This window comes from Phreatobacter stygius, assembly GCF_005144885.1.
GTDB classification, from domain to species: Bacteria; Pseudomonadota; Alphaproteobacteria; order Rhizobiales; family Phreatobacteraceae; genus Phreatobacter; species Phreatobacter stygius.
In genome coordinates this window covers 5,651,573-5,707,993 of record NZ_CP039690.1, presented here as the reverse complement: position 1 = coordinate 5,707,993, position 56,421 = coordinate 5,651,573, and the positions used below count along the sequence as shown (strand labels likewise).

Below are 56,421 nucleotides of genomic sequence, written 5' to 3'. Positions count from 1 at the left end.
CTGAAGACGGCTTATGCCGAGCGCTTTTCGATCGGCGTCAGCGCCGATCGGCTGACCCACCTCACCTCGGCGTCGCGCAGGCTCGACGAACTGCTGAACCGGTCGCCCAACCGCCACGCGCCCTATGTCGGCGCCTCGGCCTTCGCCACCAAGGCCGGCATCCATGCCTCGGCGGTCATGAAGGAGCCGGAGACCTACGAGCATGTGCCACCCGCCAGCGTCGGCAACCGGCGCCACGTGCTGGTCTCCGAACAGGCCGGCAAGTCGAACGTGCTGGCGGAGCTCGAGCGCGTCGGTCTCACCGTCGCCAAGGACGACCCGCGCGTCGCGCGCATCCTCGACGAGGTCAAGGAGCGCGAAAGCCTCGGTTATGCCTATGAAGGGGCTGACGCCTCGTTCTTCCTGCTCGCCAAGCGGATGATGGGCGAAGTGCCGGTGTTCTTCGAGGTCGAGCGCTTCAAGGTCAATGTCGAGCGACGCTGGAACGCGCTCGGCGATCTCGTGTCGTTCTCGGAAGCAACCGTGAAGGTGAAGGTCGGCGACGAGGAACTGATCTCGGCGGCCGAAGGCAATGGTCCGATCAACGCCCTGGACGCGGCGCTGCGCAAGGACCTCGGCAAATACCAGCGGTTCATCGAAGACCTCGAACTGGTCGATTTTCGCGTGCGCATCCTCAACGGCGGCACCGGCGCTGTGACCCGCGTGCTGATCGAGAGCAAGGACGGCCAGGGCGAGACCTGGACGACGGTCGGCGTCTCGCCCAACATCATCGACGCGAGCTTCCAGGCGCTGACCGACAGCATCACCTACAAGCTGGTGAAGGACGGCGTGGGGATCTGAGGTCGTCTGGACGGCAGCTTGCGAGGGGGGCTTGAGCCCCCTCGCCTCACATCTTGCCGATCAGCACCGGCTCATGCTCCTCCGACAGCGCCTCGTCGGGCAGGTCGGCAACGGCTTCCTGCAAGGTCGGGATGATCTCGGCGGCGCGCTCGACCAGGGTGTATTTCACCGCCAGTTCCGGCCGGATGAAGCCCTCTTCGCGCATATGGGCGAGCAGCACCTTCAGGGGATCCCAGAAGCCGGCGATATTGGCGATGACCACGGGCTTGCGATGCCGGCCGAGCTGGGCCCAGGTCAATTGCTCGACCAGTTCCTCGAGCGTGCCGATGCCGCCGGGAAGCGCGACGAAGCTGTCGGCCTTGTGGAACATCATCATCTTGCGGACATGCATGTCGGGAACCGTGATCATTTCCTGCACGCCGTCCATCGCCATTTCCTTGCGCTTCAGGAATTCCGGAATGATGCCGGTCACCTGGCCGCCATTCTCGATGACCGCGCCGGCCAGCGCGCCCATCAGGCCGGTGCCGCCGCCGCCATAGACCAGCCGGAGGCCAGCCTTGCCCATGGCCGCGCCGAATTCCTTGGCCGCCTGCAGGTGAACCGCGGCATGACCATTGCCCGAGCCGCAATAGACGCAAATGGAACGAATGGTGGCCATGACGGGTCCCCGTGAATCTCACGGGTCACAATAGCGGGCCTGAGGCGCCGGGTCAGCCTGTCATATCAAACCGTTCTTGCACTGCAGCGGGCGCGCCACGGGCGCCGGTCGCGGCTGGCATGCGCGAGGCCCCCTGCAAAGGCCCCGCACTGTGCTTATATCGGTTCCAGAAAACGGCGCTCCAGCGCTCCCCAAGGACCTGAGACCATTTTGTCGACATCCGATCACGACACGGCGCGGAGCCATTCCGCACGCCCCCGCGTTTCCGCGGATGGCGGAGCGTTGTCGCGCACCATCCTGCATCTGTGGCCGTTCATCTGGCCGGGCGACCGCGCCGACCTGAAGCTCCGGGTGGTCTGGGCCATGGTCATGCTGATGGTCGCCAAGCTCGTGACCATGGTCGTGCCGTTCACCTTCAAATGGGCGACCGACGCGTTGGCAGCCCCGAGGGTCGCCGACATGTCGTGGTGGCTGTGGCTGATGGCGCCGCCAGTGGCGCTGACGCTCGGCTACGGCCTTGCCCGCATCGTCATGGCGCTGATCACCCAGATGCGCGACGGCCTGTTCGCCAAGGTGTCGATGCATGCGGTCCGGCGGCTGGCGCTGATCACCTTCGAGCACATGCACAAGCTGTCGCTGCGCTTCCATCTGGAGCGCAAGACCGGCGGGCTGACCCGCGTGCTGGAGCGCGGCCGCAACGGCATCGAGACCATCGTGCGCATGCTGATGCTGCAGCTGGCGCCGACCATCATCGAGCTGGTGATGATCGTCGGCGTGCTCCTGTGGATGTTCGACTGGCGTTATGTCGCGGTGATCCTGGCGACCGTGGTGCTCTATCTCTGGTTCACCTATTCGGCGACCGAATGGCGCATCAGCATCCGTCGCGACATGAACGACAGCGACAACAACGCCAATGTGAAGGCGATCGACTCGCTGTTGAACTACGAGACGGTGAAATATTTCGGCGCCGAGGCGCGCGAAAAGGCCCGCTACGACGTCTCCATGGAGAAATACGAGGCGGCTTCCACCAAGGCCTATACCTCGCTCGCCGTGCTGAACTCGGGCCAGGCGGTGATCTTCACGCTCGGCATGACCGCCTGCATGGTGATGTGCGCCATCGACATTGCCCAGGGCCGCAACACGGTCGGCGACTTCGTCATGATCAATGCCATGATGATCCAGCTCTACCAGCCGCTCAATTTCATGGGCATGGTCTATCGCGAGATCAAACAGGCGGTGACCGACATCGAGGCGATGTTCCAGATCCTCGACCGCAATCCGGAAATCCAGGACAAGCCGGACGCCCCGGCGCTCGCCGTCAATGGCGGCGCGATCCGCTTCGACAATGTCACCTTCGCTTACGATCCGGCCCGGCCGATCCTGAAGGGCGTGACCTTCGAGGTGCCGGCCGGCAAGACGGTGGCGATCGTCGGCCCGTCGGGCGCCGGCAAATCGACCATCTCGCGCCTGCTGTTCCGCTTCTACGAGATATCCGGCGGCCGCATCACCATTGACGGCCAGGATATCCGCGAGGTCACCCAGGGCTCGCTGCGCCACGCCATCGGCATGGTGCCGCAGGACACGGTGCTGTTCAACGACACGATCCGCTACAATATCCGCTACGGCCGCTGGGACGCCGATGACGCCGAGGTCGAGGCGGCCGCCAGGCTCGCCCAGATCCACGAGTTCATCCGGCACAGTCCGGAGGGCTATGAGACCGAGGTGGGCGAGCGCGGCCTGAAACTCTCGGGCGGCGAGAAGCAGCGCGTGGCGATCGCCCGCACCATCCTGAAGTCGCCGCCGATCCTGGTGCTGGACGAAGCGACCTCGGCACTCGACAGCCATACCGAGCGCGAGATCCAGGGTGCGCTCGACAAGGTGGCGGAGAACCGCACGGCGATCGTCATCGCCCACCGGCTGTCGACCATCGTCGGCGCCGACGAGATCATCGTGCTCGACGGCGGCCGGGTCGCCGAACGCGGCACCCATGGCGAACTGCTTGCGCGCGGCGGCCTCTATGCCGGATTGTGGAATCGCCAGCGCGAGGCAGCCGAGGCCCAGGAGAAGATCGCCGGCCTCGATCGCGGCGTACCGGCGCGGGCTCAGGAGCCTGCCTCACAATCGCAAGAATCGATCAGTGAACTGCTGAGCGAACCCTCCAGCAAGACGCCCCAAGAGGCGGCGGAATGACGCCCATGGTCGAGGCACGTGAAAGGCCCCTGTCGCTTTCCTATCGACGGCCCGCCGACACTGTCGAGCGCGCCGTGCTGGAAGAAGCGCTGGACGAGCTGCGCCTGCAGCCGCAGGCCGATCTCGCCGAGGTCGGCTCAGGCATCGGCCTCGGCCTCCTGTCGCTGATCTTCATTGGCCCGCTGGTGCTGCTGGCCGCCTGGGGCCTGCAATTCGCCACCGGCCTGTCATTCGGCACCGATCGGACCTGGACCATCGCGGCCCTGCTCTGGCTGGCCGTCTGGGGCGGCGCGGGCGTGGTCCGGGTGGTCGCCAAGCGGGCCCGCATGACCGCCGCCAAGCGGGCGCTGGCCGCCGATATCGCATCCGAAGAGGTGGTCGAGGAAAGCTGGCGCTTCGTCGAGGCGATCGGCTACCAGGAGGCGGAAAAACTGCCGCTGCTCTATGTGCTGCACGCCGACAATGGCGGCGCGGTCGCCTTCGAGGAGACCAAGCTGATCGGCCGCGAGCGGGTGCCCGGCGAAGCCGTGTTCTCGGCGGCGCCCTCGGATGCGGTGCTGGTGCGCGGCGCCAAGTCCGGACTGCTGGTCAGCGAGAACTATTCCGGGCCGCCTCTGCCGATCCTGGAGATCCACCAGCTGACCTTGCCGCGCGAGGAACGGCCGGCGCACGGCACGCCGCTCGACCGGCCCTGGGGCGCGGTGTCGCCCTGGCTCACCGGCAAGGGCCGGCCGTCGAGCTGACCGGGCGGCCGCGGCCGGCGCGCCCCGCCCCGCAATGATCTCCAAACGGTTGAGCAAGGCTGTTGCTGCACGCCAGCTTCCCTCGAGACCGCGCCCGTGCCACGGTGGCCGGACCGCGTGTGAAAAGGAACAACCATGGTTTGGGCCATTGTCGGCGTCATCGCCCTCCTCGTCGTCTATGCGATCTTCATCTATAACGGCCTTGTCGGCATGCAGCAGCGGGTCAACCAGGCCTTCGCCGACATCGACGTGCAGTTGAAGCAGCGCCACGACCTGATCCCCAATCTGGTCGAGACGGTGAAGGGTTATGCGGCGCACGAGCGCGGCACGCTGGAGGCCGTGGTCGAGGCGCGCAACGCCGCCCAGGCCGCGCAGGGACCGGCGGCCCAGGCTGCGGCCGAACAGCAGCTGAGCGGTGCGGTCGGCCGGCTTCTGGCGCTCGCCGAAGCCTATCCGGACCTCAAGGCCAGCGCCAATTTCCAGCAATTGCAGACCGACCTCACCGATGTCGAGAACAAGCTCGCCGCCGCCCGCCGCTTCTTCAACAATGCGGTGAGCGAGTTCAATGCCGCGATCCAGGCTTTCCCGGCCGTGCTGTTCGCCCAGCAGATGGGTTTCGCGGCCAGGGAATTCTTCGATGTCGGAGCGGATGCGCGCACCACCATGGATGCCGCGCCACCGACCGTGAAGTTCTGACGGCGGGCCAGACGCCCATGCCGGGCCAGGCCTTCGGGCTCTACAGCCATATCCGCAACAACAGGATCCGGTCCGGCTTTCTGATCGCCGGATTGTTCCTGCTCGCCTATCTCATGACCTTCGGCGTGATCCTGGTGTTCCATGGGCTGAACGGCCTGCCCTATGGCGCCAACGTCAAGCTCGAGACCTTCCGGACGTTCCTCTGGGCCCTGCCCTTCGTGACGCTCGGCACGCTCGTCTGGGTGTTGATCGGCTACCGCTTCAACGTCGCCCTGGTCGGCACCATGTCGGGCGCAACCGGCGTCACCCGCGCGGACAATCCGAAACTCTACAAGATGCTGGAGAACCTCTGCATCTCGCGTGGCCTGACCATGCCCAAGCTCGCCATCGTCGAAAGCGACGCGCTGAATGCCTTTGCCAGCGGCGTCAACGACAAGCAGTTCACCATCACGGTGACCTCCGGGCTGATCAACACGCTCGACGACGCCGAGATCGAGGCGGTGCTGGCCCATGAACTGACCCATATCCGCAATGGCGACGTCAGGCTGATGATCATCGCGGTGGTGATCGCCGGCGTCCTCTCGCTGATCGGCGAGATCACCTTCCGCATGTTCACCAGCGGCGGCTTCCGGTCGTCCTCCTCGGACGACAGCCGCAAGGCCAATTTCGCGGCGGTCGCGATCGGCGTCGCGCTCATCGTGGTGTCGTGGTTCCTGGCGGTCGTGATCCGCCTGTCGCTGTCGCGCTCGCGCGAATATCTCGCCGATGCCGGCGCGGTGGAACTGACCAAGAACCCGGACGCGATGATCTCGGCGCTTCTGAAGATTTCCGGCCGCGCCGATATCGACGGCGTGCCGTCCGGGCTGATGGACATGTGTTTCGAGAACGATCCTGACGATATCAGCGACCTGTTCTCGACCCACCCCTCGATCACCAAGCGGGTCCAGGCCCTGGTCGACATGGCCGGCGGCCGGCTGCCGCAGGCCATGCCGCCGCATCCGCCGGCGATGCGCGACCGCCAGGACCTGCCGACCATGGTGCAGGATCGCGGCCCCTGGGGCGCCCGGCCGCGGGCCTGAGCGGCGGCCGGGAAACGGTGCCGCGAACCGCCTATTTGTCGCCGGGATAGGGCTGATGGCAGCAGGCGCAGAGCTTGTTGCCGTCGGGATCGCGGACATAGGCGCCGTAATAATGCGGGTGGTAATGCGGGCGCAGGCCGGGCGGGCCCTCGTCCTGGCCGCCATGGGCCAGGGCCGCACGGTAGAAGGCATCGACCGCCGCCCGGTCGAGCGCCAGGAAGCCCGGCATGACGCCATTGCCGGCGCGTGCCGGATTTTCGTCGAAGGGCCGCAGGATCCAATATTGCGGGCGCATCTCGCCTTGCGGCGCATAGCCCGACGATGCCGGGAAATCCCAGCGCCTGACAAAACCGAGCGCGCCCAGCGTCGCGTCGTAAAAGGCGCGCGAGCGCTCGATGTCATTGGTGCCGGCAGTCACGTGGCTATACATGCGGTTCTCCTGAGCGCCGGGGAGATTAGCCTGCCCGGCGAGTCCAGGCGATAGCCGGACCCGCTCATCTCATGTGCCGTCCCAGTCCAGCCCGATCCGCTCGCGCGAGAAACGATCCTTGAGCCAGGAGGCCGCCCGGCCGGGCTTGCGCTGCTTGTGCCAGATCAGCTCGAGGGCCACCGGCCAGTCGCTGTTGTCGAACTGCAGTTCCGGCGTGACCAGATGCGGACGGGTGGAGGAGGCGGCGATCACGTGATCGGACACGAAGGCCCAGCCGATGCCGTGCTTGACCAGTTCCAGGATCACCCAGTGGCTTTCCACCCACCAGACCTCGGCGGCGACCCGCAGGCGCATCTTCTCCTGACTGTCGGAACGGGTCGCCAGCATCAGCTGGCGGTGGCGCTTCAGCTCTTCCCAGGCGACGCGCGCGCGGGCGAGCGGATGATCGCGCGCGCAGACCAGTTGCAGCGGCACCCAGCCGATGGTGTGGAAGCCCAGCGCCGGCGGCAGCACCTCCTGGCGCCACATGATGCCGAGATCGGCGCTGCCATCGAGCACCATGCGGCTGACGTCCTCCATCAAGGGAAACAGGATCTCCAGCTCGACCGAGGGAAACTCGGCGGCGAAGGCCGCCATCAGCTCGCCGATCTTGCTTTCCGGATAGAGTTCGTCGAGCGCCAGCACCAGCCGTGCCTCGACGCCCTGCTCGAGGCTCGCCGCGACGCCAATGAAATGCTCGCGCCGCTCGATCACGACGCGCGCCTCGGCCAGCAGCCGCTCACCGGCGGCGGTCAGCTTCGGATAGCGGCCGGCGCGGCTGAACAGCTTCACCCCGAGATCGATCTCGAGATTGGCGACCTGGGTGCTCACCGCCGACTGGACGCGGCCGAGGCGGCGGGCGGCAGCCGAAAACGAGCCCGCCTCGGCGGCGGCGACGAAAGCCTCCATCTGCTCCAGGGAAATGCTCATCTATCTCCAATCCAGATGGTATCTAACTTGAGAATGCCGGATATCAAGATAGAAGACGCCGCATCAGTCATTCCTGCAAGAGCCCGTTTTCGTCATGCGCACGACCGCCGACCGTATCCGCCACACCATTCTGTTCGAACTCGTCAGCCTGGCCATCGTCCTGCCGGCCGGCAGCTGGCTGTTCGGCATCGGCCTGGAGCAGATGGGCGTCATCGGCGTCGGCAGCTCGATCGTCGCCACCATCTGGAACTATGTCTACAATCTCGGCTTCGATCACCTGATGCTGCGGCTGACCGGCCGGGTCGCCAAGAGCCTGCCGGTGCGTATCGCCCACGCCCTGCTGTTCGAAGCCGGACTGCTGCTGGTCCTGCTGCCGGCCATTGCCTGGTATCTCGGCATCAGCCTGATGGAGGCCTTCATCATGGATATCGCGATCGCCGGCTTCTACGTGGTCTATGCCTTCGTGTTCAACCTGGCCTATGACCGCGCCTTCCCGCTGCCGGTCAAGACGCCGGCCAAGGAACCGGCCAAGGAACTGGCCAAGGCACCGGCTTTCAGCGACGCGATGGCCTGATGCGACCCATCGCGGCTAACCCGCCTTGCGGGCGGCCGCGATGGCCTCGGCAAGCACGTCGGCATCGCCGATGTGATTGGCGAGCAACAGCACCAGCCGGGCATTGAGATCGGCGCTCTCGGTTTCCGACAACCCGCGATGCGCCTCGACCAGCAGGCGGAAGGCTGAATCCGGATCGGCAAAACGCGAGGCGGTGTCGAGTTGGGCCATCGAGGGCTCCCGAGGTCAGAGGCCGAGCGCACGGCGCCGGGCGGCAAGGATCGCCCGGGCATCGAAACTGCGCCAGCGGGCCGTCAGATGACCATCGGGGCGCAAGAGATAGGTCGAGCCGGGCCGGGCGTCGAAGCGGCTGGCGAACAGGCCTTCGGCATCGGTCAGGTCGGTGCCGATCACCATCAGGGTCACACCCGCGGGCGCCACCGGCGGCGCGTGGTCGTGGACCGTCAGCACGACGAAGCCGCCGCCGACGACCTCGGACAGGAACCCCCGCCGGCCGCCGGCAAGACCCAGCGGCACGTCGGGCGCCGGCGCGCCCAATCTCGCCGAGCCGCCCCAGGCTTCGACATCGGGCGTCGACAAGGCCGTATCATAGGTGGTGGCGGTCGACAGCCGGCCGGAATTGACCATGCGCTTGGCAAAGGCCGTGGTGCGCGCAAGCGCCAGCACGGCGTCGCGCAGGCGCTGCTCGCCCGGGCTCGGCGGCGCGATGAAATCGGTGGCGCGGGTCGAGTTCAGGATATTCTCGTCGGCCGCCGCGCCGCGCTCGGCGTCATAACTTTCGAGCAGGCCGGGGCCCGCTTCGCCATGGATCATGGCGCCGAGCTTCCAGGCGAGGTTTTCCGCGTCCTGCACGCCGGAATTGGCGCCGCGCGCGCCGAAGGGCGAGACCTGATGGGCGCTGTCGCCGGCAAAGATCACCCGGCCATGGACGAACTGGTCGAGCCGGCGGCATTGGAAAGTGTAGATCGACACCCATTCCAGGGTGAAATCGCCATGGCCGAGCATGCGCCTGATGCGCGGAATGACATGATCCGGCTGCCGCTCGATCTCGATATCGGCGTCGCGACCGAGCTGCAGGTCGATCCGCCAGACATCATCCGGCTGCTTGTGCAGGAGCGCCGACTGGCCGGCGTGGAACGGCGGCTGGAACCAGAACCAGCGTTCGGTCGGAAACGCCGCGGTCATCTTCACATCGGCGATCAGGAAGCGGTCGTCGAAGGCCTCGCCGGCGAAATCGAGCCCCATCAGCGTCCGCACCGGCGAGCGCGACCCGTCGCAGGCCACCACCCAGTCGGCCGCCAGCCGATAGTCGCCCTCAGGGGTCTCGATGGTCAGCGTCACGCCATCCGAATGCCGGCTGACGCCGGTGACCCGGTTGCGCCAGCGCAGGTCGATGAAATCTTCGAGTTCGCCGACGCGGGCGGCCAGCGCCGCCTCGACGTAATATTGCTGGATGTTGATGAAGGCCGGCATCTTGTGGCCGCCCTCGGGCAGCAGGTCGAAGTCGTAGAGTTCGCCCTCGCCAAGGAAAACCCGGCCGCGCTGCCAGGTGACGCCCTTGTCGACCAGGCCTTCACCGACGCCGAGCCGATCGAAGATTTCCAGGGTCCGCTTGGCAAAACAGATCGCACGGCTGCCCTCGCCGATCCGGTCGGAATCATCGAGCAGCACGACATTGAGGCCTTGAAGGGCGAGATCGACGGCAAGCGTCAGGCCGACCGGCCCCGCGCCGATCACCACGACCGGATGGCGCACGGGATCGGCCGCATCCTGGTCGGGGGAACGACGATAAGCGAATTGATAGCTGTGGGTGACCGGCTCGCCCGCCGTCTTCTGGTTCATGCGCGCCCGCGGATGGTTACAAATGCAACGACCGACGACCTTCATGCACCATGGCGCGGCCGGCCGTCCACTGTCGAGATGGCGAGCTTACCACTTGCTCGCAGGCCACGGCGCCCGCGGCTTCAGGACGACGCACGATCTTTCGGGCCCCGCAGCACGGCAATGGGCGCGGTCGCGCGAGCCCTCACATGACCGCCTCGGCCGCTTCCTCGATCAGGGCGACGATTTCGTCGGCATGCGACGCCAGGGAAGCATGGCTCGCCGGCAAGGTCATCGTCCTCCTGGGGTTCATGCGTTCCGCGAACCAGCGCTGGGTTTCCGGCGGGATCATGCGATCGTTCGCAGAAATCTGGTACCAGCTCGGCTTCACTTTCCATGCCGGCGGTCCAGACGCGTCATCGAAACAGCGGGCCGCGATCGGCTTCTGCGCCAGTGCCATGACCAGCGCCTCGGCCTTGTCGACATCCTGGCAGAAGCATTCGCGGAATCGGTCCGGGTCGAGCCAGAGGAACCCGTGTTGATCCGGACGAATGATGGCCGCTCCCGGCGGTGGTTCCCGCAGCGCGAAAATGCCGCCGGGGCTTTCGCCTTCGTCGGGGGCGAAGGCTGCAACATAGACCAGGCCCACGACATCAGGCAGGTGCCCCGCGCCCGTGATGACCATTCCGCCATAGGAGTGGCCGACGAGCAGGGTCGGGCCATCCCGGCTCCCAGCGAGCTTGGTCGTGCGCTCGATATCCTCGGCCAATGAGGTGAGCGGATTCTGCGCCGCCCAGACCCGATAGCCTCTGAAATGCAGCGGCGGAATGACGTGGCGCCAATGCGAGCCGTCGCCCCATGCGCCATGGACCAACAGAATATTCAGCTTGGTAGTCATCGTCGGCCTCCTGATCCGGCAACCTCACGATGCTGATTGAGCGGCCGGGCTCAACCAGGCCCCAGGGACGCCTGGCACCGACCTGAAGCCTTGATCCGGACCCCGGCCAGCCACGCGCATTTTAGCCGCCGGAGGGCGCGCTGTCAGAGCAATTTGATCAGCCTGGAAGGACGCTCGATCCAACACTGTGACCTGGCCGGCCCGCCCCGCCTCGGCGCCGACCGTCGGGGAAGGGTGAGCTCAGGACTGGCCGCGCGCGACCGCGCCGGCGGTCTTCAGGAACACGCTCAGGGCGCGCGACACCATGACGAAGGTGATCACCGCCAGAATCATTTCAAGCACATGGCCGCGGGTGATCAGAAATCGGTAGAAGCCGTAGGAAATGAAGGGCCAATGGTCCTGATAGGGCTTGAGCCCCCTCGCCCAGGGTTTCCTCAGGAACGCCTTGGCGGGAAGCCCGAGCTGGCTCGCCACATAGCGCGGCCAGAACGACAGGAGCCAGAGCGCCGCCGCGGCAAGCGCAACCCAGGCCAGAGCGGAAGTCAGCATGTCCATGACCACTGCCGGATCGGAACGAAACGGCTCATCCGCCGCTCGGCAGGCGCGGCGCCTCGGCACGCGGCGCCAGGACCGGCCCGATGACGCGCACCGGCCGGCGCTCGGTGTCGGTCGCCGTCTCGGTGGCGGCCGGCGGCTCGGCCGCCGGAGCCGCATTCGGGCCGGTGCCGCGAATGTCGGGCGGCTGGGGCGCCGACGGCGCCCTGACCGTGCCGTCGAGCCCGATGGTTGCCGGCAGCGAGCCGTCGCGGCCGCGGCTGCGCTCGGTGCGGGTCTGCCGTTCGGCGTCGCGGCGCGCCCGTTGCTCGGCGGCGATCTCGTCGCGCACGGTGGCGCGCTGGGCGACCGGCAGCGACAGGAGGCGCGCCTGTTCGGCCGAGACCACCTGGTCGCCGGAGCGCAATGTCGGGTCGACCCGGTTGGCGAAGGTCTCCGCCCAGGAGCCGTTGGGCGGCCGGCAGGTGCAGGCGGAATCGAAACGGGTGCGGAAGCGCAGCGCGTTGGGCAGCGACGAATAGGACCGGCCGGTCGACGAGACCGCGTTCTCGATCCGGTCGTCGCGCATGCGGAACAGCGCCACTTCGGTACCCGGGCATTGGACCTGGCACATTTCCTCGTCGTCCAGGCCGGAGCCCGGCCGGGGCGAGGAGGTCATCGGGAAGAAGGCGCCGTCGCACAGGCGCACGCAGACCGCCCGGTAACCGACGCCGCGCGGCCGCTGCTCGCCGTCCTCGCCGAGCGGCGCCAGCGGCCGGTCGGAGGGCGGCGTTTCGATCATTGCCGGATCCTGGCGCGCCGGTTCGCGCCGGCCGCCGCCGAACAATTGTTCGATGAAGCCGCCGAAACCACCCTGGCCCGGCGCCTGATAGGCGGCCTGCGGCCGGTCGGCATCCGGCGTCTGGGCGCGCCGGTAGATCTGCCGCTCGGGCGTCTCGTCGGAGAAGAAGCCGCCGCGCGAAGGCGCCGCCGCCTGGCGCACGCCGCCGCGGCAGCCATTGGCGTCGAAAGCCGCCATCAGACGGGCGCGCTGCGGGCCGTTGCCGCCACCGCCGCCGCCGCCCTGCGCGTCCAACTGAGCCAGGTTGGCCTGCATCCGGCCAATATGCTGGCTGAGCGCGGCGCATTGGCCGCTCTGGAAGAAGCCGCCGCAGCCGGCGGCCTGATATTGCCGCTGGGCATTGGCAATCTCGCCGCGCTGGCGGCCGGCCAGAGCCGCGAAACGCCGGTTGCCGCCGCCGGAAGGAGCACTGTCGAGACGGGCGAGCTGGCTCTGGATCTGCTGGCAGACGGCCGGCATCTGGGCCTGCGCCGCCCCGGGCCACGTCATCAGCGCCGCGACACCGAGCGTCGCGAGCCAAATGCCCGCCGACCTCCTCACTCCCGCTTCGCTCGACACGGTCTGCACCTTAAGCATGGTCGCTCGATGAATTTTACGCCCGCTGGCGGTCTAGCTGCTTCATCAAGCCTTGTCATGGTCAACAGAGGGTAAAAACTAAGGCAATTTCATGTGATGCAGAAGAACAACATTTCAAATTGACTGTTGCTTCGTGCCGCATTGCAGCACTGCCTTGACTTCAGGGAAGCCGCGCCGGAGCATCGGCCCCGATCCTGACATCGAGGCTGCCATGACGACACTGCCGAACAAGAAGCTCACCGGTTCCTTCGTGGCTCTGGTCACGCCCTTCGACAAGACCGGACAGGTGGATTTCGGCGCCTTCCGGGAGCTGCTCGGCTTCCATGAGCGCAACGGCACCGGCGCCATCCTGATCATGGGCTCGACCGGCGAGACCTCGCTGCTGTCGCCCGAAGAGAAGAAGGCGATCATCGTCGAGACCGCCAAGATGAAGACCGCCGGCATGCCGCTGTTCTACGGCTGCACCGGCAACAATACCGACACCACCATCGCCAATGTGAATTTCGCCCGCGACCATGGCGCCGACGGCGCGATCCTGGCGGCGCCCGCCTATATCTGCGCGTCGGAAGGCGACATCGAGCGCTTCTTCCTCGACGTCGCCGACGCGACCAGTCTGCCGCTCGGCATCTACAACAATCCGCCGCGGGTGAAGACCGACCTGCACTGGGACAACCTGATCCGCATCTTCAAGCACCCGAACTATGTGGTGCACAAGGAATCGACCACCCGCGTCGGCCAGGTGGCCCAGGTGCTGGCGGCCCGCACCGACGTCTCGGTGATGTGCTGCGACAGCCCCAATCTCGGCCTCGTCGTGCCGACCATGAGCCTCGGCGGCCACGGCACGGCCAACATGACCGGCAATCTGGCGCCGGCCGAACTCGCCACCATTTCCAAGCCCTGGACGGGTTATGCCGAAGCCGAGGGTTTCAAGAACGCTTATCTCGGCCTGTTGCCGCTGCTCCACTACACCTATTCGGCGATCAATCCGGTGGCGGTGAAATCGCTGATGAAGGCGGTCGGGCTGCCGGTCGGCGATCTCCGCCGGCCGCTGACCAATCTGGAGGGCGAGGCGCTGGCCAAGGGCGTCCGCATCATTCAGGAGCTCGGGCTCGACAAGCGCTACGCCTACAAGATCCAGCCGCTTTCGGCGATCGCGGCCTGAGGATCTGGGACCGATGGACCGTCGTGATTTCCTGAAGATTGCCGGCGCCGGCGCCCTTGCCCTGCCCGGCTCCGCGCAGGCCCAGGCCTATCCGTCGCGCGGCGTCACCATGGTGGTGCCGCATGCCGCCGGCGGGCCGGTCGACGTGGTCGCCCGCCTGGTCGCCCAGGGGCTCGACGGCGAGTTGAAACAGGGCTTCGTGGTGGAAAACCGCGCCGGCGCCTCGGGCGTCGTCGGCGCCAACTATGTCACCAAGCAGCCGGCCGACGGCTACACGCTCTATTTCAACGCCTCGATCCACATCGTGAACCCGTTGACCCGCAAGGAGCCGGCCGGCTTCGACGTGATCAAGGACTTCACGCCGATCTACAAGGTCGCCCGCGGCCCGGTGGTGTTCTCGGTACCGCCCTCGCTCGGCGTCGATACGCTGGCCCAGTTCATCGCCAAGGCCAAGGCCGAGCCGGCCAAGATGAATTTCGCCATCTCCGGCTTCGGTTCGGCCGGACACATGATGACCGAGCTGTTCCGGCTGCGCTCCGGCGTGCAATTGCCCTTCGTGCTCTATCGCGGCGGCGGACCGGCGGTGAACGACCTGATCGCCGGCCATGTCTCGGCCTTCATCGATCCGATCCTGTCGGCCTTGCCGCAGATCCGCGGCGGCCGGGTCAAGGCGCTGGCGATCGGCTCCAAGACGCGCTCGCCGCACCTGCCGGATGTACCGACCTTCGCCGAACTCGGCTATCCGGGCCTCGATCTCGAGACCTGGTACGGCGTCTGGGGGCCGGCCGGACTGCCGGCGCCGGTCGTCGCGACGCTCGAAGGCGCCATTGCCAAGGTGGTGGCGAGCGAGGGTTTCAAATCGCGGCTCGGCGATCTCGGCTTCGAACCCGAGAATCTCGGTTCGCAAGCCTTCGCCGCGTTCATCTCGGCCGAATATGCCCGCTATGTCGCGCTGGTCGCCGAGGCCAAGATCGAACCGCAATGACATCGCGGCGCAATAACCGTCGATCCATTCGGATCATTCCGGAGGATATGAAACATCTGTTTCATTCCTCATGAGGCCTGCTAGGCTCCGCCTCCATGGACGAGGCAAGGCTGACCGCAGATCTGACCGAGGGCTTCGACGGCCTGCCGCCGCAATTGCAGTCGGCGGCGCGCTGGGTGCTGGATCATCCGGCCGATGTGGCGCTGCTGACCACCCGCGAACAGGCCAAGCGCGCCGGCCTGACGCCGGCGACGCTGACCCGACTCGCCCAGCGGCTCGGCCTTGCCGGTTATGACGCCTTGCGCCAGGCCTTCGCGGCTTCGATCCGCGAACGGCCGGACAGCTTTCACGGCCGCGCCGCCGAGCTGATCTCGCGCCATGTCGACACCGGCGACGCGGCTTTGATCACCGACATGTTCGGCACGCTCGACGTGCATCTGAAAGCGCTGGCGGGTGCGGATTCGGCGGCCCGGCTGGCGCGCGCCGCCGACCTGATCGCCGGCGCCGAGCGGGTGTTCTGCTTCGGTCTCAGGTCGGCTTTCCCCGCGGCCTTCATGTTCGATTACATTCGCGCGCTGGTCGGCTCGGTTTCGGTGCTGGCCGACGGCGCCGGCGGCCGCGGCGTCGATGCGCTGCGCGGCATCGGGCCGGGCGACATCCTGTTCGCGGTGACCGTGAAACCCTATACCCGGCTGACCCTGCAGGCCGCCGAATTCGCGCGGGCGCAAGGCGCGACCATCGTCGCCCTGACCGACAGCGCGCTGTCGCCGCTCGCCAAGCTCGCCGGGGCCGTCGTGCTGGTGCGCACGGAGACGCCGAGCTTCTTCCACACCATGACGCCGGCCTTCGCCGCGGTCGAATGCCTGGCGGCGCTGGTTGCCGCCCGCCAGGGCGACAAGGCGCTTGAAGCCCTGGCCGGCAGCGAGAGCCAGCTCGCCGCCTTCGACACCTATCTCAACCCCCGCCAGCAGAGACCGAGCCGCCGATGACCAAGGTTCTGCACCGCGCCCTCGCGCAAGACTATCCCGTCGCGGCCTCGGGCCGCGGCGTGACCATCACCGACGCGCAAGGCCGCGACTATATCGACGCCTCGGGCGGCGCCGCGGTGTCCTGCCTCGGCCATGCGCATCCGGACGTGCTGGCCGCCATGCATGCCCAGCTCGACAGGCTCGCTTATGCCCATACCAGCTTCTTCACCACCGCGGTGGCCGAGGAGCTGGGTGCGACGCTGGTGACCGATGCGCCGCCCGGCATCAGCCATGTCTATTTCGTCTCCGGCGGCTCGGAGGCGATCGAGGCCGCGATGAAAATGGCGCGGCAATATTTCGTCGAGCGTGGCGAACCGCAGCGCACCCGCTTCATTGGCCGCAAGCAGAGCTATCACGGCAATACGCTCGGCGCGCTCGCCATTGGCGGCAATGAATGGCGGCGCCGGCAGTTCGAGCCGCTGCTGATCGAGACGCACCATGTCTCCGCCTGTTTCGACTATCACGGCCGGCGGGCCGACGAGAGCCCCGGGGCCTATGGCGAAAGGCTCGCCCGGGAGCTTGCGGCCGAGATCGACCGGCTCGGGCCTGAGACGGTCATCGCCTTCGTCGCCGAGACGGTGGGCGGCGCCACCTCCGGCGCGATCACGCCGGTGCCGGGCTATTTCCGCCAAGTCCGCGAGATCTGCGACCGGCACGGCATCCTCTTGATCCTGGACGAGGTGATGTGCGGCATGGGCCGCACCGGCACGCTGCACGCCTGCGAGCAGGAGGGTATCGCGCCGGACCTGATGACCATCGCCAAGGGGCTCGGCGGCGGCTATGCGCCGATCGGCGCCGTGCTGGTCGCCGGCCATGTCTATGACGCCTTCGCCAAGGGCTCCGGCCTGTTCCAGCACGGCCACACCTATCTCGGCCATCCCCTGGCGGCGGCCGCGGCGCTGGCCGTGCAGAGGGTGATCAAGCGCGACCGGCTCCTGGACAATGTGACGGCGCAGGGCGCCCATCTGAGCCGCCGGCTGACCGAGCGCTTCGGCAATCACCACCATGTCGGCGACATCCGGGGCCGCGGCCTGTTCCAGGCCATCGAACTGGTCGCCGACCGCGGCGCCAAGGCGCCGTTCGACCCTAAGCTGAAGCTGCACGCCCGGATCAAGCGCGAGGCGATGGCGCGCGGCCTGCTGGTCTACCCGATGGGCGGCACCATCGACGGCGCGCGCGGCGATCATGTGCTGATCGCGCCCCCCTTCATCGTCGACAGCGACACTGTCGATGTGATCGTCGAACGGCTCGCAGAAGCCGTCGACGCGGCCCTGTCGGGCCTCGGCTGAGCGACTTCCAGAGGAGAAGACCGATGATGAGCAAGACAATCAGATACCGTCTCGGCGCGCTGGCGCTGGGGCTCGCCGGCCTGTTCGCGGGGCCTGCCGAGGCGCAGAACGCCAATGTGCTGGAGCGGGCGAAGCAGCGCGGCTATCTCACCTGCGGCATCCATACCGGCCTGCCCGGCTTCGGCTATCAGGACGACCAGCAGCAGTGGCGCGGCCTCGATGTCGATCTCTGCCGGGCGGTGGCGGCGGCGATCTTCGACGACCCGACCAAGATCCGCTTCGTCCAGACGACGACGCAGACCCGCTTCATCGTGGTGCAGACCGGCGATGTCGACATGCTCTCACGCAACGCCACCTATACGATGGCCCGCGACACGGCGATGGGCATGGCCTGGCCGGTGATCAACTTCTTCGACGGCCAGGGCTTCATGGTTCGCCGGGCGCTGAACGTCGCCACCGTCAAGGGCCTGTCGGGCGCCACCATCTGCGTCACCCAGGGCACCACGACCGAGCTCAACCTCGCCGACTATTTCCGCGCCAACAACCTTCGCTACGAGGTGGTCAGCTTCAAGACCAACGAAGAGGGCGTGAAGGCTTTCGAAGCCGGCCGCTGCGACAGCTTCACCACCGACTCGTCCGGGCTTGCCGCCGAGCGGCTGAAATTCGCCAATCCGAACGACTTCGTCATCCTGCCCGAACTGATCTCGCGCGAACCGCTCGGACCGGCGGTCCGCCGCGGCGACGAGAATTTCAGCGCCATCGTGCGCTGGGCCCATTACGCCATGCTGAATGCCGAAGATCTCGGCGTGACCCGCGCCAATGTCGAGGAGCTCGCCAAAACGACGCAGAACCCGGAAATCCGCCGCCTGCTCGGCCTCGACGGCAAATATGGCGAGGGCATGGGGCTCGGCAATGACTGGGCCTACCGGATCATTCGCCATATCGGCAATTACGGCGAAGCCTTCGAGCGCAATGTCGGCGCGGGCTCCCGCCTCGGCCTGCCGCGCGGCCTGAACGCGCTCTGGTCGAAAGGCGGCCAGCAATATCCCTACCCGATCCGCTAGGGCCGCGGCGGGGTGGCGGTGCGGATCGGACCGCCGCCCCACCCTGCCCGGCACCAAGGCCGCGGTGCGGATAAGTCGCTTCCGCCGCCGCTGCATTCTTGACACCCCGGCCCGGGAGCCGCTAGGAACGCGGCTCCCCACGGTGGGGCGCGTAGCTCAGCGGGAGAGCACTCCCTTCACACGGGAGGGGTCACAGGTTCAATCCCTGTCGCGCCCACCATTCCAATCCTGAAACATATCGGTTTGCGGCACGTCTCGGGCGACCGTGGCGAACCGGCAGCACTCATTCCTCGCCCAGCCGAGCTCCTGCCAGAGCCCTGGTGGCAACGGATTCGGCAATTTGCTGCGTTCGATCCGCTTCCGCATGACACTTGGCTGGTCGGCGCCGTTCTTTCTCCAGGAGAAAAAGGCGCCGCGCATCCGGAAGGACACGCGGCGCCAGGTCAGGGGAGGAAACGGCATGCACTGCACTGATGCTGTCACGGCGGGCGGGGCCGGTTGCCCTCCAGGATCTGCCTGATCACCCGGATATCGCCCTGGATGGTGGCGATGGTGTCACGGTCGCGCTCGGTTCGGTCCTCGATGCGTTTGACCCGCTCGATGATCCTGACGTCCTCGGCCTTCAGGTCGCGGACGTCGGCCTGCAGCCACAGCCCGGCCGCGCCGACCATGCAGAGCGTCGCCAGGATCGACCAGATGTTGATCTCCGGGTTGATCCGCACCGGCCTCATCGGGCCTTGCCGAATTTCAGCGCCGGCAGGACCTCCTTCACGGTATGGCCGCCGTGGAAGACGATCAGCCAGACCGTGGTGACGGTGCCCCAGGCGCCGATCAGTTCGGTCAAGGGCACCAGCGGCCTGACGCCCCAATTGCCGCCGAAGATGCCGGTGAGCCCGATCACCGACCAGCCGCCCCAGACGATCACCTGGATGGCGATGCGCATGGCCTGCCAGGCGGTGAAGCCCCGGGCGATCTCGGCGGCCTGAGCATCACTCGCCCGCTGCGCCTCGGCCTGCCAGACCTTCACGATCTCGCCGGCGCGGGCTTCCGTCGCGGCGAGCTTGGCGGCCGCGCCCGGATCCCTGTCGATGGCCATGCCGACGGCTTCCGGCGTGGCATCCGTGCCGAGGCTTTCGGCCACCGCCTCGAGCGCCTTGCCGGCGAGCGACCCGGCAATGGCGCCGGCCGGGCCGCCAATGGCGGTGCCGATGAAGCCGCCAATGACCGGTGCGCCGGCGGCGGCGATCTTTCGCGCGATGTCGTCGAAAGCGCTCATGCCCCCGCCCCCTGTGCTGCATTGGCCCTGAACGCCCGGGCCTGCCGGCCTTTCGACCAGGCCCGCCCGGCGAGGACAACGAAGGCCCCGCCGAAGACCAGGGCGAGGACGATGCCGGCCGCGATGGGCGAGCCATCGGCCGATGTCTCGGCTTTCGGCGCGACGGTCGTGGCCGTGCCGGCCGTGCCGGCGGTTGCCGCGCCCCCTGCCCCGGCGGCCGCCCGGGTGGCCGCGCGCTTGCCCTGCGTCGCGCGGGTGGTGATCTCGTTGACCGCCGCGCTCGCCGGCTGGCCTGATAGCGCCGCCTTGGCGCGGATCAGCCTGGCCTCACGATCGGCCAGGCCGTTGAAACCGCCATTGATCCGCCGGGTGATGCAGCGCAGGTCGTCGCGGTCGGCATGGGCGCTCAAAGCCCGGTCGTTCCAATAGGCCAGCGCGGTCGCCGTCGAATTGGCCGGCAGCGCCGCCGCCTCCGGCAAGCCCTCCAGGTTGACGCCGATCTTCGCGCCGAAGCTGCGGTAATTCGCCCGGCCGGTGAGCTGGAAGATGCCGCGGCCACGATAGCGCGCGCCGTCGCCGGCCTGGACATTGCCGAGGTCGCGCCGGCCGTCATAACGCCGGAAATAGGCCGCGTCGCCATATTCGACCAGGGTGCGGAAACCGTCGGTCTCATGGGCCGCCTGGGCCAGGAAATGCGCGGCGCGTGCCGGCGACGTGATGCCGCCGGCGGGAAAGCCGGCGGTCAAAGCCGGCGCGAGATGGAGGATGATGTCCGACCGCGCATCCGGCGCGATCCGGCGCAACGTCGCGGCGGTCACCGTGATCGTCATGGCTTGGTCTCTCGGTTGTGGATTTGTCGGGACGTGTCGACCGCGAAGACCAGCAGCGCGACCAACACGAAAAGCCCCGCCGCGGTCACGGCGAGGTCGGCAAGGTTGATTGTCATGGGTGGATCAGGTCAGGCCGGCGGTGCGTAAGCCAGCTCGCCGCGATAGACGAGCCAGCGGGCGTGGTTGAGCAGGCGGTCGAATTGATCGAGGCGCAGACCGTGTCGGATGAACGTGGTGCCGTCCTCGGTCACCTCGTCCTCGCAATAGGCGGCGATGCGGGTCGGATCGACGCCGCGCGCGAGGCACGCATCACGGAAACCTTGCGCCGTCGGGCCGAAATGTATGCGCGCAGCGTCTTCGCCCTTCAGCTCGATCGCGGCCAACCACTGATACGCGACCATTTCGGTGTCGAGCGCGGCGCGAAGAAGGTCGTCATCGGCTGGTCCGAGCGCCTTCTTTTCCGCGGCGTCCGAGGTATTGATAATACTCGTGCCGGCGAACAGTTCTTTGAGCCGGAACGATGCTGAACCGAAATTTTGGGTGTTATCGGCGCCTGGTGTGATGTGACCGCTGGGATCGATGGAGAGCCGATCGGCCATTGCGCCGCCGGGAACGGTCGTCTGGATCGTATATGTTCCCTGATAGTTCGAAAAATCATTACTTCCGACCTTATGGAGCACGCCAGACAGCGGCCGCCGGACGACGGAAGCGCCGCCGGTGGTCAGGTAGTGATATGTGGCGAGCTGGAACCCCGTCGGGTTGAGTACGCTAAGCGATGTGAGAGCTGCCGACCCGGCATTTACGGTGAACCGCCCATCAGGCGCCGCGGTGACAACGCCGACATTGCCGGAGCCGTCCTCCGATATTTGCGACTGGCCCTGCTGGCCAGCCGTACCGGTGTAGCGAGCGAGCAGGCCTACGGTTGTGGCAGCGGGCAAGCTCAGGGCCGTGCGGATGCCGGCGGCCGTGGTTGCGCCTGTGCCGCCCTGGGCAATCGACAACGCCGTCGTCAGGCCGCCGAGTGCCGTGATGTCGCCATTGGCGCCCGACGCTGCGGCGCCTAGCCCAGTGCGCGCAGTTGCCTGGGTGTTCCCCCCGGTGCCGCCCTGGCCGACCGATAGAGCTGTTGTCAGGCCTGCAAGCGATGTGATGTCGCTGTTTGCCCCGGCCAGCGCATTGCCGGGTTGCCAAACACCGGCGGCATCGTAGAGAAAACTCTGCCGCGTGCTGACCACGATCGCCTTATCGCCGGGCAACGGATCAAAGAACGTCCAGGATGCGGCGGCGAAGGCGGCATATTTCTTATCCTTGCCGGCAAAGACACCGGTTCCACCCGTCGCAACGAGCCAGACCTGGCCGTCGGCAGGGGACCCGGGTGGCGTCGCGGTGTGGGCTTGGATGCCCATCATCCGCCGCTGACCGTCAATCGGCGCATAGGTCAGCGCGGTGTTGATGCCGGTAGCAAGGTCGGTGTGCGCGGCATTGCCGTCAGATGGCGAAATGACCGTGCCTGAGGCGGCATTGGTGAAGCTGTTCGAGACGATCGCGTAGGAGCGACCAGCGGGACCGACGGAAACCGGCATGGCGCGACCTCAGGTCTTGATGATTTTCGGGATGAACAGCGTTGGCTGCACGTTGTTGTGCGCGAACCCTGACCCGGCCGAGGCCGTCGTGAACGTCTGGGACGGGTATGGGATCGGATCGATCGCGCCGGTCCGTGTCGGCAACGCCGAGGAATCGACAGGCTGCCCGCGGCCGATCCTGAATTCGGGGCTGCCAGGCGCCGCAAAATCCAGAGCCCGAGTGAGCGTATAGGTCGGCGTGAACGGCGGGGCGCCGTCAGTGGAACCGATATGGACGTGCGGTCCGGTCTCGGCTCCGGTCAGTTGGTGGGTAGCGGCGCCAAACCTGCCCCCGACTGTTGTGGCGGCGGCGCCCGCAGCGGTCATGCGATTGGCGTTGTTTCCGCCCATGTTATCCGGCGCGGCCGTGATGCTGCCGCGGCTGTCTGGCAGGCGGAATTCCGTGCCGAGCTCGCCGCCAGTGTTGTGCAGCACACCGATCGCTGCGAACAGCGCCGGATAGGTCGCGCGAAGTAGGACTTGCCCGGCTGCGAACAGCCATCCAGTCGGCGGCGTAGCGCCGGCATAGTCGATCATCATTCCGGGCTGGAATGCGCCTGGGCTGTTGAGAGTGCCGGTCACCGTGAGATCGGGGACGATCATCGGCAGGAACGACTGCACGTCCGTCGCCGAGGCCGAAATCCCCGCCACGCCGCCTTTGACCAGTGCCGTGCGACCGGACACCGTCGCGATGCCGCTTGAGACGTCGCCGGCAAAGGCCGCGCCCGGCGCCGCGGCGGAACCGGGAACCACCAGCAGCGGCCCGGTCATCGGCCTGACCCCGTTGATCGGCATGGAGGCTGAAATCTCGGCGCCGAGATCCGACAGCCGCGTCTCCATGGCGGTGGCATCGGCCAGCGTATTCGGCGCGACCGTGGTGCCCGGCGGGGGCGAATAGATGCCGGATCCGTTGCGGGGCATGACGCTTCTCCAAAAGAAAAGGCCCCGCCAGAGAGGCAGGGCCGAATGGGATTTGCTTTGGGGCTGAGAGGTCTCCGCGACGTCCCATCCGCCGTGACCCCGCGGTCACCGGCGCCGATCAGTCGCTGCGGCCGGGCAAGGCCATTCTAAGTGTTTAGTCCCGGCATTTGATGGAGTGGATCGAGCCTGAATCGTTGAGGCTCTGTTGTCCAGAGTTTGCAGATGAATTCGTAGGGTGTGAGGCCCTTGAGGGTCTTCAGCCTCCGCCCGAAATTGTAGGCGCTGACGAAGTCGGCGAGATGCGCTTCGAACTGCCGGTGGCTGTCGTAGTGGTAACGCTTGACGGTGGCTTCTTTGATGGTGCGGTTCATGCGCTCGACCTGGCCGTTCGTCCAAGGGTGCTTCACCTTGGTGAGGCGGTGCTCGATGCCGTTCTCCTGGCAGCGCATGCCGAACATGTGCGTCACGTAGCGCGCCGTCGGACCATCGGCATACCGTGGCGGGAAGGTGAACTGGATGCCGTTGTCGGTGAGAACGGTATGGATCTTGTAGGGGACGGCCTCGATCAAGGCCGAGAGGAAGGCTGACGCGGAGGTCCGCCCCGTCTTCCTGACGATCTGTACGACGGCGAATTTGCTCGTGCGATCGATGGCGACATAGAGGTACAGCTTGCCCTCAGCGGTCTGCACCTCGGCGATATCGATGTGGAAGAAGCCGATCGGATAGGATTTGAACTTCGTCTTCGCCGGCTTCTCGCCTTCGACCTCGGGCAGGCGGCTGATCCCGTGACGCTGCAGGCAGCGGTGCAGGGATGACCGCGTCAGCGTCGGGATCGTCGGCTGTAGCGCATAGAGGCAGTCGTCGAGCGGCAGCAAAGTATGCTTCCGGAAGGCGACGATCACGGCCTCTTCCTCAATCGTCAGCACTGTCGAAGTCGGGTTCTTCGGCCCGGTCGGCACATCGGTCACCGAGGTCCGCTTCTTCCACTTCGCGACCGTCTTCTGGTTAATCCCGTAGCGCTTAGACAGAGCCCTCAGGCTCTCTTGACTATGTTGTATCGCTCGACGGACCGCCTCAGTCGTCGTGGCGCTCCCGTGGAGAACCTGGCCCATAGCGCGTCCCTCGATTCCTGCATCGAGATTGCACCATCAAAGCCCGGGATCAAACACTTTAGTAGAGGTCATAAGGCGACAGTCCACGCCGCCGCATCTCCATCTCCTCGTCGGGCGTCGGACGGGGCTGCTCCTGCCATTGCCCGTCATAGGCGCCGGGTCGGCCCGGTCCTGGCGCCGGATATTGCGGCAGCAGATCAAGCGGCGGGCCGACAGCCTCCTGGGGGGCCGGCGGCGCCACCTGCGGCGACCAGGATCCCGGCTGTCCCATCTGGCCTTGCAGACCGCTCCAGGCGTCCGCCAGCGGGAAGGTGCCGAAAGCCGGCCGGCCGCGCATGCGCTCGACGTCCTCATAGGACGCGCCGGTATCGGAACCCGGGACATCGCCAGGCCGCGGACCCGTTTGCATCGGCGCCGGCGCGGCGCCTTGCTGCCGCGCCGTCTCGGGCTGCCATGGATAGCGCCACATCTCTCCGCGCTGGATCTGCTCGAACACGGGGCGCCGTTGCATGCGCTGAGTATCGGCGAATGCGGCATCGATATTGGGAGCGGTCAGGTCGGATAGGGTGCGCGGCGGAGCGCCGTCCGGGCGAGGCTGCGGCAGAGGTGCAGCGGTCCAACCTGCTGCTGCCTGCTGCTGTTCCCTCTGGGACGGGAGGTCACTTGCCGCCGCGTCGGTCGCCGTCGCGGACTGACGATATCGCGAGAGACTATCGTTGTAGGTCGAAATATGGCGACGAGCACTAGAGCCAAAGGCCTCCCAGGTAGGGGCCAACGCACTGACGATCTCCGGCGTGAGCCCGCCTTGCTGGAGATCGGTATCAAGGTTGCGACCGGTGCGGCTTCGATAGTCCTGCGTCGCCAACAGCCAGGCGCGTCGGTCCTGATTGGCTGGAGAAAAGTCGCCTCCGCCCAAGCCATTCCATGTCGTGCGCGTGAACTGATACCGACCGGCTGCCGAAGAGCGGCGGCCATCTGGGCGGACCTCGAAGATGCTGGGATGCTGATCGTACCCATCGAACGTTGCGCCGCCACGTGGCGTATAACGAACATTGTAACGACCGGCACTTTCGCCGCCGGCGATGGCATTCAGAAGCGCGCGCTGATGTGGCGGCATATCGGAGGCCACCGGATCGCCGATGTTCGAGGCAGATGACGTCCCCCCGCGCCGCCGCGCGGATGTGGCGTTCGCCGCCGGGTTGACCTCCTGCATGTTCATCATGTCACCGGGACCGGCCGACTGCATGCGATCCAATTCCGCCGGCCGCTGCCGTGGCACCGGCGCGTAAGCCGGCGCGCCCGGCGCCTCGGCCGGGCTCGCGCCGGTCAGCAGCAGAGGCGATCCCACCGGCCCGCCCGGAGCCGACGTCATCGCCGCATTCTGGAGGTAAGGCGACGGATCGCGACCGTCAGGCCGCGCGGCCGCATCGCGGTACAGGTCGCGCAGGCCAACGGCACCTTGCGCAAGCCGGGCGAGGCCCTGCATCCAATGGCCGACCGGCTGTGTGCTCATGCCGTTGCGCATCAGGAGCTCGGCCAGCGCCCGCCGCTTGGCCTTGGCGCCTTCGGTTGTCCGGGAATTGCTGTCGCGGATGAAACGTTCAACCATGATCCTGCTCCTTGATGGGATTGCGCTTGCCGGCACGTCGAGCCGCCCGCTTCACCGGCGCCGGCCTGGTGGCACTCTGGTAGTCGACCGCCATCAGGCCGTTTTCCATGGTGGCGACGGCTTCGGGGTTGAGTTTCCGCACGTCCTCGGCCATCAGGCCGATCTCCGGCGGGCCGCCGTCCTGGTAGCGGTAACGATAGACGGTGAGGCCGTTGTCGAGCTCGCCGACGCGGGCGACGTCGCGCTTCAAACGCCGGTCGGACGGCTTGAACAGGCCAAGCCCGGCGCCGGCCAGGCCGAACAGCCCGCCCATCATGGCGTTGTTGGACTGGTTCTGGGCGTTCCAGGCCGCCATGTCCGACTGGTGCTTGGCATTGACCATGCCGGCATAGTCGGTGTTGGCGACGTTCGACTGCGGCGTGCCGACAAAGCTCGGCTGCTTCACTTGGCTGCCGGACATCAGAGCCGAAATTTCGTTCAGCGGCTGGTTTCGCTCGGTGAGCAGTTCCTGAAACGCCTGATTGCGGCCGGTCAGCAGAAGCTGATTGTTGGCGTCGTTCTTCGACTGGTTGAAGCCGCGCATTTCAGCCTCGAACGCGGCGGACCCCGGCTGAATGCCCTGATTGGCCAGCCGGGTGCGCAAGGCGTCTTCCTGCTGTGCCTGCAGGGGGTCGAGGCGGGCGCGCGCCAGCTGGTTGAGCCGGCCTTCGATCGCGTTGTTGTCGGCCGAGAACGGTGTGTTCAGGAGGCTGCCGATCTTGGCCGACTGGGTCGCTCCGATATCGGCGACGTTCTGCTGGGTCCGCTTGGTGGTGTCGTAGATCTTCTGGTTGGCACCGGAGAGCGCCTGGGTCGCCTCGTAGCGCGGCGTGCCGTCGGCCCAGGTGCCGATCTGCCTGTAGCTCAGCGATCCATCGGGCGTGACCTGGTTGGCGGCGTTCAGCCCATATTGGGTGATCGCGGTTTCCCGGTTCATCTGGGTCTGGGCCGCCGCGGTCTCCTTCGGATCCGGCGGGGTCGGCGGGCTAGGCGTTGAAACCATCGGGCCAGTCCTCTCTCAAGATTCCGAAGACCAGCGCATCGGCGCCGTCGTCGTAATAGTTGCGTTTGCGCCCCTCACGGACCGCGCCGAGCCGCGGCGCAATGCGGATGACGGCGCGGTTCGAGGTGCTTGTCAGCATGGTCATGCGGGCGCAGCCGAGTTCGCCGAAGGCATAGGTCCCAACCCGGACCAGGAAGGCGCGCGGCCAGGCCAATGTCCGGCAGGCCGCCACCGACACCTCGATGTCGCGGCCGGTGAAACCGCAGAACACCGCGCCGCCGACCAGCTCGCCGTCCCGCGCCAGCGCCAGCGCCGTGGCGCCTTGGGGAAAGGCCACGCCGAGCCGGCCGGCCACCCACTGGACAGCCGGCTCACCAGTCTCGATCGTCCAAGTCATGGCGTCGTCCAAGTCATGGCGTCGTCGCGTCGTCACAACGTCGCGCCGGCCTCGACGCTGACATCGAAGCGCAGCAGCTTGAAATTCGCCTCCAGCGCCGGCGAGCCGTCATAGATATTGAGCCGGAACGCCGGGGCCAGCGCCCTGCCCGCCCCGAATACCGATTGGGTGTAGTCGCTCACCGTCACCGCCCCGCCCCAGACCCGCTGGTTCCATTGGCCCTGGCTCCAGGCCAGGCTGCCCGAGGACAGGCCGATGCCGGAGCCGCGGCCCCAGGTCGACTGGCCCCATTTCGAAACGCCCCAGGTGCCGAAGACGCCAATGGCATTCTCCAGCTCGTATTCCTCGAAGGTCGGCGCGAGATCGTAGTCGGCGGCGACCGCCAGATAGGGTCGGATATCCGGCCGGCCGCGATAGGTGGCGCGCAGCACGCTGGCAATCTTGTAGCTGTTGGGGTCGCCGAGATCGGTGAAGGCCGAAAGGCCGTTGCACCGGATCACCATGGTGTCGTCGATGCTGCCGCGCTCGGCTTCATAGACCGTGCCGTTGGCGCCGCCGAAATAGAGCTTGTCGTCATGCTCGACGAAACAGGCCGCCTGGATGCCGCGATATTCGCACCAGGCCCCGTGCAATGTGTTCATCACGAATTGCCTGGTCACCCCGGTCGCCGCATGCGGCACATTGACGAAAATCTTGTTGCCGCGGGCAAAGCCGATGGTCTGCCAGCCGAAGCTTGCGGCATCGTCCTTGACGGCCGCCGCATAGGCCTGGCGGATATTGCGGGTGAGCGCGCCCTGCTGGGCCGCGGTGCGGTCGAGCCGCATGACCGCGCCGAGCGACATCAGGCCGTCCTGGGTCAGGATCGCCAGGTCGCCGCCGAATTTGACCAGGCTGCGAAACCCGAGCGGCTTGCCGATCTGGTAGCGGCCCTTCAACTGCCAGGTGGCGGCGCTCGCCGGATCGGTGCCGGAGAAGATCAGCACCTCGCCCTCCGATGACACGAACACGGTCAGGTCGCTCATGCCGGAACCTGAATCGGTCGCCCAGCTGCCACCGGCAACGATAGCCCCGCCCTTCACCAGGAGCGCCCCCAGCGGCAAGAGCGTCGCGGCGCCACCGACCGCCGCCGCGGCGAGATACCAGACATCGGCCGAATTGACCTGGCAGTACCAGAGCCTGGATTGCGACGAGAACACGTTGACGAGCGCACCGCCGGTCACCCCGGTGATCGCCGGGCTGGTGCCGAAACTGGTGCCGTTGAACAGGACAGGGGTATCGGCGCCATTGACCGCCGAAATGAACTGTCCGCCCGCGGTCGCGAAATTGGTCCACTGCCACTGGTCGTTGCCGGCGCCGGTCCAGACCGGCGCGCCGACAGGCCCCGCCACGTCGCAGCGGTAGATATTGCCACCGCGCGCGGCGAACAGACGCCTGGCGCTGCCGGAGACAAAACTCATCAGCGTGTTGACCGCGCCGGCACCCGGACCCGGTGCGCCAAGACCCGTCGCCTGCACCACATAACCCGGCCGCGGACTGATGCCATCCGGCTCCGGATACCAGTTCTGCAGCACCGGCGCGGTGTCCGGCTCCATCGCCGCCAGGTTCTGTTCCGACGACCAGCCCTTGGTCGGCGCCAGCAGCGGCACGACTTTCGAGCGCGCCGGCTGTTGCTGGACGGTGCGGTCACGCAGGCGCGCTTTGCTCGGCATGGTCAGGTCACCTTGGCGGGGTTGGCCACCGAGCTTGCCTGTTCGGCCGGCAGGCGCAGCGCCCGGTCGGCGCGGGCGCGGTAGTCCACCGCCTGTTCGAACTGGTCGAGCTCGTCCTGATAGGCAAGGCCCTTCTGCCGCTTCCAGCGCCAGACCAGGCCCTGCAGGATGATGTCCTCGGGGATCACCGACATGTCGGTGTCGGCGACGAAGGCCGCGCGGAACACCGGCGTCGCATCGGCCGACCTGATCCAATAGGCCGAGACATATTCGAGCGTCACCGGGCTCGCCGGCGGCGGCGCCACCTCCAGCTCGCGCCCGCGCAGCATGAAGCGCGGCGGCGAGGTCGGCAGCGCGCCGCGCTTCAGGTTCATTTCGGCATCCGACAAGGCGCCGCGGATCGGCTGGGTGCCGAGCCTGACCGGCGAGCCCTGGGTCAGCCGCTCGAAATCCCCCGGCACCACGGCAGGCGTCGCGCCCAGCACGGCGGTGCGAATGAGCCCGCCCCAGTCGTGCCGGCGCAGCAGTTCCTGGCCGGTCTGGATCGCCAGGACCTGGAACTCCTGCGGCGTGCGGCCAGCCGCCGTGATCACCGCGGTGACCGAGGGCAGGTTCATCAGCGTCGCGGCATTCTGGCACAGGGTCAGAAGGCTCATGGTGTCGCCTCCAGGCTGCGAAAGCCGACATTGGACCAGCGCGCGCGCCGGTTATCGACGTCGGCCGCCTCCAGCGCGTCGCCGAACAGCTGGGCCGCCGCGCCGGCGGAGGCCGCGTCGCGGGCATAGGTCGCCGCCTCGAACACCACGGCGTAGAGATAGATGTCCGGATAGGCTTGGATCAGCCAGTTGGTCAGCGCGGTTTCCAGCGCCGGCAGCGCCTGGAAATAGCTGAGCACGACCGGCGTGGCGCTCGCCGGCCGCAAGGTCAGGGCGGTCCCGGTTATGGTATAGACCGACGGACCGCCGGGCTGGGAAAAGCCCGCGGCGTAGCGGCCGGCGGCGGCCGCGACCAGGCGCGGCGGCGCGGTCTGCGCCTCCACCCGCTCGACCTCGAGGAAGTCGGCCGGCAGGCTGCATGTCCCGGTTTCATCCGGCGTCAGCGTGACATCCGCCAGCATGCGCCGGTCACGCAGCCGCCGGTTGATCTTGGCCTCGGCCATGGCCACGAAACGCGGCATGACATCGACCAGGTCGGCGCGGTTGAGATATTCGCCGGCCGCAATGACCAGTTCGGAATAATCGGCAAAGGCGGCCATCAGAGCTTGTCCCGCGTCTTGAAGGCGGAAAACTCGCCCTCCAGCAGCGCGCGGATCGCCTTGCGATCGCGCTGCATCAAGGGCTGGCGGAAATGCTTGTGAAACAGCGTGTCGGGGATGGCGGCAACCACCTGGCCATGGCCCCAGCCCTGGCCCTCATTGGCCTCGCGGAACATTTTCACCTCGGCCAGCACCGCCTCGACATCCTGCTCGCGGGTCTGCAGCACCGTGCCGTCGCCCATGTCCTCGTGGAAGGTCGAGATGCGCCTGACCGGATCGTGGTGGACCAGCACGCGGTTGCCCATCAGATCCACTCCACCACGCCGTCGCGGACGAGCGGCTTGGCCTCGGCCTCGGATAGGCGGGTCAGGCAGCCGGCGACGAGACGGCCACCGGCGCGCGGCCAGTAATCGCGCAGGATGCGCACCTGGATCTGTTCCGAGATCGACCTGGTGCCGGCCGGCAGAGCCATCGGGCCGGTCTCGGGCGGGGCAAGGATCGGCGCCTCGGCGCCGCCACTGCCTTGCCCCGCCCCTGCCGCGGCCGCCCGTGGATCATCCGCCGGACCGCCCACGGACGGTTCGTCGAGCGGCACGCCATAGGCGCGGGCCGCAAGCACACGCAGCCCCTCGAGGGTGCGGCGCCCGACCGGCGCCCGGCCGGTACGGGTCCTGATCGCCCGGCGAAGCACGGCTTCGTCGGCGCCTGCTATCTGGTCGCGCGTCATGATAAGCTTCCGCTGTGGGATGGAGGCGGGCGTCTGTCCGCGGCATGCGCGGAGCAATGCGAAGTCGCCGGCCCCCTGTCTGAAGGCGCCGGCGAACGGGCGGCTTGCCCGGATCTTGGACCCGACTGGGCCGGAGGTGTGATGACGAGAGTGACGGGTCACCCGAATGCGCCGAAACCGAAAGGCCTGAAGTCTCCGGCCGGAGAAACCATCCGCGTCGCGGCCGAGCTGGATCCCGCCCTGATCGAGGCTCTCGACCGCTTCATCGCGGAAGACCGGCCCGGCATTTCGCGCGCCGAGGCGCTGCGCCTGGCCTTTCGCGACTGGGCGCAGGACAAGGGCTTGCTGGCACCCGAAACCGACTGAGGGGCAGCGGCGCGGGGACGCTGCCGGGCCGGGACAACGGGGCGGCCTTGCGACCGCCCCCTGGTCCCTGATCAGGTCAGGTCCGCCACCACGCCGAGCGCCGCCTCGTTCTTCACGATCAGCGTCGCCTCGACGATGATGGCGCGCTTTTCGGCGTCGCCGGTCTTGGCCAGGGTCTGCTTCTGGAACGACCGCAGGAAACCGAGCTCGAGATAATCCGGGTCGATCAGCCAGGCGTCGCGCGGGCGCTGCCAGCGGTTGACCTGGACGGCGAAGTCGCCGAAGTCGCCGACATAGAGGTTGGCGCCGCCGACGATCTCCGCCTGCTTGCCGGTGTCGACATCCTTGCGCAGCTGCGCAATGCCGGAAAAGGCCGAAAAGACTCGCTTCTGGGTCGGGTGCAGCATCAGCACGGAAGGATTGCCGCCGGCGGTGTAGCAGGCCTGGTGGACGCTATCGAGCAGCGCCTTGGTGAAGGCCCTGACGGTGCCGTCGGTGGCCGCGACCGTCAGCGAGGTGCCGGCCGAATAGCCGCCATTGGCGCCGCCGGCCCCCCGATCGACATTGGTGGTGAGCCAGGACGGCAGCGACCCGAGCATGCGCGCCGTGGTCGAATTGCCAAGCAGCGACGCCGTGTTGGCGCCGATGATGGCGCGTTCCAGGTCGCGCTTCAGCGCCGCCATCTTGAGCTTGCCCTGATAGGCGAGCTCGGATTTGCGGCCGGCCTTCTTCACCGCCTCGGTGGTGCCCGAGATGATGTAGGTCTCGCGCATGATCTGCGAGATGTTCGACACGCGGGTGGTCGGCGTCACCGCATTATAGGCATATTCGTCGCCGTCGACCTGGGCATTGGCGGCCGGCGAGCGAATGGTATCGGTCTGCCATTCGTGCCGGATGTTCTCGACGTCGGACTTCTTGATCATCGAGGACACCGGCACGTCTTCCGGCGCGATATTGTAGATCTGGTCGCGCAGGTCTTCGCGCATGCCCTTGACGGCATAGGTGTCATAGGTATTGGCGATCTGGGCCATAGAAGGCTCCTGTCAGTCGGCGGCGAGCCATGCGTCGATGGCGCGCGCCGTGTCCGCTTTCGAGCCGCTGCGTTTGGCCTGGGCGAGCGCCGAACCGATCTCGTTGCCACCCGCCTGCCCGGCGCGCCGACCCGGAGGCTGGGGCGAACGCTGGGCCGCGGGCCGCAGGGCCCCGCCGGCCGAGGCTGCCTTGATCTTCTGGTACCGGGCGGCATCCGCGAGCACGCGGATCAGCCGGTGGTCGATGATCTGGGCATAGTCGGCCTGACTGAAGCCATAGGCCTCCACCGCCTTGATCATCTCCTGGTTGAAGGCCTGGCGCTTGGCGCCGTCCTTCAATTCGGGGATGGCGGCGAACAGCCGGTCCCGCTCGCCTTGAACGAAGTTCGCCCGGTCGGCCTGCGCACGCTGGTCCGCCTGGGCGGTCAGCTGCAGCCTCTGCCGGGTGATCTCTTCGACATGGCCCATGGCCGCCTGGTAGATGGCCATTTCCTGGGTGTAGCGGGCGGGATCGTGGAGTGCGAGATCGGTCGAAGGTGGCGTCGGCACATAGGCCTCGACCACCGCAAGCGCCCGTTCGAGAGCTTCCGCAACGGCGGTGTGATGGACCGAGACTTCGCCCGCACGCGAGTCCAGGGCTCGCCTGGTCTCGGCGACCTCCTGGGTCTTGCGGGTATAGTCGGCGGTCCTCAGGCCCGCATCACGCCATTCCTGGATCTCCTCGGCGGTTGCTTCCGTGCCGTCGGCGAGCCGGATCCTGGCTGGCTCGGGCTCGGCCGCATGGTCCGAGATCTCGGGATCGGCATCATCGCGGGTGTCTGATGCCTGGCGCCCGAAGAGGTCTTCGGGGTCGTGGCCGGCCAGCGCCTGGTCGTCATCCCTCCGGTCCTCCGCCTGTTCCCGAAACCCGACCTCGTCGGTCGACAGGAATGCGGAGAGCCGGTCATCGACACCTTGGGCGAAATCGGCGCGCGCGTCAGTGTTCACCGCCGGGGCGGTGCCTGCACCATCTGCGTTGGTCATGAGCTTACCTTCTCAAGCGTCGGATGTCCGTCACGCATAGGGTGACGGGCCTTTGGCGGCCTCGTGTGCTGGCCGGCCAAGGGCTGCCAGCCGAGAGCGCAAAGTTCTGATGGCGCGGGCCTCGTCGAGGGCCAGGCGCCGGGTCTGATCGTCCTTCGGGTCAGCGGAGATCGCCCGCTCCACCGCGTCATGCTCCAGCATGGCGAGCGCTGTGATCAAGGCCGGATGTTCGGCGATGAAGCGGGCTTCCTCCGGCGTCGGCCGCGCCGACATGGTCGTCGAAGGCGACGTCACGGACATCGTTGCGGGCATCGTCACGGTCCTGGCCGAAGCAGTTCATTGGTGGTCTTGACGATGCCGTCGAGCGTCTGCTGCACCGCCGGGTTCAGCGCCTCGTCCGGCGTCACCGAGCGCAGCGCGGAGGCCTGGGCGAGTGCGACCCTGGTCTCGAGCTCGGCCTTCTTCATGTCGAGCTCGGCGGCCAGCCGTTCGCGCTGCAGCTGCAATGCCCCGTCGGCCTTGATCCGCTCGACCAGAACATCGCGCTCGGCCTCGGCCTGGATGCGGGCCTGATCCGCCGCCATCTCGGCCTGGCGCCGCTCACGTTCCATCTGCATGGCCATCTCGGCCTGGCCGGCGGTGGGATCGGGCTTCGGCTGGGTCAGGCGCGCCAGAGCCTCCGGCGTCGGCTTCAGAAAATAGAGCTCGGGCGAGCGAAGGCCGGCGGCGGCGACGAACTTGTTGAGCGAATTGGCGAGATTGCCGATCGTCACAAGCGGATTGTCCAGGCCCATGGTCGCCAGGATCTCCTTCTGGATCGTGCCGATCTGGGTCATCACCGCCATGTCGCGCTCGCGCGATCCGGCGCCGAGCCCGGTATTGACGCTGGCATCCATGTCCGGGCTCCACTTGCCCGGCGTGAAGGTCACCCAGGTGTTGCGCAGCCGGATGATCTCGTCCTGCGGCTGGTGCTTGACGATCAGCCGCAGGATCGCCGCGAACATGCGGCGGAGCCCGGTTTCGGCGAAGGTCCGGGCGATCATCTCGGCGCGCGCGGTGGACGCGCTTTCCAGGATGCGCGAGGCGGTCGCCGTCTGGTTCTGCAGCGCGTCCGGCGAGAGCACCGCGGAGGCGTCGGAAATGCCGGTGCGGTCGGTCGCCTCGCGGTCGAGATAGTCGAGCGCGCCAAGGCTCGCGGCGGCAGTGAACGGCACCTGGTTATAGGCGAGTGCTGCGCGGGCATCGCGGCCGGATTTCAGCCGGATCGGCTTGCCGAATTCCGGATTGGTGATGTCGCTCGGATCTTCGATGGCGCCGACATCGACGATCGGCTGCTGGGCGTTCTGCCAATAGATATTGTCGAGCATGCCGCGGACGAGCGCCGTCTTTTTCTTCTGCACATCCTCGATGTCGTCGAACAGGCTCATGCCCTGCCAGCGATGCGCGACGATCTCGCAGGGCAGGTCCGAAAACGGCACCTCGTCCCATTCTTCGTTCGAAAGGATGCGGTGGGCGCCCGAATAGCCGGCGATGCAGACCCGGCGCAGTTCGGCAAAGCCGTCGCCGTCGGCGTCCAGGCGGACATAACATTCCGCGAATTCCACGACCTGCGTGGCCGGGCCGCCGAGATCATAGCTTTCGGACGACACGCCGCTGCGGCCGAGCCGGGCGCGGCGCACCTCGCTCTCGACATCGCCGGACCAGGCCGGAATGGCTTCCACCACCTCGCGGTCGAAGCCGAGCGCGATCAGGTTCGACCGCGTCTCCGGAAACCGGTGCACCGTGATGCGGGCATCCTCGATGGTCACCGCCTCCGGATCGATCAGGAACTGCTCGCCGGGCACCGCCGCGATCTTGACGCCGGCCTTGATCCGCACGCGGCGGATCTTGACGTCATGGCGCTCAGCGTCGGGGATCACCGCCAGCACCGCCGGATCGGTCTCGGGATAATCCTCACGCTCCAGCACGGTGACCGCGGGATCGGCGGTCAGGCCATCGAGGTCGAGGGCGGTCAGATTGGTATAGCGCTCGACCACGATGTCGGCGCGCTCGTCCCACCAGTGCTTCAACACGCCGTTGCGCAACAGCAACGCATCCTGGAACGCCGCGTTGAGCACCCGGTAGCCGTCCCACTGGGTCCAGAACTTGTAATTCACATAGTCGGTCGCCTGTTCGGCGAAAGGCTCGTCGGCCGGCGTCCGCGGCACATATTCCACCACCTTGTCGCCGCCGGCGAAGGTGCGCATCAGCGAGGGCATGATCTTCGCCACCGCCGAGCGGACGTCCTTGGAGATCGCCGAGGACCGGCCCTCGGGGGCTGGCAGGTCGCGCATCTCGCCGCGGTAATAGTCGAGCGCGCGGACGCGGTTGCCGCGCATCTCATTGTCGTCATAAGCGACACATTGCTGCATCATGCCGTCGATGACGGCGAGCAATTCGTCATCGGTCATCGGCGCGTCACTCATTGGCTCATTGGTCCTGGGGCCAGCCATGGTCAGACGCCCGCGACGAGGCTGATGAACCGTGTGCCGGCGACGGCGATGACGGTCGCGATCGTATCGCCGTCTGCCGTGAAGTTGCCGATCGCATCGGCGCGCAGTGCGCGGCTCACCTGCCCGTCGAAACCCGCGACGAGGATATGTGCGTCGGCCATGATGGTTGGTCCTTCATTGGTTGCGGCACCCGGCCCCCGGCCTTTCGATCCGCGCCGCGTCGTTCGCGTCGATGCCTGCGTCGCGGCAGCCGCCAGGAAAAATTACCTAGACTGATGGCGCGCAGTGGTTGTATCTGTCTTCCTGCAACCTGATGGTGCAGGCGACCACGCGGCACGCGTCTCGGGCTCGTCGGAATCGGTGATCAAGACCTGGAGGCCCTCACATGAAGTGGCAGCATGTCGTTGCAACAACCGTTCTTTTGACTGGCTGCTCGACGCCGGAATCGCGGACGGCGCAGCAGCGGGTGTGGCTGCAGGAGGCCATGGCCACCTGCCGTGGCCTCGGGTTGACCGATCAGAACGCCCTCGCCCAATGCGCCTCGCCCCTGGTCCAAGCGAAGATCACCGAGGACAGAGACCAGCGGGCCGCGGCGATCGACGCGGCCGCGGCCGGCATGAACGCTATGTCGCGGGCCTATTCCGACGCCGCGGCAGCCCGTGCTCAGCCGATGCCCCAGTCGACCACCTGCCGCACGAGACCCATGGGCAACGGCACCTATGCGACGACTTGCGATTGACACGCTGGCCTCGTCGACGAGCCGCCTTGGCAGCGCCTACGCAAAACCGAACGTACGGTCCTCAGGCCACCACCCGTTTGGGCATCTGCCAGTTCTGCAGGCCGACCGGCGCATCCGGCGCGTCGCCGATGCCGATGGCTAGATAGCGCAGGGCATCGGCCGGGTGGCTCGCCCAGTCGTGCACGGGTTTCGGTTTGAGCACCTGGTTCTTCTCGTCGTAATCGGCGCGGTAGAGGCTCAAGGCCTCGATGCCGCGTGCGCATTTCTCCTGGTCGAACCAGAGTTTCGGCAACATCAGGCGCAGCGCATTGATGCCGTCGTCGACCCGGTGGTCCGGACAGACGGTGACCGCCAGCCCGAGCGTCTTCAGCACCTCCTCGCGGCTCTTGCCGGTGCCGAGTTCGCGCGCCTTCACGTCATGCGGCAGGATATGGCCGCCGTAGAGGTAGGGCTTGTCCTTCACCAGCTTGACGTAATGGGCAAGGTCCATGCCGGTCGCCTCGTAATAGTCGATCGCGTGGAACTCGCGCCCGACACATTGCACGAACCAGATCGCGGTCGCGTCATCCATGCCGAGGTCCCAGGCGGTCCAGACGGGGGCTGCCGGATCATGGGGAACGCCGCAGATCCGACGCTCGCGCAGGGCCTGCGCCATCTGCCGGCCGTAATAGGCGCCAATCACCGCGGCATCGAAAGAGCAGTAATATTCCTGCTCGATCAGCATGTCGCCCTGGTCGTCGCCGAACAGCGCCCGATAGCCCTTGCGCGCCTCGTCCACCGCCTCCCGGCTGATGGCGTGGGTGTCGTCGACGGTCTGGATGCCGACATACCAGTTCGGATCCTTGTCATGCCCGCGCACCATGCGCTCGACATGGTTCTTGCCGCGCGGCGTGGTGATGAACAGCGCCCAGCCGTCATTCTCCGACAGGATCGGCTGGATATAGGCCCAGGCGCGCGGATCGGCCAAAGCCCATTCGGAAAAGGTCACGCCGACCGGCGGTGAACCGACCACGCTGTCATAACTGTCGGACCCGACCACCTGCCAGGTCGCGCCGTTGATGAGCTCGATGAACATCTCATTGTCGTTCGAGCGGTTGCGGATCTCGTGCGGAAAGGCCTCGTCGATGCGCCGCTTGCCCGAATGCGGGTTGACGGCGTTCCAGATCGCCTTCCGGCCCTGACCATATTCCGGCAGCATGTGCCAATAGGTTGCCGGCCGTTCGATCATGGCGACGGCGGAGCGATGCAGCGCCACCTCGTCCTTGCCCCAGCGCCGATGCGCCACCATCAAGGCGCGTTTGCCGCCCGCTTCCAGATGGTCCCACAGCGCGCGCTGATACCAGCGCGGCTGCCAGCCGTTAGGAATCCGGATCGTTCGAGAATTTGACACGTTCGACCGTCGGGTTGCCGCCGTGGTTGAAATCAGGCTTTCGGCGATTTGCCGGGCTTGAATTGGTGCCCGACCGGAACGACCGCCCCGATGTCCTCCGGCGCTGGTCATGGCCTGTGCAGCCCTCGGCAGGCGCCTCTGCGGGTTGTTCAGTGCGTCATAGACGGCGCCACGTTGGTCGTGGAGACCTCGTGTCGGTATTCGCCCAGCGAGAACATCAATCGCATGGCCGACTTCGTGTCCAACTACTCGGTCGGCTTGGTCCGCCCGGAGCGCCCGGTCATAGGATATGGAGGTAGGTCGGTTGGATCGACGGTCCACAACCAACCGAGCGGCGTCTCCTCGAATATCGCGTGACGCAACTGCCAAAGGCCTTTGGCCCGTTGTCGCCTCTGCAATGGCGTCAAATTCTCCCCTCGCGAGCCCCTCGTCGGGGCCGCCGGCGACGCGTCGCCCGGCAACGAATCGGGCTGTGATGGGGTCTCCGTCGATGGTTCGTTCGAGCGGTCCCGATCCATCGACTCCCCGCGGGTAATCGAGTTCGAAAGGCCGCTGCGGCAGGTCCGGCGGAGGATTCATTCTCGCGGTCTTGGATGCTGGATCAGCGCCGCGACCTGACGCAAATGTTCCAGCTCGCCTTACGCCTCCCGCGACCAGCCCAAGCGGCAAAACCGACGCGGCATTGGCTGCGGCGCCCCAATAGTTGCCCTGTTCATAGTCGCGCTTGGCTTCCTGTGCGGCAAACGGCAGGCCAACCGGCGTGACGTCGAGAAGACCGACGCCGGTGTTGCCCAACCCCGAACTCAGACGGTCCCACGGCGAGCGCCGGCATCAGCGCGGCTGCCAGCCGTCAGGACTCCGGGTCGTCCGAGAATTTGACAAGTTCGACGGTCAGGTTGCCGCTGTGGTTCACGTCAAGCTTTTCGCGCCATTCCTCCGGCCGGCGCGTCTTCAGCCAGAAGATCGCCGCCGCGGTGTCGGGCGGATAGTACTCGCGATGCTCGGCCCTGATGACCTGGCCCTGGTGGGTGAAAATCTTGATCGTGTCGTAGGAAAAGCCCACCGCGCGCTGGTAGAGGCTGCGCTCGACCATGTCATCGACCGCACCCTTGCCGAGCTTGAGCGCGCGCCAGAAGGCCTCGTGCGCCACCTTCCAGCGGTTGATGGTGCAGATATGGACCGCGAAGAACTCGGCGAGATCCGCATCGGTCGCGCCAAGAGCGCAAAGCTTGGCCGCCTGACGGGCGAAATCGATCTGGTATTTTGGCTGACCGCCGACCGGCCGACGCTCCGTCTCCGTAATGACGGGCAGAGCCGTTTCGGGCTCCTGTGCGGGCGGCAATGCTGTCGGTTCATCGGCCAGCGCCGGCGCGGCCGAAGCCGCCGCCAGACGCCGCCTGGATCGCATGCGTTGCATGAGGGGAATTCCTATCTGAGGCGATGACGAACACGGCAGCGACAAAACGCGGAGGCGCGCAACCGTTCTGGTGGCGAAGACCAACCACGCCTTGGCGCAGCGAAACCCCGATCATTCAAGCCCAGCCACGGCAAGGTCAGAGCGCGGCCTTCTCGTGGCTCTGCAAAGTCAGATCCTTGGCCGCGGACCGCGCAATTTTCGCAGCGGCTTGTCGGTCCAGGGGAACGGCGGCCCCGGCCTGGAACGACCTCCGATCCACGGCGACACCGGAAATACCTTGCGACGACGTCCTGGCCGGACGGGTAGGTGGTGAAGTGCCAGCGAGAAGCGCCATTCATTGCTGACGAAGATAACGTTGTGGCGCTTGATCAGCTTCTCGAGACCGCGCTCCGCCAGCAGCAATTTGAGCCTCGAGCCGGGCACCCCCCAGAGGTTGCGCAATTCGGTCCACCATTGCGCCAAATCGCGAACGTCAAACAAAATTACGATTTCGTTGTTCCGCCTCCGCAACATTGTCAGATCCCGGCCTCATCCATCCCTGCGACGAGTATCAGCGTTGTCGTTGGGCTGATCTACAATTTTCCATACGTCTTTCGCCCGAGAATCTAGATATCTCTCACGTGCAGAGCCGCCCCGGCGGACACCAGGCCTCCGGCGCCGCATGCGGCACTTCGGGACCGCGTTCTTGACCCGCTCCCAAGGCACCTGGCGGCAAAGGCGCGCCTTGATTGAACTGGATGTGCTTGGACAGGTCCGGATGCGTGTTGACTGCGCGCCTGATCCGCTCAGCCAGTTCGGGCGCTATCGATTTGATGTAGTTTGGATTGAGCAAGTAGACCCGAATGGCTTCGGCCATCAATTCACCGGGCACCTCCGAAGCTGGGTATCCCCAATCCTCGGGGCCGGCCAACCTGCGTGTCTGTCCCGGGGTACTGCTCCTCGAGTCGTGATAAATCTGGCGAAGTTGGCGATCAAGCCCGGTCTGGTTTATTCCGCGTCCCCGAGACAATATTCCCACAAAATCCTCGACGGCATGCCCTGCTTCATGCCCCAGTGTTCCCGGCAATGCCGTCGGTGGCTCGTCCCGATTGTAAGCGATCGAGCGCTGCCGGGTGCCGTCGGGCATGACCTCGCTTGTGTAGATGGCGCGCGCTCGTTTTGGGAGTTCGGATGCTGGCACGGCACGTATCGGTCGCCCCGTGAGGGCCTCGCCAAGCCCGCGGACTTCATCCAAAGAAAGTCCCTGATCCGGACCGCCGACTGTTCGCCGACCCGCGATGATGGGCGCGGTGATGGCGGCGCCGTCAATGGTCTGGGTGAGTGGACTACCGAACGCCGCTCCGGCTGCGGGCAAGCCTGTCGTTGAGCTGCCGTCACCGCGTATTGCAAGATTCGGATAGTCCGCGTGGAATGGCCGTTGCGGCAGGCTAGCCGGATCATGCGGCGTCCCACGCATCGCCGAAACACCCGTCGAACGAGTTGCCGGCGCCGCTCCCCGGATGGCGCGGAATGCAGCACCGAAACCCATGCTGGAGAGGTCCAACACCCGCTGACGTGTTTCGGGCGACATGTTGCGGCTACCGTCGTACAATTCCCGCGCCAGATTGGGGTCAGTCATCATATCGCCAGGTAGGGTGAACGCGTCGTAGAGGTCGATTGCCATGCGCCCGGGCCAGCCAAGACTTAAGGTTTCTCGCCAGGTGCGCTTCGGCGCCACCGGCCTGTTCGCTACATCCAGATCATTGGCCAGCAGATAGTCTCGCAGGGCTTGACGATGATCTCCCATTCTGAGGCTTGGCGACGGAACCCCATTCAAACCGGTAACGGCGCGCGCGAGATTGTCGGTGCGCCAGTCGCGCCGGCCGGGGATTTCGTCGTCCATCGGATACCCCAAAACAAAAAGCCCGGAAGGTGTGAACCTCCGGGCGCAATGTCGTGACTGTATATTTCGTGTATGACTATTTTCCTAGTAAATGTCAAGCGATAAAAATCACGCCGTCAAGAAGAGCGCCAAGGCCGGCAGCCATTGGCTTTTTGCCGGATCACCCGAACGTCGCCTGCAGGCGGTTTCGGGAGTCCGTTCAGACTCTTGAAGCCGGATGTACAGGTTCTGATTCCGCCCGAGTGATTTCACCCGCCGCCATCAGATGTGCGCCCGCGACGGCAGCATCTCGTGAACGGCCGCGTCAGCGTTCCCGCCCCACATCCCACCCGGCACCAAGTCGCCGCAATGCCGGGCCATGCTTCCACGCCGTTCAAGCCGCGCTTTGCAAGGACGACAGGCCATGCCGGATGGCGCGCCAGACCCACTGCCCTATGAGATGCCGGCGGACGTGCGGCGGCACTCCCTGATCGGCCTCGTCGCCGTGCCGCCGCTGCTGGCGCTCGTCCTGTTCCTGCCGGCCGGCCATCTCTCCTGGACCCGCGGCTGGCTGTTCCTGGTGATCTTCTCCTTCGCCATGGCGAGCGCCGCCGCGGCCCTGTGGCAGATCAATCCGGAGATCTTCGCCGCCCGCCGGCGGATCCAGCCGGGCACCAAGAGCTGGGACAAGCTCCTGCTGGCGCTTCTCGCTCCGGCGCTTCTGGCAATCCCCGTGGTGGCCGGGCTCGATGACGGCCGCTTTCACTGGTCGGCAATGACCACACCGGTCGTGGCCCTCGGCTATCTCCTGTGGCTCGCGGGTTTTGCCGGCACGACCTGGGCGCAGGCGGTCAACCGCCATTTCGAGCCGGGCGTGCGGATCCAGACCGATCGCGACCACCAGGTGATCGACAGCGGCCCCTATGCGCTGGTGCGCCATCCCGGCTATTCCGCCGCCGGTCTCCTGCTCGTCGGCATCGCGCTTAGCCTCGGCTCCTGGTGGGCTCTGCTGCCGGCGCTGGTCTCGGCGCTCATCCTGGTGATCCGCACGCGCTGGGAGGACGAGACGCTGCAAGCCGAGCTGCCCGGCTATCGCGACTATGCGCAAAGGGTCCGTTCACGGCTGGTGCCCGGGGTCTGGTAGCGCCTTGCCCGTCTGCGCTGCGACCGATGGAAACGGACAAATCGCCGCATTTGATCCAGATCCAGGCAACCCGCGCGTCTCATGATAGTCTTCACCGGATATCATCACGCAGAGGCCTGCCATGCCCCTTCAAGATCTCCTCGCTTTCGTCGAAATGCCGATCGAGGCCGACGCAACCGTGAGCACGACGCCCGCCCTCGACCAGGCGTTTGCTCTCGCCAAGGATATGGCGGCGCATCTCACCGTCGCACTGTCGGCGCCGAAGATCGCAACACCCGGTTCCTTCGTCTTTCCGGGCTTTTCGAGTTCGCTCATTGCCGACGCAAATGCCAAGGCCGAAGCCGCGGTTCAGGCCTTTGCCGCCCAGGCCCGGCAAAAGGCCAAGGACCTGTCGCTTGTCTGCGACATCTCGACCGCCGTGGAGGATCTTGGTTCCGCGGGCGCCTTCGCCGTCGGTCTGGCGCGTTGCTCGGATCTCGTCGTCGTCGACCGGCCCGGGCGGATGCTCGATCCCGGCAATGCGCTGTTCACCTCGATCCTGTTCGAGGGCGGCGGCCCGGTCCTGGTCGTGCCCCCTGCCCGCCCGGCCAGCGCGAACTTCCGCAAGCTGCTGGTGGCCTGGGACGGGTCCGCCCACGCCGCCCGCGCGGTCAAGGCGGCGCTCGCCTTCTTCGCCCCGCCGGCCGAAATCGATATCCTGACGGTGACCGGCGAGAAGGATCTCGCCGGCGTACCGCCGGCCGCCGGCATTGCCCAGCACATCGCCCGCCATGACGTCACCACCACGGTCTCGAGCGTGGCGCTTGCCGGCCAATCGGTCGGCGCGACGATCGCCGAACATGCGCGCACGACCGGCGCCGACCTGATCGTGATGGGCGCCTACGAGCACTCGCGCTGGCGGCAGATGCTGCTCGGCGGTGTGACCAGCCATTTGACCCATCACTCGCCATTGCCGCTGCTGCTGGCTTACTGACCACGATCCCACGCCATGCGGCCGGATTTGCCGTGATCCGGCCGCGCGGTCTCACCCGCGCAAGCCACCGGATTCACACATCTCGCAAAGCAAGCCTGAATTCGCCGCCCTTCCAGGCTTCGCACGAGAACCACGGATAGCGCGTGCGCCGCCCTTTTCCGTCATGGCCGGCCTTGTGCCGGCCATCCACGCATTGTCCTGACCGCGGAAGACGTGGATGGCCGTGACAAGCATGGCCATGACGAAGCGAGGAACGGCGCGCCAAGACACGGATTGTCGAGATGTGTGCATCCGTTAGCCCGCCCATGACGCACATGAAATTCCAGGCCCCCTTCGAAAAAGGGAACAAACCGCCATTGCCCAAATTGTGAGCAATTTGCTAATGGCTTGGGCGCCCGCGCGGAGAGAACCTCTGCAACACCACCCCGGTGTTTCCTGTGGTGAGTTCCCGTCCATGCCTGGCCTTGCCGTTTTGCTGAAGCGCCTCAATCCGGGGCTTGCCCCGGTCAGCCCGGCGGAACGCCTGCGCGCATCCGTCGGCGCCCTCGTCGGCATCCTCGTCACCGGTCTCGTCACCAAGCTGGCGCTCGGCACATCGGCCGAATTGCCGCTGCTGATCGCCCCGATGGGCGCTTCCGCCGTGCTGCTTTTCGCCGTGCCGTCGAGCCCGCTCGCCCAACCCTGGTCGATCCTCGGCGGCAATATGGTCGCCGCGCTGATCGGCGTCACCGCCGCCGCCTTCATAACCGATCCTTTCGTTGCCGCGGCCGTCGCCGGCGGCGCCGCCATTGGCGCCATGATGCTGCTCGGCTGTCTGCATCCGCCTGGCGGCGCGGTGGCCCTGACCGCGGTGCTCGGCGGACCCGCGGTCCAGGCGGCGGGTTATGGCTTCGTGCTCTGGCCGGTCGGCGTCAATTCGCTGCTGCTGCTGGCGGTCGCCCTCATCTTCAACAATCTCACCGGGCGGCGCTATCCGCACCGGCAGCCGCCCTCGCCCGCCCTCGATCACAAGACCGATGATCCGAAGCCGACCGCCCGGCTCGGCTTCACTTCGGCCGATCTCGACGCCGCCATTGCCGCCCATGGCGAGCTTCTCGATGTCGACCGGGACGACCTGGAGGGCATCCTGCACCAGGCCGAGCAACGCGCCTTCCACCGCCGTTCCGGCGAGATCACCTGCGCCGACATCATGTCGCGCGATGTCGCGGCGGTGTCGCCGGAAAGCCCCTGGCGCGACGCGCTGGCGCTGTTGCGCGCGCATCGCGTCAAGGCCTTGCCGGTGACCACGGAAGACGCCCGGGTCGTCGGCATCGTCACCCAGACCGACCTCCTGGACAAGGTCGCCTGGGGCCGCAAGGGGCCGCGCATTGGCCTCGCCCACCGGTTCCGCCGGGCCGCCCGGCTCGAACGCGCGCCGCAGGCAACGGTCGAGGAGATCATGACGACGCCGGTGCGCTCGGCACGGCCCGAGACATTGATCGCCGAACTGGTGCCCTTGATGGCCGATGGCGGCTGGCATCACCTGCCGATCGTCAGCGCCCACGGCCAGCTGGTCGGCGTGGTCACCCAATCCGACCTGATCGCCGCCCTGTTCCACGGCCGCGTCACGGCCAAGGTCGAAGACGGCCTGCCCGCGAAGGCCGCCTGATGGCATCGATCGAAACCGTCGATACGGCAGCAATCCGCCACTTGATCGAGCGCTTCTACGGCAAGGTCAGGCAGGATCCCGAGCTCGGCCCGATCTTCGATGCCGCGGTCGACGACTGGGATGCCCATGTCGGCATTCTCCAGGCCTTCTGGACAAGGGTCATGCTGGGCCAGGGCCAATACAAAGGCGATCCTTTGAGTGTCCACCGGCAATTGCCGCTGAAACCCGAGCTGTTCGCCATCTGGCTCGGGCTCTGGCGCGCGACGACAGCCGAACTGTTTGACCAGGAGATCGCTGCCCAGTTCGACGCCAGGGCGGAACGGATCGCCGACAGCCTGATCGCCGGCTTGTTCTTCAAGCCGGAAGCCGCGAAGGCGACGCGTTAGGATTTGATCGCGTCAGATCGAAGCATTGCATCAAGGACGGCTCCGTTGGAGCCTGTGTGCAGCCTCTCCGCGCCATCCGTCCTGGCCGGGCTTGTCCCGGCCATCCACGCATGACTTCGACCGGAAAGACGTGGATGGCCGTGACGAGCACGGCCATGACGCGGTGGATCGTCACATCGCCAGATAGCGCCGCCAGACTGCCTTGCCGAACTGGTCGTAGAGGTCCATCGCCGCGATCAATCCGGTCAGCGCGTCGGGCGAACAGAACTCGTCCGGCAGCAGGGGGTCGCGGACGATCCGGCGCACCGCCTGCCGGCCGAGCGTCAGGGTTTCGGCGGCTGCGACCTGAAGCTCCGCGCCATCGAGCCGGACACGGCTGCGATCCAGCGCGAGGCTCAGGCGTCGATGCCCGACGGCGATGGCCTTGCCGTCCCAGAGCAAGCCAAAACGCCTCCGTCTGACGGTGTCGAGCCCGCTTGCCGCGACGACCAGGAGCGACGGCGCATGGTCGAGTTCGCCGAGCCGGTCGCGCACGCCCGCCGCACCTTCGTCGAGATTGTCCGGCCTGACCCAGAGATTGGTCTCCGCCTCGACAAAACCTTCCAGCTCCAAGGCGCGCATGGTCCGCCGCCAGACCGTCCGGTCGGCCCGCTCGCGCGGTCCGGCCAGCGCGATGAGCCATTCGCCGTTCCACTCGCGCCGGCGTGCCGGCACCGTCCGCCAGCCGAGAATACGGTGCTGCAACGGCTCGCCCTCCGGCCCGATGGCATAGAGCCCGCGCGCCTCCTGCCGCAGCCTCTGGTCCGCCTTGAGGCGGGTGATCGCGGTTCTCACACCGGCCGGCCCGATGCCAAAAACCGCACCGGCGCGGATCAGGTCGGCAACCGAATAGGTCGCCGCCCGATCGGTCGACAGGAGATCCAGGATCACCGCCCGGGCACTCAGGCCGTCGTCGCCCGCCTCGATCGTCATATTGCTCATTTCGTCAGAATTCGACAAATTGTGAAATATTTCGCTTGCGCGACCACGACAAGCCCCGCCGCCCACGCCCCCGGAGACCGGACGATGACGTTCCAGACGCTGCTCTACGAAACCGGCAATCGCACCGCGACCATCACGCTCAACCGGCCCGACCATTTCAACGCCATCGAAAGCGCCATGCCGCGCGAGATCCGGACGGCGGTGGAAATGGCCGAGGCCGATCCGGACGTCCATGTCATCGTGCTCAAGGGCGCCGGCCCGGGCTTCTGCGGCGGCTATGACCTGAAACATTATGCCGAACGCAAGGGCGAGATTGCCGGTTCGCAGGACATGCCCTGGGACCCGACGCTCGATTTCACCATGATGTGGCGCAACACCCAGGACTTCATGGCGCTCTGGCGCGCCTCCAAGCCGACGATTGCCCGGGTCCATGGCGCGGCGGTCGCCGGCGGGTCCGATATCGCGCTCTGCTGCGATTTCCTGATCATGGCGGAGGATGCCCGCATCGGTTATCCGCCGTCGCGCGTCTGGGGCGTGCCGACACCCGCCATGTGGGTCTATCGGCTGGGCCCGCAAATGGCCAAGCGCATGATGATGACCGGCGACCTGATCGACGGCACCGAGGCAGCGGCGATCGGCCTCGCGCTGAAGGCGGTGCCCGCGGCGGATCTGGACGACGCGGTGGAACATCTGGCCGGCCGGCTGCGCGGGGTGCCGCGCAACCAGCTGATGATGACCAAAATGGTCGTCAATCAGGCCTATGACAATATGGGCCTCAACAACACGCAGATGTTCGCGACCCTGTTCGACGGCGTCTCGCGCCATACGCCCGAAGGCATCTGGTTCCGCGAGCGGGCGCAGGAGGTCGGCTTCAAGCAGGCGGTCGCCGAACGCGACAGCGGCGCTCCGATCGCCAGCCAGGTGTCCAAGCGCCTCAGGCCGGAGGGCTGAGCCGGCAGCCCGCAAGACGCCGCGCCGCGTCGCGGCTGCGGCTCAACCGGTCAGGTCGGAGCCCGGCATCGGCCGACGCCGGCCGATGGCGGGCTTCGCGGCCCGCTGCGAGACCGATTCAGCGTTCCGCCTCAAGGCGTTGCGAAACAAGACGAAGCGCCGCCAAGGCAGATCAGGCCGCCGCTGAAACGGGGATCCTCGACGAGCCCCGGGGAGCGGCCGCCGGCCAGCAGGGCGAAGGCCTTCATGCTGTCGAACGAGCCCGGCCAGGCGGCGTTGGCGCGGAAGGCCGAGGCCACCGTGCTGGACAGGCCGGTGGTCGGCGCACCCGCCGGCGTCACGGTGAGATTGCCGGCCTGGAAGGTCATCAGGTAATTGGCCGACGCGACCAGCGTGCCCTGGCTGATGGCAAAGTCGCCGGGATTGCTGCCCTGCAAAGCCGTCGTCGCCAGTTCGCCCGACAGGCTGTCGCCATTGGCGAGCCCACGGCCGCCGACGCTGTAGGTCAGCGGCGGATTGGCCTGGCCGGCGAGCCGGGTGAGATTGTCGGCTGAAACCGTGATCGCCCGCTGGGTGACCGCCAGCGATCCGCCCGTGAAGGTCATGGTGTAATTGGACGAGGCGGCGAGCGAGCCCTGCGTGATGGCATAGCCGCCGACATTGGAGGTGGCGATCGCCGTGCTCGCCATGGCCCCCGACAACAGGTCGCCATTGACCAGGGAACCCGCGGTCACGCTATAGGCGAAGACCGGATTGGCATCGCCATAGGTCCGGCTCGCCGCATCGGCCGTCACGCCGATGGCGCGCGGCGTGATGGTCAGGTTGGCGCCGGTATAACTGATCGCGTAGTTGCCATTGCCGAGGGTCCCCTGAGTGATCGCATGGGTCCCGACATTGGCGGCAACGGTTGCCCCGGTCGACAGTGCTCCGCTCAGGCTGTCGCCATTGATCAGGGAGCCCGAGGTCACCGCATAGGTGAAGGCTGGATTGGCATCGCCATAGATCCGGCTCGCCGCGTCGGCGGTGATGCCGAGCGCGCGTGGCGTCACCGTCAGATCCGCGCCGACATAGGTGACGGCGTAGTTGGCGGAGACCGCGACGGTGCCCTGGGTGATGCCATAGGCGCCGACATTGGAGGTGCCGTTGGCCGCCGTCGTGAGATTGCCGCTGAAGCCGTCGCCATTGACCAGCGAGCCCGAGGTCAGGGCATAGGTCAGCGCCGGATTGGCGTCGCCATAGATCCGGCTCTGCGCATTGGCGGTGACCGTGATGGCCCGCTGGGTCACCGTCAGGTCGGCGCCGGCATAGGTCAGCGCATAGTTCGGATTGTTCGCCGTCGTCACGGTCCCCTGGGTAATGCCATAAGCGCCGATGCCGCTGGTGCCATCGGCCGCGGTCGCCAGGCTGCCCGCTATCGCCACGCCTGCGCCGAGCGAGGTCGTGGTGAAGCCCAGGACCGGGTTGGCGTCGCCATATTGGCGGCTGGTGGCATTCGCCGTCACCGTCACCGCCCGCTGGTTCACCGTCAGGGTGGCGCCCTGATAGATGATGGCGTAGTTGGCATTGGCGAGCGTGCCCTGGGTGATGCCATAGGTGCCGACGTCGGAACTGGCCGCCGCGGTCGCCAGCGCGCCTGAGAACGTATCGCCATTGACCAGGGAACCCGAGGTCACCCCATAGGTGAGGGTCGGGTTGGCATCGCCATAGGTGCGGCTCCCGGCGTCGGCCGTCACCGTCACCGCGCGCTGGTTGATCGTCAGGTCGGCGCCGACATAGGTCACCGCATAGTTCGGATTGTTGGCCGAGGTCACGCTGCCCTGGCCGATCGCATAGGCGCCGACGCCGGTGGCGGTCGTGGCCGAGGTCACGAGCCCGCCGGTCAGCGCCGCGCCGTCGCCGAGCGACGTGGTGGTGTAGGTCAGCGCCGGATTGGCGTCGCCATAGGTCCGGCTCTGCGCGTCCGCGGTCACCGTCACCGCCCGCGGGTTCACCGTCAGGTTCGCGCCGACATAGGTCACGGCATAATTGGCCGAGACGCCGAGCGTGCCCTGGGTGATGCCGTAATTGCCGACATCGGACGTGCTGGTCGCCGTCGTCGCGAGCGCGCCCGACACGGTGTCGCCATTCACCAGACCGGCGCCGCCGATCGCATAACCGAAGGCCGAATTGGCGTCGCCATAAGCGCGGCTGGTCGCATTGGCCGAGAGCGTGATCGCCCGCTGGTTGACCGTCAGGTCGGCGCCGACATAGGTCACGACATAGTTCGGGTTGTTGGCATTGGTCACGGTCCCTTGCGTGATGCCATAGGTGCCGACACCGCTGGTGCCGTCGGCCGAAGTCACCAGGCCGCCGGCAATTGCCACCCCTGCCCCGAGCGAGGTGGTGGTAAAGCCGAACACCGGGTTGGCGTCGCCATAGGCCCGGCTGGCCGCGCTGGCCGTCACCGTCACGGCACGCTGGTTCACCGTCAGGTCGGCGCCGACATAGGTGACCGCGTAGTTGGCCGAAATCGCGACGCTGCCCTGGGTCAGGCCATAGGTTCCGACATCGGAGGCCGCGTTCGCGGTGGTGGCCAAAGTTCCCGTCAGCGTATCGCCGTTGACGAGCGATCCGGAGGTCAGGCCATAGGTGAAGGCCGGATTGGCATCGCCATAGGTCCGGCTGGCTGCATCCGCCGTCACCGTCACCGCCCGCTGGTTCACCGTCAGGTTGGCGCCGACATAGGTCAGCGTATAGTTTGGATTGTTGGCATCCGTCACCGTGCCCTGGCTGACGGCATAGGCGCCGACATTGCTGGTGCCATTGGCCGATGTCGTGAGGCTGCCGTTGAGTGCCGCGCCGGCGCCGAGCGAGCTGGTCGTATAGGTCAGCGCCGGGTTGGCATCGCCATAGGCCCGGTTCAGCGTGTCGGCCGTCACCGTCACCGCCCGCTGGTTCACCGTCAGGGTGGCGCCCAGATAGGTGATGGAATAATTGGCGTCGGCCAAAGTCCCCTGGGTAATGCCGTAAGTGCCGACATTCGAGGTCGCGGTCGCCGCGGTCGCGAGCGCGCCCGACAAGCTGTCGCCATTGACCAGGCCGGCGCCGCCGACCGTATAGGCAAAGGTCGGATTGGCGTCGCCATAGGACCGGCTGGTGGTCGTGGCGGTCACCGTGATCGCCCGCTGATCGACCGTCAGGGTGCCGCTGTTGACGAAGCTCAGGGCGTAACCGGAGACCGAGGCGAGCGTCCCCTGCGACACCGTGATCGTATAGGGCGAGCCCGAGACGCCGGCGGTGGCGGCGGCGCCGAGCGAGGTGACGCTGGCGGTGCCGGTGAGCGCGGTCGCCGAACTGTCGCCGAGATAGACGCCGGCCAGCCCGGTATCAAAACTCGTGACGGTATAGTGGCTGGCGAGATCGGCGGTCACGTCGACGCCATAGGTCTTGCTATGGCTGGTCGAGGTGATGATCAGGGTCGGCTGGTTGGCGAAGATATAGCGATTGCCGGTCGGGCTCACGCTGCCGGGCGCGAGCGTCATAAGCGTCGCGCCGAAGATCGCCGTATTGCCGCTGTCGAGCAGGCTGCCGGTCACGCCGAAAACATCGCTGGCGGCGGCCGAAGAATAGATCAGCCAGCGTCCCGACGTGGCCGTGACCGCGTCGCTGCCCTGATTGTTGATGAAGGCGCCGGTCGCCGAAAGCACCGGGTTCTGGCCCGACACCGTGGCGCCGGAGGCGATGGTGAGATCGCCTGATACCGCAATGGTCGTGTTGCCCGACGTCGTGACGCCAGTGATGGACGTGCCCATCGCATCGGCGGCGCTCCCGGTGGCCAGATTGGCCCCATTGGCGAGCGAGAGGCTACCGACATTGGCAGCGAGCGTACCGACCTGGTTGGCCGCCGCGCCGAGCGCGAAGGAGCCGGTGCCGTCAAGCCGCAAGGTGCCGGCGGTCAGCGCGGCCGTCTGGGTCACCGTGCCGTTGGAGGCGAGCGCCAGGGTGCCGCTCTGCGACACCGCCTGGTCGAGCGCGAAACCCGCGGCCGAAATCTCGATCTGGCGGTTGGCGATGGTGAGGCCGGCCGCCGCGGTGGCGCCGACGGTCGTCGCGAAGGCGCTTTCGAGCGCCGCCAGCGAGGTGACGGCGGCGCCTGGCGTATCGCGCCGCCAGCCGGCGGAAATGTCGAGGCCGGTGGTCAGGGCCCCGGGCGCGCCCGGCCGGAATGACAGGGCCTGCTGGCCGCTGGTGACATAGGCTGCGACACCCGCCGGGTTCGACAGCGTTCCGGCCGCGCCGAAGACGTAATAATAGCCGTTGGCGCCGGTTATCGCGCTGCCCATGACCACGCCGCCACCGGCGACCGAGACGGTGCTGGCCAGCGGCGTCGCGCCGGTGCCGTCATAAGCAAAACCCGAGACGGCCTGAACACCGCCGGGGAAGAAGGTCTTCAGATAGGGGTAGAGCCCGCCGGTACCGCCAGCCCAGAACGCGGGATCGAAACCGGCCGGCAGGCCGTTGGTCTGGAGTTGCGCGGTCGTCAGGGCCGCCATGCCTGTCGACCAGCCGTTGGCGTTGTCGCTGATGCCGGCCGCTCGGCCCGTGGTCTCCACGTCGAAGGCGCTATCCAGGACCTGGCCGCCGGCGACGTTGCGGCCGATCAACCCGCCGAAAGCCACGACGCCACGGATGGCGCCGGTGGCGTAGGTCTGCACCAATGTGCCGGTGTTCAAGCCGGCAATGCCGCCGGCATAACTGTAACCAGCCGTCACCGAACCCGTGGCGAGGGATTGAACGATGTAATCCAGGTTGTAGCCGACAAGGCCGCCCGCGATGTCGCCGGCCGACACCGCGCCGGTCGCATAGGACAAGACGATCGGTCCGCGGCTGGTGCCGACGAGGCCGCCGACCGTATGGGTGCCGCTGACCGTCGCGGTCGAATAGGCATTGGTGATCAGCCCGGCATTCAAGCCGACCAGACCACCGACACCGTGGCTGCCGCTGACCCGGCCGGTGATGGAGACCGCTGTCAGGAAGCCGCCGTTATTGTAGCCGACCATGCCGCCGACAGTGTATTGGCCCTGTAGATTGACATCGACAAGGCCGAGGGCGCGCACATTGCCGCCCTGCCCGTAATAACCATTGCCGGTCACGCTGATCAACGCACCGAAGTTAATGCCGGAAGCGGCGGATGTCAGACCGGTAATGGTGTGGCCAAGTCCCTCGAAGGATCCCATGAAGCTGGAGGCTTCATCGCGGCCGAACAATCCGGCGTTGTAGGTGACGCCGGTCGCATTGAGATTGCCGGCCATCGCATATGAGCCGTACCGGCCGGCCCCATGGACCGTCATCACCGAGCCGTCGACCGCGTTGAAGCCGTCGATCGCATCGAGCTGGGCCATGTTGTAGACGAGTGTGTGATTGACGCCATTGACCGTCAGCGACTGGCCGGCGACCGTCGTCGTCGCGGCGCTGCCATCGGCATTGGCGAAGGTCAGGCTGCCGCCGAAAAACGACAGATTGGTGGTCGCCGAGGTATTGTAGCGGAGCGTCACGGCGTTCGCGCCCCGGACGGTCACGGCGGCATTGATGTTCAGCAGGCCGCCGCTGTTGAGCGTCAACGCGCCGCCATCCCCAATGGTGATCGGCTGGGCAACCGTCAGCGGCGCGCCGGCAAGAGTGGTCACGCCGAGGCGTCCGGAGATATTCACCGCCTGGTCGATGGTGAAGCTCGCGCCCGTCGCGGTCAGTTCCAGGCCGGTCGTGCCATTGATCGCCGCGACGGCGGCGGCGACACCGCCGGCGGCGGCGGTGGCATTGGCCCGCGCATCGGCCGAGGCTTGCGAATAGAGCAGCGCCGAGGTCGGCGCCGTCAGCATCTGGCCGTAGAGAGCGGCCGACTGGACGGCCGCGCCGGTCGCGGTCGCCACACGGGCCGAATTGGCACTGGAATAGGTCAGGAGCGGCGTGCCGTTGGTCAGCGTTCCCGCCGCCACCGCCAGGTAATAATAGCCATTGGCGCCGGTCGATACCGTGCCGAGCGACGAACCGCCGAGAACCGCGCCGACCGTGCCGCCTAAGCCCAGCGGCGTCGCGCCGGCATCCGCATAGGCGAAGCCTGAGACCACCTGGATGCCGTGGGCGAAGATCGACGTCAGATAGGGGTAGAGACCGGTGCCGCCGCCGAAGGCCCCGCCGAGGCCGCCAGCCTGGCCGGTCTGCAATTGCGTCGTGGTCAGTCCGGTGATGCCGGTGGCATTGCCTTGGCCGACCGCGTTGCCGAGCCCCGTCGAGGTGTCGAAATAGCTCGCATTGGCGGTGCCGCTATTGGTGCCGATCAATCCGCCGTTCAGCGACGTGCCGCTGACGAAACCAGCCGCATAGCTGCGGGAGACCGTCGCATCATTGATGCCGACGAGGCCGCCAACGGTGCCGCTAACGCCGCCGCCTTGCACCGCCCCGGTGGCATAGGCATCACTGATGACCCCGGAAGCCCTGTTCCAGCCGACGAGCCCGCCGGTTATGGTCGGCGTGCCGACGGCATTGACGATCGCACTGGAAAACGAGCGGTTCACCGTGCCGGCGTTTTCACCGACAAGACCTCCCGTTACGCTGGTGCCCTGCACTGTCCCGCTCACCCAACTCTGGCTGACCGTGCCCAGATTGTTTCCGACGAGGCCGCCGGTGTAGTCGCCGGGGCCGCGAATGGTGGCGTCGACCAGCCCGATATTCTGCACGGTGCCGCCAACACCGACCTGGCCGAACAGTCCGGCCGCGTTTCCGCCCGTCGGCGCGACGGTGAGGTTCTTGATGGTGTGGCCGAGCCCGTCGAACAGACCGGTAAAACCGTTTCCGAAAACGAAGCCGTTGAAGGTGCCGATCGGGTCAAGCCCGGCATTGCCGTTCCACGTCGCCGTTGCCGTGGCGTCGATATTGCGCGCCAGGGCATAGGTGCCGCCGAGGTTGGAATTGACCTGCTGCAACTGGTCGACGTCAAAGATCAGCGTATAGGCCGTGCCATTGATGGCCAGGCTCTGGCCGGTATTGGCGGCGCCGGTATAGGTCACCGTGCCGCCGTTCCAGGCGACGACACCGCCCTGGGCGGAGTAGGCATTGCTGTTGAGGCTCAGGCCGCCGCCACCTGAAATCGTGATGTTGGCGTTGATGATCACCGAGTGATAGGCGTTGAGCGTCAGCGTCGAGCCCGACGACCAGGTGATCGGCGCGGCCACCGTGATATCGCCGGTGCCTGCCCAGAAGTAGCCGGTGTTGACCGTCACATTGGCGCCGGCAAGCGCATTCTGCAACGTGGTGACATTGATGACGCTGTCATCTCCGGTGGCGGTGAAGCTGCCATCATGGTTCGAATCGGCGCCGTTCGAGATCGTGATGCTGTAAGGGTCGAGCAGCAGGGTGCCGAAGCGGCCAAGCGTCGCCGAGAGATCGGTGAAGCCGGTATAACCGAGACGGGCCTTGCCGGAGACCTCGGCAAAACCGCCATCGCCACCCTGAGCGCCGCCGCGGGCGGTGATCAGGCCGGCGAAACGTGTGTCGAGATCCGACCAGACGATCACCCGGCCGCCATTGCCGCGCGAAAGCGCATCGGCGCGGATCGTCGTCGCCGCGTCGATCGTGGTGGTCTCGGCGGGTTGCAGCGGGCCTGATCCCTGATAGTCGCCGCCAATGCGGATCTGGCCGCCGCCGTCGCGGCCGGAGGCGTCGAGAGCGGCGCCACGCATGTCGATGGTGCGCGCGGTCACCGTGATCCGCCCGCCGGTCGCCGGCGCCGCGGCCCTGATAGCGCGCTGTGGCCTGGCCGGGCTCGCCTGGCGCTGGCGGGTCGAGACGTCGAGCCGGCCGGTCACCGACACGGCACCGTCGCCGCCGCCCAGCACGATCTCGCCCTGCCGGCCGGAGACCGAACGGGCCTCGACCACACCGGAGAGATTGACCGCCTGGCGCACCGCGTCGCGCGCCTGCGCTGCCCGGATCTCGACCCGGCCGCCATCGGCGCTGATCCGCCCGGAATGGCTGACCAGGGCGCCATTGCCTGTCGCTTTGGTCGGCAGGGCCACCTGCAGGAAGCCGTCGCCGGAAAGATCGAGCGTCGCCCGCTCGCCGGAGCCAAGGCCAACCCGCCCGAGTGGCACCGAGATGGTGCCGGCATTGTCGACCGAGCCGCCGATCAGGGCAGCATAACCGCCCCGGCCAATGGTGATCGCGCCGGCGTTGGAGACCGCCGCGGAAGCGCCATTGCCGGTGAAGTTGCGCCGGCCGGCGTTGAAATCTTCATCCGAAATGCCAAGCGTGGAAGCAACGAAGCCCGCGGCATTGACCGCACCGCTCCGGGTGATGGCGATGCCGTTGGGATTGACCAGGAAGACCTGGCCATTGGCGTTGACCTGGCCTGATATGGTCGAAGGCGTATTGCCGGTGACCCGGTTGAGCAGAGCCGAAGAGGCCGAGGGCTGGACGATGTTGACGGTCGACCCCGCCCCCACCGAGAAGCTGTTCCAATTGACCACCGCCGAGCCGGTCGACTGGTTGATGGTCATCTGGGTCGCCGAGGGCGTCGCGATGGTGACCCCGCCCGAGGCCACCGTGCCGCCGGTCGGCAAGGCCTGGCCATAAGCGGCGGAGGCGCTGATCAGCGCCGTCGAGGCCAAGAGGACGGCGGCCAGCGGCCCGCGCGGGCGCCGCAGAGGGGTTTCGGCTTCGATCCGGTTCATCATGTCCCCCCTTAGAACTGCACTGCGCCCGAGAACGTCACGCGATCGGCGGCCGGTTTCTTGTCGTTGCGGTGCTGCCGTCCCCATTCCAGGCTGAAACTGACCTGGCTCAGGCCGATCGGGCTCTGGCCACCGGCCGGCGCCGCCCCGAGGCGGATGCCGAGGCCATAAGACGCGCCGTGGATATTGGCCTGTTCGAGCACGGTCGGGCGCTCGATCTTGACCGCGCCATAGGCGCCGAACAGATAGGGCGCGACGACGACGAAGCCGCTCGGAATGGCCATTTGCCGGGGCGACTGGAGTTCGCCGCGCACGACATAGCCGGCATCGCCCTGGAACGTGCCGGAATCGAAGGACGAAAGGCCGGTCAGCGAGGCCAGCCCGATCTGTTCGGAGCGGGCGAGCGGCTGGCC

Annotated in this window: 52 protein-coding genes and 1 tRNA gene (2 of these 53 only partly in view); 19 read left to right on the top strand and 34 right to left on the bottom strand. The window is 66.9% G+C overall.

The genetic code is table 11. The features are described 5' to 3' along the window. On the top strand, positions 1-840 hold the 3' portion of the coding sequence (cimA, locus tag E8M01_RS27005) for a citramalate synthase (RefSeq protein WP_136962980.1). 753 nt of this gene lie to the left of the window's left edge; 840 of the gene's 1,593 nt are visible here — the last part of the coding sequence; its start codon lies off the left edge, out of view; the stop codon is at positions 838-840. 46 nt (positions 841-886) lie between these two features. Here the strand turns inward: cimA and E8M01_RS27000 are convergent, their stop codons facing one another. Beyond that, a complete protein-coding gene (locus E8M01_RS27000; RefSeq protein WP_136962979.1) occupies positions 887-1,498 on the bottom strand; it encodes an LOG family protein in 612 nt (203 codons plus the stop codon). Between the two features lie 282 nt (positions 1,499-1,780). On the opposite strand from E8M01_RS27000, the gene E8M01_RS26995 reads away from it, so the two are divergent. The 4 genes from E8M01_RS26995 to E8M01_RS26980 all read left to right on the top strand — a co-directional run bounded on the left by E8M01_RS26995 (position 1,781) and on the right by E8M01_RS26980 (position 6,206). Continuing rightward, positions 1,781-3,688 carry an ABCB family ABC transporter ATP-binding protein/permease gene (locus E8M01_RS26995; protein ID WP_246088449.1) on the top strand — a complete coding sequence of 636 codons (1,908 nt, stop codon included), beginning with the start codon at positions 1,781-1,783 and terminating at the stop codon, positions 3,686-3,688. Further along, entirely contained in the window at positions 3,685-4,431 is a 747-nt protein-coding gene (locus E8M01_RS26990; protein WP_136962978.1) for a hypothetical protein, read from the top strand. The genes E8M01_RS26995 and E8M01_RS26990 overlap by 4 nt, the downstream gene beginning before the upstream one ends. 135 nt (positions 4,432-4,566) lie before the next feature. Next, entirely contained in the window at positions 4,567-5,127 is a 561-nt protein-coding gene (locus tag E8M01_RS26985; RefSeq protein WP_136962977.1) for a LemA family protein, read from the top strand. Between the two features lie 17 nt (positions 5,128-5,144). Beyond that, positions 5,145-6,206, top strand: coding sequence for a M48 family metallopeptidase (locus E8M01_RS26980; RefSeq protein WP_136962976.1), 1,062 nt, complete (start codon positions 5,145-5,147; stop codon positions 6,204-6,206). A 31-nt stretch (positions 6,207-6,237) separates the two neighbouring features. Here the strand turns inward: E8M01_RS26980 and E8M01_RS26975 are convergent, their stop codons facing one another. Together E8M01_RS26975 and E8M01_RS26970 are read right to left on the bottom strand one after the other, a co-directional pair. Further along, positions 6,238-6,636 (bottom strand): VOC family protein, encoded by a 399-nt coding sequence (locus E8M01_RS26975; RefSeq protein WP_136962975.1) that lies wholly within the window; start codon positions 6,634-6,636, stop codon positions 6,238-6,240. A gap of 69 nt (positions 6,637-6,705) precedes the next feature. Continuing rightward, positions 6,706-7,605: a LysR family transcriptional regulator gene (locus tag E8M01_RS26970; protein ID WP_136962974.1), complete on the bottom strand. Its 900-nt coding sequence runs from the start codon at positions 7,603-7,605 to the stop codon at positions 6,706-6,708. 94 nt (positions 7,606-7,699) lie between these two features. On the opposite strand from E8M01_RS26970, the gene E8M01_RS26965 reads away from it, so the two are divergent. Further along, positions 7,700-8,179, top strand: a complete 480-nt coding sequence (locus E8M01_RS26965) for a PACE efflux transporter (RefSeq protein ID WP_136962973.1) — start codon at positions 7,700-7,702, stop codon at positions 8,177-8,179. Positions 8,180-8,194: 15 nt separating this feature from the next. Here the strand turns inward: E8M01_RS26965 and E8M01_RS26960 are convergent, their stop codons facing one another. From E8M01_RS26960 to E8M01_RS26940, 5 genes are all read right to left on the bottom strand, one after another. Continuing rightward, positions 8,195-8,389 carry a DUF2783 domain-containing protein gene (locus tag E8M01_RS26960; RefSeq protein ID WP_136962972.1) on the bottom strand — a complete coding sequence of 65 codons (195 nt, stop codon included), beginning with the start codon at positions 8,387-8,389 and terminating at the stop codon, positions 8,195-8,197. A 15-nt stretch (positions 8,390-8,404) separates the two neighbouring features. Then, entirely contained in the window at positions 8,405-10,021 is a 1,617-nt protein-coding gene (locus tag E8M01_RS26955) for an FAD-dependent oxidoreductase (protein ID WP_136962971.1), read from the bottom strand. A 184-nt stretch (positions 10,022-10,205) separates the two neighbouring features. Continuing rightward, positions 10,206-10,898, bottom strand: coding sequence for an alpha/beta fold hydrolase (locus E8M01_RS26950; protein WP_136962970.1), 693 nt, complete (start codon positions 10,896-10,898; stop codon positions 10,206-10,208). A 240-nt stretch (positions 10,899-11,138) separates the two neighbouring features. Further along, positions 11,139-11,447, bottom strand: a complete 309-nt coding sequence (locus E8M01_RS26945; protein ID WP_136962969.1) for a hypothetical protein — start codon at positions 11,445-11,447, stop codon at positions 11,139-11,141. Between the two features lie 34 nt (positions 11,448-11,481). After that, positions 11,482-12,870: a DUF2865 domain-containing protein gene (locus E8M01_RS26940; protein ID WP_136962968.1), complete on the bottom strand. Its 1,389-nt coding sequence runs from the start codon at positions 12,868-12,870 to the stop codon at positions 11,482-11,484. Between the two features lie 211 nt (positions 12,871-13,081). Between E8M01_RS26940 and E8M01_RS26935 the strand changes: the two genes are divergently transcribed. The 6 genes from E8M01_RS26935 (at position 13,082) to E8M01_RS26910 (ending at position 18,618) form a co-directional block, all read left to right on the top strand. Then, complete coding sequence (locus tag E8M01_RS26935; protein WP_215908808.1) at positions 13,082-14,032, top strand: dihydrodipicolinate synthase family protein; 951 nt, start codon at positions 13,082-13,084, stop codon at positions 14,030-14,032. Positions 14,033-14,045: 13 nt separating this feature from the next. Beyond that, positions 14,046-15,017 (top strand): Bug family tripartite tricarboxylate transporter substrate binding protein, encoded by a 972-nt coding sequence (locus E8M01_RS26930; protein ID WP_136962967.1) that lies wholly within the window; start codon positions 14,046-14,048, stop codon positions 15,015-15,017. Positions 15,018-15,112: 95 nt separating this feature from the next. Beyond that, a complete protein-coding gene (locus tag E8M01_RS26925; protein ID WP_136962966.1) occupies positions 15,113-16,006 on the top strand; it encodes a MurR/RpiR family transcriptional regulator in 894 nt (297 codons plus the stop codon). Further along, positions 16,003-17,334 (top strand): aspartate aminotransferase family protein, encoded by a 1,332-nt coding sequence (locus E8M01_RS26920; protein WP_136962965.1) that lies wholly within the window; start codon positions 16,003-16,005, stop codon positions 17,332-17,334. The genes E8M01_RS26925 and E8M01_RS26920 overlap by 4 nt, the downstream gene beginning before the upstream one ends. 23 nt (positions 17,335-17,357) lie before the next feature. Next, complete coding sequence (locus E8M01_RS26915) at positions 17,358-18,398, top strand: amino acid ABC transporter substrate-binding protein (protein WP_246088448.1); 1,041 nt, start codon at positions 17,358-17,360, stop codon at positions 18,396-18,398. A 145-nt stretch (positions 18,399-18,543) separates the two neighbouring features. Then, positions 18,544-18,618, top strand: a tRNA-Val gene (locus E8M01_RS26910). A gap of 259 nt (positions 18,619-18,877) precedes the next feature. Here E8M01_RS26910 and E8M01_RS26905 read toward each other — a convergent pair. From E8M01_RS26905 to E8M01_RS26840, 14 genes are all read right to left on the bottom strand, one after another. Beyond that, positions 18,878-19,120: a hypothetical protein gene (locus E8M01_RS26905; RefSeq protein WP_136962964.1), complete on the bottom strand. Its 243-nt coding sequence runs from the start codon at positions 19,118-19,120 to the stop codon at positions 18,878-18,880. A 5-nt stretch (positions 19,121-19,125) separates the two neighbouring features. Continuing rightward, a complete protein-coding gene (locus E8M01_RS26900) occupies positions 19,126-19,674 on the bottom strand; it encodes a hypothetical protein (protein ID WP_136962963.1) in 549 nt (182 codons plus the stop codon). Then, positions 19,671-20,504, bottom strand: a complete 834-nt coding sequence (locus E8M01_RS35350; RefSeq protein ID WP_215908807.1) for a glycoside hydrolase family 19 protein — start codon at positions 20,502-20,504, stop codon at positions 19,671-19,673. Before E8M01_RS35350 ends, E8M01_RS26900 begins: the two co-directional genes overlap by 4 nt. A 128-nt stretch (positions 20,505-20,632) precedes the next feature. Then, a complete protein-coding gene (locus tag E8M01_RS26890; protein WP_136962962.1) occupies positions 20,633-22,087 on the bottom strand; it encodes a DUF2793 domain-containing protein in 1,455 nt (484 codons plus the stop codon). 9 nt (positions 22,088-22,096) lie between these two features. Beyond that, positions 22,097-23,047, bottom strand: a complete 951-nt coding sequence (locus E8M01_RS26885; RefSeq protein ID WP_136962961.1) for a tail fiber protein — start codon at positions 23,045-23,047, stop codon at positions 22,097-22,099. Positions 23,048-23,193: 146 nt separating this feature from the next. After that, positions 23,194-24,159, bottom strand: coding sequence for an IS481 family transposase (locus E8M01_RS26880; RefSeq protein ID WP_136958885.1), 966 nt, complete (start codon positions 24,157-24,159; stop codon positions 23,194-23,196). A gap of 58 nt (positions 24,160-24,217) precedes the next feature. Then, positions 24,218-25,768 (bottom strand): hypothetical protein, encoded by a 1,551-nt coding sequence (locus tag E8M01_RS26875; RefSeq protein WP_136962960.1) that lies wholly within the window; start codon positions 25,766-25,768, stop codon positions 24,218-24,220. After that, positions 25,761-26,810, bottom strand: coding sequence for a tail fiber domain-containing protein (locus E8M01_RS26870; protein ID WP_136962959.1), 1,050 nt, complete (start codon positions 26,808-26,810; stop codon positions 25,761-25,763). Before E8M01_RS26870 ends, E8M01_RS26875 begins: the two co-directional genes overlap by 8 nt. Then, entirely contained in the window at positions 26,794-27,207 is a 414-nt protein-coding gene (locus tag E8M01_RS26865; RefSeq protein WP_136962958.1) for a GNAT family N-acetyltransferase, read from the bottom strand. Before E8M01_RS26865 ends, E8M01_RS26870 begins: the two co-directional genes overlap by 17 nt. 32 nt (positions 27,208-27,239) lie before the next feature. Further along, the gene (locus E8M01_RS26860) at positions 27,240-28,916 is read right to left on the bottom strand and encodes a hypothetical protein (protein WP_136962957.1); all 1,677 of its coding nucleotides are present in this window, start codon (positions 28,914-28,916) and stop codon (positions 27,240-27,242) included. Positions 28,917-28,918: 2 nt separating this feature from the next. Further along, a complete protein-coding gene (locus tag E8M01_RS26855) occupies positions 28,919-29,572 on the bottom strand; it encodes a hypothetical protein (protein ID WP_136962956.1) in 654 nt (217 codons plus the stop codon). After that, entirely contained in the window at positions 29,569-30,171 is a 603-nt protein-coding gene (locus E8M01_RS26850; RefSeq protein ID WP_136962955.1) for a phage adaptor protein, read from the bottom strand. The genes E8M01_RS26855 and E8M01_RS26850 overlap by 4 nt, the downstream gene beginning before the upstream one ends. Continuing rightward, on the bottom strand, positions 30,171-30,476 hold the full coding sequence (locus E8M01_RS26845; RefSeq protein ID WP_136962954.1) for a hypothetical protein: 306 nt from the start codon (positions 30,474-30,476) through the stop codon (positions 30,171-30,173). Before E8M01_RS26845 ends, E8M01_RS26850 begins: the two co-directional genes overlap by 1 nt. Then, positions 30,476-30,898, bottom strand: coding sequence for a hypothetical protein (locus E8M01_RS26840; protein WP_136962953.1), 423 nt, complete (start codon positions 30,896-30,898; stop codon positions 30,476-30,478). The genes E8M01_RS26845 and E8M01_RS26840 overlap by 1 nt, the downstream gene beginning before the upstream one ends. A 141-nt stretch (positions 30,899-31,039) precedes the next feature. Here E8M01_RS26840 and E8M01_RS26835 point away from each other — a divergent pair, with 141 nt between their 5' ends. After that, positions 31,040-31,264 (top strand): ribbon-helix-helix domain-containing protein, encoded by a 225-nt coding sequence (locus tag E8M01_RS26835; RefSeq protein WP_136962952.1) that lies wholly within the window; start codon positions 31,040-31,042, stop codon positions 31,262-31,264. A gap of 71 nt (positions 31,265-31,335) precedes the next feature. Here E8M01_RS26835 and E8M01_RS26830 read toward each other — a convergent pair whose 3' ends face one another. From E8M01_RS26830 to E8M01_RS35155, 5 genes are read right to left on the bottom strand one after another with little or no spacing between them, the layout of a single operon-like run. Further along, positions 31,336-32,295 (bottom strand): DUF5309 domain-containing protein, encoded by a 960-nt coding sequence (locus E8M01_RS26830; protein WP_136962951.1) that lies wholly within the window; start codon positions 32,293-32,295, stop codon positions 31,336-31,338. 12 nt (positions 32,296-32,307) lie between these two features. Then, positions 32,308-33,318: a hypothetical protein gene (locus E8M01_RS26825; protein WP_136962950.1), complete on the bottom strand. Its 1,011-nt coding sequence runs from the start codon at positions 33,316-33,318 to the stop codon at positions 32,308-32,310. 30 nt (positions 33,319-33,348) lie between these two features. Then, positions 33,349-33,618, bottom strand: coding sequence for a hypothetical protein (locus E8M01_RS26820; protein ID WP_136962949.1), 270 nt, complete (start codon positions 33,616-33,618; stop codon positions 33,349-33,351). A gap of 14 nt (positions 33,619-33,632) precedes the next feature. Then, entirely contained in the window at positions 33,633-35,783 is a 2,151-nt protein-coding gene (locus E8M01_RS26815) for a portal protein (protein ID WP_136962948.1), read from the bottom strand. Between the two features lie 29 nt (positions 35,784-35,812). Continuing rightward, positions 35,813-35,971 (bottom strand): hypothetical protein, encoded by a 159-nt coding sequence (locus tag E8M01_RS35155; protein WP_170182096.1) that lies wholly within the window; start codon positions 35,969-35,971, stop codon positions 35,813-35,815. Between the two features lie 224 nt (positions 35,972-36,195). Between E8M01_RS35155 and E8M01_RS26810 the strand changes: the two genes are divergently transcribed. Further along, the gene (locus tag E8M01_RS26810) at positions 36,196-36,549 is read left to right on the top strand and encodes a hypothetical protein (RefSeq protein ID WP_136962947.1); all 354 of its coding nucleotides are present in this window, start codon (positions 36,196-36,198) and stop codon (positions 36,547-36,549) included. Positions 36,550-36,610: 61 nt separating this feature from the next. Here the strand turns inward: E8M01_RS26810 and E8M01_RS26805 are convergent, their stop codons facing one another. From E8M01_RS26805 to E8M01_RS26790, 4 genes are all read right to left on the bottom strand, one after another. Next, positions 36,611-37,939 carry a hypothetical protein gene (locus E8M01_RS26805; RefSeq protein WP_136962946.1) on the bottom strand — a complete coding sequence of 443 codons (1,329 nt, stop codon included), beginning with the start codon at positions 37,937-37,939 and terminating at the stop codon, positions 36,611-36,613. 850 nt (positions 37,940-38,789) lie between these two features. Continuing rightward, the gene (locus tag E8M01_RS26800) at positions 38,790-39,356 is read right to left on the bottom strand and encodes a hypothetical protein (protein ID WP_215908806.1); all 567 of its coding nucleotides are present in this window, start codon (positions 39,354-39,356) and stop codon (positions 38,790-38,792) included. A 168-nt stretch (positions 39,357-39,524) separates the two neighbouring features. Further along, the gene (locus E8M01_RS26795; protein ID WP_136962945.1) at positions 39,525-39,836 is read right to left on the bottom strand and encodes a hypothetical protein; all 312 of its coding nucleotides are present in this window, start codon (positions 39,834-39,836) and stop codon (positions 39,525-39,527) included. A 136-nt stretch (positions 39,837-39,972) separates the two neighbouring features. Beyond that, positions 39,973-41,238: a hypothetical protein gene (locus E8M01_RS26790; protein WP_136962944.1), complete on the bottom strand. Its 1,266-nt coding sequence runs from the start codon at positions 41,236-41,238 to the stop codon at positions 39,973-39,975. 403 nt (positions 41,239-41,641) lie between these two features. On the opposite strand from E8M01_RS26790, the gene E8M01_RS26785 reads away from it, so the two are divergent. From E8M01_RS26785 to E8M01_RS26770, 4 genes are all read left to right on the top strand, one after another. Beyond that, positions 41,642-42,361: a methyltransferase family protein gene (locus tag E8M01_RS26785; RefSeq protein ID WP_246088447.1), complete on the top strand. Its 720-nt coding sequence runs from the start codon at positions 41,642-41,644 to the stop codon at positions 42,359-42,361. A 121-nt stretch (positions 42,362-42,482) separates the two neighbouring features. After that, complete coding sequence (locus tag E8M01_RS26780; RefSeq protein WP_136962943.1) at positions 42,483-43,334, top strand: universal stress protein; 852 nt, start codon at positions 42,483-42,485, stop codon at positions 43,332-43,334. 454 nt (positions 43,335-43,788) lie between these two features. Continuing rightward, positions 43,789-44,982, top strand: coding sequence for an HPP family protein (locus E8M01_RS26775; protein ID WP_136962942.1), 1,194 nt, complete (start codon positions 43,789-43,791; stop codon positions 44,980-44,982). Next, on the top strand, positions 44,982-45,368 hold the full coding sequence (locus E8M01_RS26770) for a group III truncated hemoglobin (protein ID WP_136962941.1): 387 nt from the start codon (positions 44,982-44,984) through the stop codon (positions 45,366-45,368). The genes E8M01_RS26775 and E8M01_RS26770 overlap by 1 nt, the downstream gene beginning before the upstream one ends. A 171-nt stretch (positions 45,369-45,539) precedes the next feature. Here E8M01_RS26770 and E8M01_RS26765 read toward each other — a convergent pair whose 3' ends face one another. After that, positions 45,540-46,340 (bottom strand): hypothetical protein, encoded by an 801-nt coding sequence (locus E8M01_RS26765; protein WP_215908805.1) that lies wholly within the window; start codon positions 46,338-46,340, stop codon positions 45,540-45,542. Positions 46,341-46,433: 93 nt separating this feature from the next. Between E8M01_RS26765 and E8M01_RS26760 the strand changes: the two genes are divergently transcribed. Continuing rightward, positions 46,434-47,300 carry a crotonase/enoyl-CoA hydratase family protein gene (locus tag E8M01_RS26760; RefSeq protein WP_136962939.1) on the top strand — a complete coding sequence of 289 codons (867 nt, stop codon included), beginning with the start codon at positions 46,434-46,436 and terminating at the stop codon, positions 47,298-47,300. A 131-nt stretch (positions 47,301-47,431) separates the two neighbouring features. On the opposite strand, the gene E8M01_RS26755 is transcribed toward E8M01_RS26760, so the two are convergent. After that, a complete protein-coding gene (locus E8M01_RS26755; RefSeq protein ID WP_170182095.1) occupies positions 47,432-56,008 on the bottom strand; it encodes an MBG domain-containing protein in 8,577 nt (2,858 codons plus the stop codon). An 11-nt stretch (positions 56,009-56,019) separates the two neighbouring features. Beyond that, positions 56,020-56,421: the end of a ShlB/FhaC/HecB family hemolysin secretion/activation protein gene (locus tag E8M01_RS26750; protein WP_246088446.1), read on the bottom strand. It continues 1,341 nt past the right edge of the window; the window shows 402 of its 1,743 coding nt (coding positions 1,342-1,743); its start codon lies off the right edge, out of view; the stop codon is at positions 56,020-56,022.

Excerpts from the sequence above, each read along its gene's own strand:
- E8M01_RS27000 (WP_136962979.1), bottom strand. The coding sequence starts at position 1,498 with ATGGCCACCATTCGTTCCATTTGCGTCTATTGCGGCTCGGGCAATGGT.
- E8M01_RS26990 (WP_136962978.1), top strand. The coding sequence starts at position 3,685 with ATGACGCCCATGGTCGAGGCACGTGAAAGGCCCCTGTCGCTTTCCTAT.
- E8M01_RS26985 (WP_136962977.1), top strand. The coding sequence starts at position 4,567 with ATGGTTTGGGCCATTGTCGGCGTCATCGCCCTCCTCGTCGTCTATGCG.
- E8M01_RS26980 (WP_136962976.1), top strand. The coding sequence starts at position 5,145 with ATGCCGGGCCAGGCCTTCGGGCTCTACAGCCATATCCGCAACAACAGG.
- E8M01_RS26975 (WP_136962975.1), bottom strand. The coding sequence starts at position 6,636 with ATGTATAGCCACGTGACTGCCGGCACCAATGACATCGAGCGCTCGCGC.
- E8M01_RS26970 (WP_136962974.1), bottom strand. The coding sequence starts at position 7,605 with ATGAGCATTTCCCTGGAGCAGATGGAGGCTTTCGTCGCCGCCGCCGAG.
- E8M01_RS26965 (WP_136962973.1), top strand. The coding sequence starts at position 7,700 with ATGCGCACGACCGCCGACCGTATCCGCCACACCATTCTGTTCGAACTC.
- E8M01_RS26960 (WP_136962972.1), bottom strand. The coding sequence starts at position 8,389 with ATGGCCCAACTCGACACCGCCTCGCGTTTTGCCGATCCGGATTCAGCC.
- E8M01_RS26955 (WP_136962971.1), bottom strand. The coding sequence starts at position 10,021 with ATGAACCAGAAGACGGCGGGCGAGCCGGTCACCCACAGCTATCAATTC.
- E8M01_RS26950 (WP_136962970.1), bottom strand. The coding sequence starts at position 10,898 with ATGACTACCAAGCTGAATATTCTGTTGGTCCATGGCGCATGGGGCGAC.
- E8M01_RS26945 (WP_136962969.1), bottom strand. The coding sequence starts at position 11,447 with ATGCTGACTTCCGCTCTGGCCTGGGTTGCGCTTGCCGCGGCGGCGCTC.
- E8M01_RS26940 (WP_136962968.1), bottom strand. The coding sequence starts at position 12,870 with ATGCTTAAGGTGCAGACCGTGTCGAGCGAAGCGGGAGTGAGGAGGTCG.
- E8M01_RS26935 (WP_215908808.1), top strand. The coding sequence starts at position 13,082 with ATGACGACACTGCCGAACAAGAAGCTCACCGGTTCCTTCGTGGCTCTG.
- E8M01_RS26930 (WP_136962967.1), top strand. The coding sequence starts at position 14,046 with ATGGACCGTCGTGATTTCCTGAAGATTGCCGGCGCCGGCGCCCTTGCC.
- E8M01_RS26925 (WP_136962966.1), top strand. The coding sequence starts at position 15,113 with ATGGACGAGGCAAGGCTGACCGCAGATCTGACCGAGGGCTTCGACGGC.
- E8M01_RS26920 (WP_136962965.1), top strand. The coding sequence starts at position 16,003 with ATGACCAAGGTTCTGCACCGCGCCCTCGCGCAAGACTATCCCGTCGCG.
- E8M01_RS26915 (WP_246088448.1), top strand. The coding sequence starts at position 17,358 with ATGATGAGCAAGACAATCAGATACCGTCTCGGCGCGCTGGCGCTGGGG.
- E8M01_RS26900 (WP_136962963.1), bottom strand. The coding sequence starts at position 19,674 with ATGAGCGCTTTCGACGACATCGCGCGAAAGATCGCCGCCGCCGGCGCA.
- E8M01_RS35350 (WP_215908807.1), bottom strand. The coding sequence starts at position 20,504 with ATGACGATCACGGTGACCGCCGCGACGTTGCGCCGGATCGCGCCGGAT.
- E8M01_RS26890 (WP_136962962.1), bottom strand. The coding sequence starts at position 22,087 with ATGCCGGTTTCCGTCGGTCCCGCTGGTCGCTCCTACGCGATCGTCTCG.
- E8M01_RS26885 (WP_136962961.1), bottom strand. The coding sequence starts at position 23,047 with ATGCCCCGCAACGGATCCGGCATCTATTCGCCCCCGCCGGGCACCACG.
- E8M01_RS26880 (WP_136958885.1), bottom strand. The coding sequence starts at position 24,159 with ATGGGCCAGGTTCTCCACGGGAGCGCCACGACGACTGAGGCGGTCCGT.
- E8M01_RS26875 (WP_136962960.1), bottom strand. The coding sequence starts at position 25,768 with ATGGTTGAACGTTTCATCCGCGACAGCAATTCCCGGACAACCGAAGGC.
- E8M01_RS26870 (WP_136962959.1), bottom strand. The coding sequence starts at position 26,810 with ATGGTTTCAACGCCTAGCCCGCCGACCCCGCCGGATCCGAAGGAGACC.
- E8M01_RS26865 (WP_136962958.1), bottom strand. The coding sequence starts at position 27,207 with ATGACTTGGACGATCGAGACTGGTGAGCCGGCTGTCCAGTGGGTGGCC.
- E8M01_RS26860 (WP_136962957.1), bottom strand. The coding sequence starts at position 28,916 with ATGCCGAGCAAAGCGCGCCTGCGTGACCGCACCGTCCAGCAACAGCCG.
- E8M01_RS26855 (WP_136962956.1), bottom strand. The coding sequence starts at position 29,572 with ATGAGCCTTCTGACCCTGTGCCAGAATGCCGCGACGCTGATGAACCTG.
- E8M01_RS26850 (WP_136962955.1), bottom strand. The coding sequence starts at position 30,171 with ATGGCCGCCTTTGCCGATTATTCCGAACTGGTCATTGCGGCCGGCGAA.
- E8M01_RS26845 (WP_136962954.1), bottom strand. The coding sequence starts at position 30,476 with ATGGGCAACCGCGTGCTGGTCCACCACGATCCGGTCAGGCGCATCTCG.
- E8M01_RS26840 (WP_136962953.1), bottom strand. The coding sequence starts at position 30,898 with ATGACGCGCGACCAGATAGCAGGCGCCGACGAAGCCGTGCTTCGCCGG.
- E8M01_RS26835 (WP_136962952.1), top strand. The coding sequence starts at position 31,040 with ATGACGAGAGTGACGGGTCACCCGAATGCGCCGAAACCGAAAGGCCTG.
- E8M01_RS26830 (WP_136962951.1), bottom strand. The coding sequence starts at position 32,295 with ATGGCCCAGATCGCCAATACCTATGACACCTATGCCGTCAAGGGCATG.
- E8M01_RS26825 (WP_136962950.1), bottom strand. The coding sequence starts at position 33,318 with ATGACCAACGCAGATGGTGCAGGCACCGCCCCGGCGGTGAACACTGAC.
- E8M01_RS26820 (WP_136962949.1), bottom strand. The coding sequence starts at position 33,618 with ATGTCCGTGACGTCGCCTTCGACGACCATGTCGGCGCGGCCGACGCCG.
- E8M01_RS26815 (WP_136962948.1), bottom strand. The coding sequence starts at position 35,783 with ATGAGTGACGCGCCGATGACCGATGACGAATTGCTCGCCGTCATCGAC.
- E8M01_RS35155 (WP_170182096.1), bottom strand. The coding sequence starts at position 35,971 with ATGGCCGACGCACATATCCTCGTCGCGGGTTTCGACGGGCAGGTGAGC.
- E8M01_RS26810 (WP_136962947.1), top strand. The coding sequence starts at position 36,196 with ATGAAGTGGCAGCATGTCGTTGCAACAACCGTTCTTTTGACTGGCTGC.
- E8M01_RS26800 (WP_215908806.1), bottom strand. The coding sequence starts at position 39,356 with ATGCAACGCATGCGATCCAGGCGGCGTCTGGCGGCGGCTTCGGCCGCG.
- E8M01_RS26790 (WP_136962944.1), bottom strand. The coding sequence starts at position 41,238 with ATGGACGACGAAATCCCCGGCCGGCGCGACTGGCGCACCGACAATCTC.
- E8M01_RS26785 (WP_246088447.1), top strand. The coding sequence starts at position 41,642 with ATGCCGGATGGCGCGCCAGACCCACTGCCCTATGAGATGCCGGCGGAC.
- E8M01_RS26780 (WP_136962943.1), top strand. The coding sequence starts at position 42,483 with ATGCCCCTTCAAGATCTCCTCGCTTTCGTCGAAATGCCGATCGAGGCC.
- E8M01_RS26775 (WP_136962942.1), top strand. The coding sequence starts at position 43,789 with ATGCCTGGCCTTGCCGTTTTGCTGAAGCGCCTCAATCCGGGGCTTGCC.
- E8M01_RS26770 (WP_136962941.1), top strand. The coding sequence starts at position 44,982 with ATGGCATCGATCGAAACCGTCGATACGGCAGCAATCCGCCACTTGATC.
- E8M01_RS26765 (WP_215908805.1), bottom strand. The coding sequence starts at position 46,340 with ATGACGATCGAGGCGGGCGACGACGGCCTGAGTGCCCGGGCGGTGATC.
- E8M01_RS26760 (WP_136962939.1), top strand. The coding sequence starts at position 46,434 with ATGACGTTCCAGACGCTGCTCTACGAAACCGGCAATCGCACCGCGACC.
- E8M01_RS26755 (WP_170182095.1), bottom strand. The coding sequence starts at position 56,008 with ATGAACCGGATCGAAGCCGAAACCCCTCTGCGGCGCCCGCGCGGGCCG.